Here is a 56,166-nt window from a genome sequence, read left to right as displayed (position 1 = left end):
CGGCCCGAGCAACCCGGCGGCGCCCGAGGCGACCGCGTCGGACGCGCCCAGTGCGGCCCCGTCCGTCTCGGACAGCTGCCCGCCCCAGGCGAGGCGGCTCGGCGACTGCGGTGCGGCCGTGCCGCAGGACCTGCAGCCGCCGACCGACTCCGGCGTCTCGCTGAAGAGCGTGCTGGGAGTGGGCCTGGGGGTGCTGGCGGTGATCGTGGTTCCTCTGCTGCCGATGCTGTGGCGGATGAGAATCCGCGCACGGCGGCTGAGCTCCGGCGGGCGCACGCCGGCGGACGCCTCGGCCCGGACGCTGGCCGCCTGGCTGGAGGTCTCCGACACGGCCTGGGACCACGGCATCCTGCCGGACGAGTCCCAGACGCCGCGCAAGGCCGCCGCCCGGATCGTCCGGCTGGGCAGCCTGGAGGGCGAGGCAGCGAACTCGGTGCACCGGATGGCTGGAGCGGTGGAGCAGGTGCTGTACGCGCCGGAGCCCAAGCCGGGCTCGGGGCTTGCCGACGACGCCGAGCGGATCAGGGCGGGGCTGAGTGCAGGAGTGAGCCGAGGAACGAGGCTGAGGGCCCTCCTGCTGCCCCGCTCGACCGTCCGGGTGGTCTGGGTCGCATCGGAGCGCTGGACGGCGTTCACGGACCGCTGGGGCGTGCGCGGGTGGGGTCTGGAGCGATGGGCAGGACTCCTGCGCCGCCCGTCCCGGCAGCGAGGCTGACCGGCGGAACATACAGCGGATACGGGTGAGGGGCCGACGCTCAGAGCGTCGGCCCCTCACCCGTATCCGCGTGCGAAGTGTGTGTGGTCCTCGAGGCAATGTGGTCCTCGAGGCAATGTGGTCCTCGAGGCAATGTGGTCCTCGAGGCAATGTGGTCCTCGAGGCAATGTGGTCCTCAGGAACACCAAGAGAGCCGGGGAAACAAGAGAGAGCTGGAGAGCGCTCAGCCTTCAGGAAGCCGTGATGCTCCGCATCCGCGGGGGCGGAAGGGCTGAGCACGATCCTCGAGGGCGATGACGTCCTCGCGATCAGTGGCCGCCCTGGCCACCCTGCTCGTCGCGGCGGCGCTGCCACCGCTCCTCGATCCGGTGCATCATCGACCTGCGCCTACGGGGCTGGCGGCGAGCTGCTGTTGCTGCCGTGTCCCCCAGGGTCTGTTGCTCACCCGGCTTTGGCGCTTTGCGCCATCCGGTGACCGCGAGGACCGCACAGCCGAGCATGACGAGAAATCCCACCACGCTGATCCAGATCTGCTGCGCGACCATTCCGGCCATGAGGAGCGCGATACCCACCAGGAAGCCCGCGACCGCTTGGTAGACCCGTCGCCGGGTGTACGTACGCAGCCCGCTTCCCTCAAGCGCTGTAGCGAACTTGGGATCTTCGGCGTACAGCGCTCGCTCCATCTGCTCGAGCATTCGCTGCTCGTGCTCCGAGAGCGGCACGGAGTCCTCCTAGTCGTCGGTCGCGGGGGGCGACCGGTATGCGGCCCTTTCAGGATAGGCAGGGAATCGCCCCCGTGAAACCCGCCCTCTGCGCCTATTCGCCAGTCCGGGCCGCCACGGCGGCTCAGGTGACTGAGGCGTAGATTCCCCAACCTCCGATCCGTCATGCCGGATGGTGTCCCCCGATCATACGGGGCGCAGGCCACGATCGGGGGGTCTGTGGCGTACTCCATGTGCGGCTGCGCCGCTGATCAACCGCGCTTCTCGCCCAGTACGTGCAGCTGCGTGGCGACGGAATGGAACGCGGGCAGCTCGGCCGCGGCTGCCTCCAGCTTGAGCAGCGCGTCCAGGGCGCCGGGCTCGGTGTCCACCAGGACGCCCGGGACCAGGTCCGCGAAGACCCTGACGCCGTGCACCGCGCCGACCGTCACACCGGCGTCCTCGGCCAGCTCGGTGAGCTGCTCGGCGGTGAAGCGACGGGGCACCGGGTCACCCTCGCCCCAGCGGCCCGCCGGGTCGGTCAACGCCTTCCGGGCCTCGGTGAAGTGCCCGGCCAGCGCCCGGGCCAGGACGGCCCCGCCGAGCCCGGCGGCGAGCAGGCTGATGACACCGGCGGGCCGGAGCGCGTCCACCGCGTTGCGTACGCCCTCGGCCGGGTCGTCCACGTACTCCAGGACTCCGTGGCACAGGACCGCGTCATGGCCGCCGCGCTCGACGACGTCGAACAGCCCGTGGACATCGCCCTGGACCCCGCGGACCCGGTCGGCCACTCCGGCCTCGGCGGCCCGGCGCTCCAGCGCGAACAGCGCGTTCGGACTGGGGTCGACCACGGTGACGCGGTGGCCGAGCTTGGCGACGGGCACCGCGAAGTAGCCGCTGCCGCCGCCGGTGTCGAGGACGTCCAGGCCGTCCGTCCCGGTCGCCTTGACCCGCCGGTCGAGGGCGTCCTTGAGGACCTCCCAGACCACGGCGGTACGGAGGGAGGCGCGGGGGCGCATCAGGTCCGACACGGCAGTTGACTCCTCGGGCGGGCTGTTCGTCGACGCAGCCCACCCTATTGCCTCGGCCGCCTGGTCCAGCTCTCCGTCTCACCCCGCGGCGTCGCCCTCCTCCGGCTGCTCGGCCCGTGGCTGCGGCAGCACCGGCTGGAGCACCAGCAGCCGCTCCACCAGGCGCAGGAACATGGCCGCGTCGCGCAGCAGGTCGTCGGCTTCGCGGGTGCTCGCCGCGCCCTGGATGCCCGCCTCGGCGCGTGCCCTGCGCCGGGCGCCGGAGGCGAACAGGGCGCTCCACTCGGTCAGTTCGGGCGCTATCTCGGGCAGCACTTCCCAGGCGCTTCGTATCCGCTGGCGCCGCCGCTCGCTGGTCTCGGGGCGGCCCCGGGCCGCGAGCACCGCGGCGGCGGTGCGCAGGGCGGCCAGATGGGCCGTGGCGTACCGCTCGTTGGGCGTGGGGAGAGTGGCGGCCTCGTCAAGGCCCGTGCGGGCCTGGGCGAGCAGGTCGAGGGCGGCGGGCGGTGCCGAGGCCCGCCGCAGGACGGGATGCACATCGTTTGCCGGACCGGTCAGTGAGGGGGCAGGGCCGGTGGCGCGGCGCCGCGGTGCGGCTGCTGCGTAGGAGCTGGCCATGACGAACCTCCTGTCGTCGTGTGACGGCGCTGTGGCCGTATGTGTCCATCGTGAGGGGCACCACTGACAATCGGCTCTGACCTGTTGTTTTCTCGTCTGGGTGGGGAACGGCGGCTACGGCTAGGGTGGTGAGCAACACACGGGCCCCGCGGAGCGACCCATGCGCGGACACAGCACAGGACCGCCGGACGACGGGCAGCAGCTTCTGACCACCCTCGGACGGCTCGTCGACCAGGCTCTGGAGCAGATGAAGCTCCAGCGGGCCCGAGTCGAGCTGGCCTTGGCGCTGCAGCGCCACATGCTCCCGCCTTCGCTGCCGCAGCTGCCGGGCCTGCACATCGCGGCCCGGTACGCACCTTCGCAGGACGGTCTCGACGTGGGCGGCGACTGGTACGACGCCTTCCTGATGATGGACGGGTCGCTCGGACTGGCGGTCGGCGACGTGCAGGGCCACGATGTGGAGGCCATCGCGTTCATGGGGCAGGTCCGCACGAGTCTTCGGGCCATCGCCGAGGCGACGAGCGATCCGCGAGAGGTGCTGGGCCGCACCAACGACCTTCTGATCTCCATGGGTGGCGGCCTGTTCGCGACCTGCTGCTTCCTGCGTTTCGACCCGGTCACCCGCGATCTCACCGTGTCCCGGGCCGGCCATGTGCCGATGGTCTGGGCCACCGCCGGCGGCCGCTCCGGCATCGCGCTCGACCGCGGCGGCCCGCCGCTGGGCGTGGTGAGGGGCGAGAGCTATCCGATGACCCACCGAAGGCTGACGGAGGCAGGGGTGCTCGTCCTGCTCACCGACGGGGTCGTAGAAGGGCCGGACTTCCCGATCGAGGAAGGTCTGGCCGAGGTCCACCGGCTGGTGCGCGCGGGATTCGACGCCGATCCCGGCGTACTGGCCTCAGCCGTCGTCAAGGTGGCCGAGCACACCGGCCACCGTGACGACGCCGCCGTCCTGGTCGTCCGCTACGACGGCCCGACGGAACCCTTGTAACCACTCTGCGCGGCCTGGGTCGCCGCCACTGCCCCGGGAGCGCAGACTGCTGTGGTGCGCACTGCGGAGATCCGCCAATACGGGCTTCCTGCTCTGCGGATCCTCGCTGTCGCCGCCGTCTACTACGGAGCCGCCCGGCTCGGCCTGCTGCAGCAGCTGGTGCGCGGTCAGGTCACTCCGCTGTGGCCGCCGACCGGGGTGGCACTGGCGAGTCTGCTCGTCTTCGGTCCCCGGATCTGGCCGGGCATCGCGATCGGCGCATTCCTCGTCAACGTGGCCCTCGGTCCTTCGTTTCTCGCGGTGCTCGCCATCACCGCCGGCAACACCCTGGCACCTGTCTGCGCGTACCTGATGCTGCGTCGGGCGAATTTCCGCGTCGAACTGGACCGGCTGCGGGACGTACTGGCACTGGTCTTCCTGGGCGCCCTGGCCGGAATGCTGATCAGCTCGACCCTGGGCAGCGGCGTGCTGCTGCTGGCCGGGGCGCTGGACACCGGCGAGTTCTGGCCCGCGTGGTCGGTGTGGTGGACCGGTGACGCGATGGGGGTCCTTGTGGTCACGCCGTTCCTGCTCGTCCTCCGCAGGGCCCGGTGGCCGCGGGATGTCGGCGGCGGCCGCTGGATCGAGGCTGCGGTGCTGCTGCTCGGCACGCTCGGCGCGACGCTTCTGGCGACGAGCACTGCCAGTTCGGCCCTCCTCTTCCTGGTCTTCCCGTTCCTGATCTGGTCCGCCTTCCGCTTCCAGCTGGCCGGTGCCGCGTCGTGCGCGCTGGGGGTGTCGACGCTGGCGATCCTTGCCGCGGCCCGCGAATCCGGCCCGTTCGCCGGGCACGACCTGTTCGCCAACATGGTCACGCTGCAGGCCTTCAACGGCACCACGGCTCTGACTGCTCTGCTGCTCGCGGCGGTCATCACCGAGCGGAACGAGACCCACGAGGAGATCAAACAGGTCTGCGCACGTCTCGCCGAGATGGTGGCCCACATGGAGCCGCGCGACTGGCGGGACCCCGACCGCTGAACGAGCGGGTTTTGCTTCGCACTCAGGTTCGGGGGTAGTTTTTGCACTGACTGGTCAGTGCAAAAACTGGGGGAGGGTACGTGGACAGTCCGCACGGGGCGGCCGTCACCGTCAAAGACTTCGGGCTCAAGGGCCCCCGCGGCTGGGCCTTCCGCTCGGTGACGATCGACGCGGCGCCCAGCTCGCTCATCGCGATCGAGGGCCCTTCCGGCTCCGGCCGCACATGTCTGCTGCTCGCGCTCACGGGCCGGATGCGCCCGGCCGAAGGCAGCGCGGAGGTCGGCGGTCTGGCGCTGCCGCGCAAGATTGCGGCCGTTCGCAGGATCAGCGCACTCGGTCCCGTACCCGGCGTCAGCGAGCTGGACCCGGCGCTGACCGTCGCCGAGCATCTGCGCGAACGCGCCCTGCTGCAGCGCCGGTTCGACGCCTCGCTGCGCGCTCTGCTGCGGCCGCGCGCCGAGCGGACCGCCGAGGCCCAAAGACGCGTCGCGGAGGCGCTCGATGCGGCCGGACTCGACCTGGCCGCGCTGCCCAAGCAAGAGCGCACCGCCGTACGGGACTTGGAGCGCCTGGAGGCGCTGCGGCTGTCCCTCGCGCTTGCGCTGATCAGCCGCCCGCGGCTGCTCGCGGTCGACGACACCGATCTGAAGCTCTCCGACACCGACCGGGCCGAGGCATGGACGCTGCTGCGCCGCATCGCCGCGTCGGGCACGACCGTGCTCGCCGTCTGCAGCCAGGCGCCAAAGGACACGACGGTCGTGCGGACGGTCGGATGTGCCGCCGACGAGCCCACCGATGCCGACACCCACGCCGACACCGACAGCGCCGAGCAGCCGGACGACAACACGACCGAGGAGGAGACGGCCCATGCGCTCACCGGGACTCGCCGCGCTTGAGCTGAAGCGGTTCGGCCGCGGGAAGCTGCCACGCGCCGCGCTGGTCGCGGTCGTGCTGCTGCCGCTGCTGTACGGCGCGCTGTACCTGTGGTCCTTCTGGGACCCGTACGGACAGCTCGACAGGATCCCCGTCGCGCTCGTCAACGACGACAAGGGCGCCACCGCCGCCGGCAAGAAGATCGCGGCCGGTGACGAGATCACCAAGGGCCTGCGCGAGAGCGAGGTCTTCGAGTGGCACGAGGTGAGCGAGGACGAGGCCCGCAAGGGCGTCGAGGACGGCGCGTACTACCTCTCGCTGACCATGCCGGCGGACTTCAGCGCGCGGATCGCGTCGAGTTCGGGCGACTCCCCCGAGACCGGCGCCCTGCAGGTGCGGACGAACGACGCCAACAACTACATCGTCGGGCAGATCTCCCGGACGGTCTTCTCCGAGGTGCGCACGGCCGCATCGACCAAGACCTCTCGTACGTTCCTCGACCGGATCTTCATCTCCTTCTCTGGCATCCATGACGCGACCGAGAAGGCGGCCAAGGGCGCCGACCAGCTCAAGGGCGGTATCGGAAAGGCGAAGAAGGGCTCCAAGGATCTGGCGGACGGCCTGAAGGACGCCAAGGACGGCAGCGGAAAGCTGGCCGGAGGGCTGGTCCGGCTCAACAAGGGTGCGGGCGACCTGGAAACCGGCTCGCGCCAGGTCTCCGAAGGCACCCAGAAACTCGCCGACAAGGTCAACGGCATCGCCGCCGACGTCCGCCCGTACCTCAAGGACAACGGCAAGTCGATCGGCGACTCGGCCCGGCTGGTGGCCGACTCGTCCCAGGCGATACGGCACAACCTCGATGTCCTGGTGAAGGCGGCCCCGGCGTCCGCGGCCCTCGCCCACAAGTCGGCCGACGAGCTGAGCTCGATCTACCAGGCGCGCTGCGAGGACGCGTTGCTGCCCGACGCCACGGCCTGTCCCGCACTGAAGCGCGCCAAGGTCACGGCGGCCGATGTCGCCAGGGTCGCCGACGACGTCAACGTCCTGGTCACCGACAACAACGGCGATCTGAAGAAGCTGGACGCCCGGCTCGCCGATCTGCAGAAGAAGGCCAACGCACTGGCCGCCCGCTCTCCGCGGCTCGACGAGGACCTGGAGTCGGCCGTCGCCCAGATCAACGCGCTCAACTCCGGTGCGAAGAAGGTCGCTCAGGGCGCGGACAAGCTGCACACCGGCCTGGCCGGCGCCAAGACCGGCTCCACAGAGCTCGACAGCGGCGTCGGCAAGCTGAAGAAGGGCGCCGGGACTCTGGACGGCGGGCTGTACCAACTCGCCGACGGGTCAACCGAACTGGCCGGCGGGCTGAACGACGGCGTGGACAAGATCCCGGACTACGACAAGAAGGACCGCGACCGCCGTACCGAAGTGATGGCCGACCCCGTGAAGCTGGCCGGCCAGTCGCTGCACAAGGCGCCCAACTACGGCACCGGGTTCGCGCCGTACTTCATCCCGCTCTCCCTCTGGGTCGGTTCGATGGTCGCGTACATGATCATCCAGCCGCTGAACCGGCGTGCTCTCGCCGCCGGTGCCTCCGCCTGGCGGATCGCGCTGGCCGGCTGGCTGCCGGTCGCCGCCATCGGCCTGGTGCAGGTCGCCGCGCTGATGTCCGTGCTGCACTGGAGCCTCGGCCTGCAGATGGCCCATGCGGGGGCGACGGTCGGCTTCCTCGCGCTCGTCGTCTGCTGCTTCGTCGCGATCATCCAGTGGCTGAACGCCCGGTTCGGGGCCGCGGGCCGGATCCTCGTCCTTGCCGCGCTGATGCTCCAGCTGACCTCGGCGGGCGGCACCTACCCCGTCCAGACAAGCCCGGCGTTCTTCAACGCGATCCATCCCTTCCTGCCGATGAGCTACGTCGTCGAGGCGCTGCGCAGGCTCATCACGGGCGGCGGTCTCGGCCCGGTGTGGCAGGCGTGCGCGGTGCTGCTCGCCTTCACGGTCGGGGCGCTCGCGCTCACCGCGGTGTCCGCCCGTCGCAAGCAGGTGTGGACGCTGGATCGGCTGCACCCCGAGCTGAGCCTCTGAGACCGGGCCGGACCTGTGAGAATCGACGTCATGGACGCCATGGACAGCACCAGCACCAGACGCCGGGCGACCCGGGCGAAGCTCTACGAGGCCGCGGTGACGCTCATTGCCGAGCAGGGTTTCTCCGCGACCACGGTGGACGAGATCGCCGAGCGCGCCGGGGTGGCCAAGGGCACGGTCTACTACAACTTCAAAAGCAAGACCGAACTCTTCGAGGAGCTGCTGCGGTTCGGCGTCGGCCTGCTCACCACGTCACTGCAGTCCGCCGCCGACGAGACGGCGGACCGCGGTGGCACCAAGGTCGAGGCGCTGGACGCGATGATCCGGGCCGGTCTGGTCTTCATCGACCGCTACCCGGCCTTCACCCAGCTGTATGTCGCCGAGCTGTGGCGCACCAACCGCGCCTGGCAGTCGACGCTGCTCGTCGTGCGGCAGCAGGCGGTGGCCGTGGTCGAGACGGTGCTGCGGGAGGCCGTCGAGAACGGCGAGCTGAGCGAGGAGATCGACATCCCGCTCACCGCGGCCGCGCTGGTCGGGATGGTGCTGGTGGCCGCGCTGGACTGGCAGGCCTTCCAGCCGGAGCGGTCGCTCGACGATGTGCACGCGGCGCTCTCGCGGCTCCTGCACGGCCGGGTCAGCGGGCGCTGAAGCAGGAGGCGAAACGAAAAAGCGCCGGTCCGGTGAGGCTCGAACTTCCGAGCCCCGCCGGACCGGCGGATTTCCCCGTCCCCGTTGTTCCCCCGATTCCCCGTTTCCCCCTGCTTCCCCCGTGGTGCCGGAGAACCCTGGTCACTCGGGTTCTCCGTCGTGCGCCCCCGTTCCGTCAGGGGAGCCGCACCGTTCCGCCGCCCCGTGTCGGCGGTGCCGGTGCCGCGCCCCTTCCGTGGTCTCCACTCTTCCTTCTGCGCAGGTGAGACCCCATCCGCGCCCGTACTCATCTCAGTGACTAGGTACGGATACTCAGCCGTCCGTGCTCATCCCCACCCGCGCCGCACGCCGCCTGGTTACGATCGCGTCCGTGTCCGTACTCCCTCTCGTCTTCACCAGCGGCTGGGCCAGCGGGATCAACGCCTATGCGGTGGTCCTGCTGCTCGGCATATTCGGGGCCACCGGCCTGACCGACGAAGTGCCCGAATCACTGCAGCGCACCGATGTCCTGATCGTCGCCGGAGTGCTGTTCCTGTGCGAGGCGGTGGCGGACAAGATCCCGTACGTCGACTCGATATGGGATTCGGTGCACACGGTGATCCGGCCGGTGGCCGGGGCGGTGGTGGCCGCGCTGCTGGCCGGGGAGAGCGGTTCGCTGCCGGAGATCGCGGCCGGCGCGGTGGGCGGATCGACCGCGCTGATGAGTCATTTCGTCAAGGCGGGCACGCGGATGGCGATCAACACCTCGCCGGAGCCGTTCAGCAATATCGCGATGAGCACGGCGGAGGATCTTGGCGTCGCCGGGATCATCACGTTCGCGATATTCCATCCGCTGGCGGCGGCGGTCATCGCGGCGACGCTGCTGGTTCTGGGCATCGTCACCGTGCTCTTTCTCGCATCGACGATCCGCCGGTTCCTTCGCCGCCGGGCGCAGCGCCGCGAGGAGAAACGGCTGGCGGCCGCCGCCTCCTGGCCGCCGGGCTGACTGTCAGTGGTGGCAGATACAGTCCCTGACATGGCACGGATTGCGGTGATCGGCGCGGGGATGGGCGCCATGGCGGCTGCTGCCCGGCTGGCCGTGGCAGGCCACCGGGTGACGGTGTACGAGCGCTCGGCGTCCTTCGGCGGCGCCTTGGGCGCCGTCGAGCGGGACGGTTTTGTCTTCGACACCGGCCCCGGTCTGCTGCATCTGCCCGCCGTCTGGCGGGACTTGTTCATCAAGACCGGCAGGGAGCCGCTGGAGGAGTGCGTCGGGCTGGTCCAGGTCGACCCGGCGAGCCGCCATCTGCTGGCCGACGGCACCGAGGTGTCGCTGCCGAACACGTCACGGGCGGGCATCGTCTCGGCGCTGGAGTCGGCGCTCGGCGCGGGCGCGGGAGAGCGGTGGGGCGAGTTCCTCGGGCGGGCCGGGGACGCCTGGAACGGCTCGCGGCGGCCGCTGCTCGAAGAGCCGCTGCGGGCCGACTGGCAGGTGCTGGCGCGCGATCCGTATCCCGCGCTGCGGCAGCGCCGGATGCTGCGCACCCGGCAGGCCTCCACGGTCGCGGAGGTCGGCGACTGGGAGCTCGGCGATCCTCGGCTTGCGGCGCTCTTCGCGAGCTGTGCGCTGGGGTACGGGCTGGACCCGCGGCACGCTCCCGCGAGCGCCGCCCTGCTGCCGTACATGGAGCAGACCTTCGGCAGTTGGTACGTCGAAGGCGGACTGCGCGAGCTGGCCCGCGCGGTGTACGAGCGGTGCCTGGCCCGGAGAGTGGAGTTCTCCTTCGGCTCGGAGGTGACCTCGGTCGTCGAGAAGGACGGCCGGGCCGCCGGAGTCGAACTCGCCGGTGGCACGGTCGCCGAGGCCGACCATGTGGTGGCGGGCGTGGACGCGGCGAAGCTGGTGCGGCACGAGCTGTGGCGGGACGGCGACGTACGGCCTCAGGAGCGCGCGGACGGCGGGCAGTTGCCGGGCCGGTTCACCGTGCTGCTGGCGCTGCGCGGAGCGCGGGCGGGATCCGCGGTCCACCGCAGTGTGGTGCACTCCCCCGACGCCCGGGCCGAGGCCGCGGCCGTCTTCGGCGGCCGGGTGGCCGACCGGCCCACGGTCACCGTGCTGCGTCCCGACGATCCGCGAACCCGGCCGGACGAGGAGCACGAGGCGATCACCGTGACGGCGACGGTCGCGGGCCACGGCGGTCCGGTCGACTGGACGGACAAGGCTCTGCGCGAACGGTACGAGGAGGCGCTGATCGACGCCGCGGACGCCGTCGTCGGACAGATACGCGAGCGCCTGCTGTGGCACGAGACGCTGACGCCCGCGGAGACGGGCCCGGTGCACGCACCCGCGCTGGCGGGCGAAGGCGGCCGGTGGCTGCGTCCGGCGAACAGCACGCGGCTGCCCGGGCTTTTTCTCGTCGGCGGCCGCGCGCACCCCGGCGGCGGTCTGGCACACGCGGGCATGTCGGGAGCGCTGGTGGCGGGACTGATCGTGGAGGGCGCGGACTTCCGCGGCTCTCAGTGAGCCCGGCTCAGGACCGGTCGAGGACCGGCTGAGCAAGCGGACGACCGGTCGCGGCGGCGGTGCCCGACCCGGTGGTCAGTAGCGGTACTGCTGCTCGTTGTACCCGTTGTCGTAGCCGTACGGCGAGGGCTGGTCCTGCGGCATCGGCGGCACGTCCTGGTCGGTGTCCCGCTGCTGCGGCACCCACACCCCACCCGGCGGCGTCTCGCTGTATTGCTGCGGCGCGTAGTACGGATCGGTGTACGACTGCTGTCCGCCGAAGCTGTCGTAGTTGTCGTAGGTGCTGTACTGCTGCCCGCCCACATACGGGTCGGAGTACGCGGCGTACTGCTGCTGGCCGGTGCCGTAGTCGTACTGCCCGGCGAAGCTGTCCTGCGCCGCGGCCGGCTGTTGCTGCTGGCCGTAGCCGTAGTAGGAGTCGTACATGCCGTCGTACTGCTGGTAGTTCTGGCTCTGCTCCTGCTGCGCCGCGGCATAGGCCGCCTCGCTGTACACGCCGTACTGACCGGTGTCGTCCGGCAGCGGCTGCGGCTCGTAGACCGGCTCCGGGTCCAGGTCCGGGACGGCCGACCGCTGCTCGTACGACTGGTCATAGCGCTGCTCGTGCGGCTGCTCGTAGGCGAGGTCGGTGACCTCCAGCGAGGGCTCGCGCTCGAGTCCGTCGTCCGGCCTCGCGCCGGACTTGCGGCGGCGGCTCACGCCCGGGCTGCCGCCGAGCGCCCAGCCGGTGGAGAAGCCGCGGCGGAAGGAGAGCGTCACATAGGTCTGGCCGACCGCGAAGGCGATCGCGCCGACCGCGATCACCACCACCGACGGCGTCAGCACACCGAGAACCACACCGAGGAATCCGACGAAGGCAAGCAGCCGCCAGCGCAGCCGCGCCTTGTACTGCAGCAGCACCTCACCGAGCAGCCACAGCGCGACGACGCCGAACGCGGCGTAGAGGACCGTCCAGCCCATGCCCGCCCCTCTCCTTCGGCCGCCGCCCCGGGTCGGGACGGGTGCGGCCGATCACGACTGCTCGTGCAGTCCGAGATTCTCGTAGATTTCGAGCGTCGCCGTGGAGTTGTTGAGCGTAATGAAGTGCAGTCCGGGGACACCCTCGGAGAGCAGCCCCGCGCAGAACTCCGTTGCGAACTCGATTCCAATGGAGCGTACAGCGGCTGGATCGTCCTTGACGGTGAGGATCCTCTCTTTCAGCTCCGGCGGGAACGATGCGTTACTGAGCTGGGCAAACCGCTCGAGCTGTTTGACGCTGGTGACCGGCATGATCTCCGGGATGATCGGGGTCTCGCAGCCGGCCGCCGCCGCCCGGTCGCGCAGCCGCAGATAGTCCTCGGGCTGGAAGAACATCTGCGTGATCGCGTAGTCCGCACCCGCACGACACTTGTCGACAAAGTGACGGATGTCGGTCTCCCAGTCCTCGGAGCGCGGATGCATCTCCGGGAAAGCGGCCACTCCGACGCAGAAGTCACCGGACTCCTTGATCAGCCGAACGAGTTCAGCCGCGTACCGCACGCCGTCCGGGTGCTTGACCCACTCACCCATCGGGTCGCCGGGCGGGTCGCCGCGGACCGCGAGGATATTGCGGATCCCGGCGTCGGCGTACTGGCCGACCATGTTGCGCAGTTCGGCAATGGAGTGGTTCACGGCGGTCAGATGCGCGACCGGAGTGAGCGTGGTGTCGGCGGCGATCTGCTCGGTGGCCTTGACGGTGCCGGCGCGCGTGGAGCCGCCCGCGCCGTAAGTCACCGAAACGAAGTTCGGAGCGACCGCCTCGACCCTGCGCAGTGCGTTCCAGAGATTCCGCTCGCCCTTCTCGGTCTTGGGCGCCCAGAACTCGAAAGAGTAGGACGTCTTACCGGTCGCGAGCAGGTCGCGCACTGTCCGTGCGCGATCCGTCCTGGTCGAAGCTGTACCGAGGGCCATACTCGCAGGTTAACCAGGCCGCATGGGTCCCCCAACCGGAGTCCACCTTTCGGACACCGATCTCTCATGAAATGGCCTACTGCCCGTAGGCCCGTATCCGCTTGGTGAGACGGGCGGTGGCATCGGCCGGGTCGTCGGCCTCGGTGATCGCGCGTACGACGACGATCCTGCGCGCGCCCGCGTCCAGCACCTCGTCGAGGCTTCCGGCGTCGATCCCGCCAATCGCGAACCACGGCCGGTCGGTCTCCAGCGCTGCCGCGTACCGCACAAGGTCGAGTCCCGGCGCGTGCCGTCCGGGCTTGGTCGGGGTCGGCCAGCAGGGCCCGGTGCAGAAGTAGTCCACGCCGGGCTCGACGGTCGCCGCGGCCACTTCGGAATCGGCGTGCGTGGAACGGCCGACGAGGACCTCGTCGCCGAGGATCGCGCGGGCGGCCGGCACCGGCAGGTCGCCCTGGCCCAGATGCAGCACGTCGGAGCCGATGGCGTGCGCGACGTCCGCCCGGTCGTTCACGGAGAGCAGCTTGCCGTGCCGGCGGCAGGCGTCGGCGAAGACCTGGAGGTGCTCCAGCTCCTCGGCGGCCTCCATGCCCTTGTCGCGCAGCTGCACGATGTCCACCCCGGAAGCGAGCACCGCGTCCAGGAACTCGGCGAGGTCGCCCTGCATCTTGCGTGCGTCCGTGCACAGATAGAGCCGGGCGTCGGACAGCAGCGCACGAGCCGTGGACATGGCAGCACGAGCCGTGGACATGGCGATTCCCCCGTGGTGGGTCGGCGGTGTGCGGGCGGACGCCCCGGCGGGGTCACCCGTCCGCACACCGCAAGGTGGTGTCTTGTCGGACGTCAGACGGCGAGCGCCTGAGCCCGGCGCTTCACTTCCGTGCCGCGATTCTCGCTGAGCGCCTGCGCCGGCGTGCCAGGCAGAGTCGGGTCGGGAGTGAAGAGCCACTCCAGCATCTCTTCGTCGGTGAAGCCGTCGTCCTTCAGGAGCGTCAGGGTCCCGGAGAGGCCCTTGACGACCTTCCCGCCGCCGATGAAGGCGGCAGGCACCTGAAGCACCCGGTTCTCACCGCGGCGCACCGCAATCAGCTGGCCCTCCTTGACCAGCTGCCGGACGCGCGTCACCTCGACATCGAGCATTTCCGCGATGTCGGGGAGGGTGAGCCAGGCGGGGACGAGAGCATCGATCTTTGCGTCAATCTCGGTCACGGGACAAGCCTGCCATCTGGGACTGACAGTGGGTACCCGGGCCCCGGACGCAAAGAGCCGTCCAAGGACAGGACCACGGGAAAAAGCCCACGTCAGAAGGGTGTGGAGGAAAACGCGGCCCGTATCGGCCTCTTAACGCGCCGCCGCCTTCAGAGGGACCGAAGGGTCGCCGGCGGCCTCCGGATCCAGCCGGGCACCGGATTGGATCAGCTTGCGGCCCTGCGCCAGATCGCGTGGGCGTCCGACGGCGAGCAGCGCCACCAGCGCGCCGTCCCGCAGCCAGAGCACGCTCCAGGCCGCTTCCGCGGGATCCCCGCGCCACAGCAGAGTGTCGGCCCCGGAGTGATGGCCCGCGTACTGCACAAAACGGCCGAACTGCTCGGACCAGAAGTACGGCACCGGGTCGTAGACCTCCGGCGGCTCGGCCGACCCGGCGGCGATGACATTGGCGGCGACCGTGCGCGGCCCCTGCAGCGCGTTGTCCCAGTGGTGCACGAGCAGCCGCCGGCCGTAGCGCGCGGACGGGAAGGAGGCGCAGTCCCCCACCGCGTACACATCGGGCAGCGACGTGCGCAGATGTTCGTCGGCGGTGATTGCGCCGTCCGGGCCGATGGCGATGCCGGACCCGGCGAGCCAGGCCGTGGCGGGCCGCGCGCCGATGCCGACGACGACCGCGCCCGCGGCGAGCTGCCGACCGTCCGCGAGGATGACCGCGCCGGGCTCGATGTCGGCCACGCCCACGCCGGTGAGCAGCTCGATGCCGTACTCCGCGTACCACTCGGCCATCGGCCCCGTGACGTCGGCGGGCAGCGCACCGGCCAGCGGGCGGTCGGCGGCCTCGACGACGGTGACGGTGCAGCCCGCCTCACGCGCGGCGGTCGCGAACTCCGCGCCGATCCAGCCCGCGCCGACCACCACGATGTCGTGCTGCCGCGCGAGCACCGGACGCAGCCGGGCCGCGTCGTCGAGCGTGCGCAGCAGGTGGACGCCCGGGACGGCCTCGGCGCGCGGCAGCGTGATCGGTTCCGCGCCGCTGGCGATGACCAGGAGGTCGTACGGGACGACTCCCGCCTCGGTGTCCAGTTCGTGGGCACCGGGACGTACGCCGGTCACCTCGCAGCCCAGCCGCAGCTCGACGTCGAGCGCCTCGAAATCGACATCGAAGGCCGAGCCCTCCGCCTTGCCGAGCAGCACCGCCTTGGACAGCGGCGGCCGGTCGTACGGCTGGTGCGGTTCGGCCCCGATCAGGGTGACCGGGCCGGTGAAGCCCTGTTCGCGCAGAGCCACCGCGGTCTGCACGCCGGCCATTCCCGCGCCGACGACCACCACGCGCCGCGCCTGTGCTGCCTTCTGCGCTGTCTGCTGCTCGCTCACCCGTCAACCTTACGCATCTGACGCATCGTCAGGTAACCGGGTCCCCCGGATCCCCGGGCAACGGCGGCTGCTCCCCTACTGCGCGTTGGGACCTGGGGTTAGGGTGGCTGCCGTAAGGCACTCGCGGGAGTCCGGACGCACCGGGCTGAGAGGGAGGCTGGACGGCCTCCGACCGTACGAACCTGATCCGGGTCATGCCGGCGAAGGGAGGGGCTGGACGCCCATGTCTCGTACCACGGAACAGTCAGAACATTCAGAACGGTCAGACCAGTCAGGCCGCGGCTCAGACGTCCTCGTCATCGGGGGCGGAATCATCGGCCTGGTCACGGCCTGGCGGGCGGCCCAGCGCGGACTGCGGGTCATCGTCGCCGATCCGGAACCCGGCGGCGGAGCCGCGCAGGTGGCCGCGGGCATGCTCGCCGCCGTCACCGAACTGCACTACGGCGAGCAGACACTGCTCGCGCTCAATGTGGAATCCGCACGCCGCTATCCGGCCTTCGTCGCCGAGCTGGAGGAGGCGACCGGAGCCTCGGTCGGCTACCGCGCGTGCGGCACGCTGGCCGTCGCGCTCGACGCCGACGACCGTGCGCATCTGCGTGAACTGCACGCGCTGCAACGCCAGTCCGGCCTGGAGTCGGAGTGGCTGACGGGGCGCGACTGCCGACGTCTCGAGCCGATGCTCGCGCCGGGCGTACGCGGCGGCCTGCGGGTGGACGGCGACCACCAGGTGGACCCGCGGCGGCTGGCCGCTGCGCTGGTCACCGCCTGCGAGCGGGCCGGAGTGGTGCTGCACCGCGGCTGGGCGGAGCGGCTGACGGTCGTACGGGACCGGGCGGCCGGAGCCGTGCTGACCGACGGGTCGCGGCTCACCGCTGACCAGGTGGTGCTGGCCGGCGGCAGTCTGAGCGGCCGGCTCGGCGGCGTACCGGCGGAGGTGCTGCCTCCGGTACGGCCGGTGAAGGGCCAGGTGCTGCGGCTGACCGTGCCGCCGCCGTACGCCCCGTTCCTGTCCAGGACCGTACGGGCCGTGGTGCGCGGCAGCCATGTCTATCTGGTGCCGCGGGAGAACGGCGAACTGGTCCTCGGAGCGACCAGCGAGGAACTCGGCTGGGACACCACGGTCACCGCCGGCGGGGTGTACGAGCTGCTGCGCGACGCGCACGAGCTGGTGCCGGGCATCACGGAGCTGCCGCTCACCGAGACCCGCGCCGGACTGCGGCCCGCCTCGCCCGACAACGCGCCGCTGCTGGGCCCGACCACGCTGCCGGGACTGCACCTGGCCACCGGCCACCACCGCAATGGGGTGCTCCTCACGCCCGTCACCGGCGATGTCATGGCCACGGTCCTGGTCAACGGCGAACTGCCGGACGAGGCCCGGCCCTTCACGCCACGCCGCTTCTCTCCCGTATCGCTGGAGCAGCCCGCATGAACGTCCTCAACATCTCCGTCAACGGCGAGGTCCGTGAGCTCGCCACCGGAACCACCCTGGACGCCCTGGTCGCGGACCTCACCGCCGCGCCGTCCGGCGTCGCCGCCGCCGTCAACGAGGCGGTCGTGCCGCGCAGCCAGTGGGCGGGCACGCGGCTCGGCGACGGCGACCGGGTCGAAGTCCTCACCGCAGTGCAGGGAGGCTGAACAGCCATGGCCGACGACCGGCTCACCATCGGTGACACGACCTTCAACTCCCGGCTGATCATGGGGACGGGCGGAGCGCCCAGCCTCGACGTGCTGGAACGCTCCCTCATCGCGAGCGGGACGGAACTCACCACCGTCGCGATGCGGCGTCTCGACCCGACGGTGCAGGGGTCGGTGCTGTCCGTCCTGGAGAAGCTCGGCATACGTGTGCTGCCCAATACGGCGGGCTGCTTCACGGCGGGCGAGGCCGTGCTGACCGCGCGGCTCGCGCGCGAGGCCCTCGGCACCGACTGGATCAAGCTGGAGGTCGTCGCGGACGAGCGGACCCTGCTGCCGGATCCGGTCGAGCTGCTGGACGCGGCGGAGACGCTGGTCGACGACGGGTTCACGGTGCTGCCGTACACGAACGACGACCCGGTGCTGGCCCGGAAGCTCGAGGACGTGGGCTGCGCGGCGATCATGCCGCTGGGCTCGCCGATCGGCTCCGGCCTCGGCATCCGCAACCCGCACAACTTCCAGCTGATCGTCGAGCACGCGCGCGTCCCGGTGATCCTGGACGCGGGCGCGGGCACGGCGTCCGACGCGGCCCTCGCGATGGAGCTGGGGTGTGCGGCAGTGATGCTGGCGTCCGCCGTCACGCGGGCGCAGGAGCCGGTACTGATGGCGGAGGCGATGCGGCACGCGGTGGAGGCGGGCCGGCTTGCGCGGCGGGCGGGCCGGATCCCTCGCCGGCACTTCGCGGAGGCGTCGTCACCGGTGGAGGGGCGGGCGGTGCTGGACCCGGAGCGGCCCGCGTTCTGACGGGCGGCTTCGCCCGGAAGGGCTCACGCTGTCACAGGTCGGATGCAAACCGGATCCGGTCCTGACCCGACCGGTCAGGCATGTCAGCCCCGCCTCGTAGAATCTCCCGCGTGGATACGACCCTCAAGGACCCTCTCGTCGGGCATGTGCTCGACGGCCGCTACCGCGTCGACGCGCGCATCGCCGTCGGCGGTATGGCCACGGTCTACCGGGCCGTCGACACGCGACTCGACCGGGTGCTCGCGCTCAAGGTGATGCATCCCGCGCTCGCCACCGACGCCTCCTTCGTGGAGCGCTTCATCCGCGAGGCCAAGTCCGTCGCGCGCCTCGCCCACCCCAATGTGGTGGCGGTGTTCGACCAGGGCGCCGAAGGCCAGTACGTCTACCTGGCCATGGAGTACGTCGCGGGCTGCACGCTGCGCGACGTGCTGCGCGAGCGCGGGGCGCTCCAGCCGAGGGCCGCGCTCGACATCATGGAGCCCGTGCTGGCGGCGCTCGGCGCCGCGCACCGGGCCGGATTCGTCCACCGGGACATGAAGCCGGAGAACGTGCTGATCGGGGACGACGGCCGGGTCAAGGTCGCCGACTTCGGGCTCGTACGCGCCGTCGGCTCGGTCACCAACACCACCGGCACCGTGCTGGGCACGGTCTCCTATCTCGCGCCCGAGCAGATCGAGTACGGCACGGCCGACACGCGCGCCGATGTGTACGCCTGCGGGGTCGTCCTCTACGAGATGCTGACCGGCGGCAAGCCGCACTCCGGAGACACTCCGGCCCAGGTCCTCTTCCAGCATCTGAACGAGGACGTTCCGGCGCCGTCCGCGCTCGTGCCCGGACTCGCGCTGGAGCTCGACGAGCTGGTCGCGAGCGCCACCGCCCGCAATCCCGATGTCCGCCCGCACGACGCCGTGGCCCTTCTCGCGCAGGTCCGTGAGGCGCGCGCGGCGCTCAGCGACGAGCAGCTGGATCTGGTGCCGCCGCTGGCCCGGGAGGAGGAGCCGGCGAACGAGGCGTACGCCGCCGACGCCCGTACGGACGTCATCCCGCGAGTCCTCCCGCACGAAGAACCGCAGGTCAACCACACGACCCGGCTGGCCATGCCGCCGTCCGAGCCGCCGCACCAGCCGCCCCGGCAGTCCCGCCGGAGGCCGGTCCCCCGGCGCGGCATCGTCGCCGCCCTGGTCGCGGTGTTCCTGGTGCTCGGCGTCGGCGCGGGCGTCTGGTACATCAACTCCGGGCAGTTCACCCGGGTCCCGGCCCTGATCGGCAAGACCGAGAAGGACGCCAGGCAGGAGCTGAAGAGCTCCGGACTCGACGTGAAGAACGTCCGGTACGACTTCAGCGAGACGATCGCCCGCGGCACGGTCATCAACAGCGACCCCACCGTCAACGAGCGCATCCGGGGCAACCACTCGGTGACCCTCATCGTCTCTCGCGGCCCCGAGATCGTCCGGGTTCCCGAGGTCAAGGGCGATCCGCTCGCCACCGCCGAGCGCAAACTGCGGAAGGTCGGCCTCGCGCCGGGAGTGGTCACCAGGGCCTTCAGCGAAGAGGTTCCGCAGGGTGCCGTGATCAGTACGGACCCGGACGCCGGAGCCCGGCGCAGCCCTGACTCGGCGGTCGCCATCGTCGTCAGCAAGGGCCAGCCGATCGAGGTGCCGGACGTGACCGGCAGTTCGGTCGAGGACGCCACCAGCGAGCTGGAAGGCGCGGGCTTCAAGGTCAAGATCGCCGCCCAGCAGGTCAACTCGCCGGAGGACGCGGGCACCGTGGCCCGGCAGTCGGCGGCCGAGGGCGCCAAGCTGGCCAGCGGCGACACGATCACGCTGACGGTCTCCAAGGGCCCGCGGATGATCGAGGTCCCGGACGTCGTGGGCGACAAGATCGACCAGGCCACCTCCGAGCTGGAGTCGGCGGGCTTCGAGGTCAAGGTCGAGAAGACCTTCCCGTTCCTCGGCGACACGGTCGAGAGCCAGTCGGTCGATGCGGGCGAGCAGGCACCCGAGGGCAGCACGATCACCATCAAGACCAAGGGAATCTAGTCACTGATGCGCAACCCCGTCGGCGGCCATGTCCCCGTGGCCGGCGGCCTCGCCACGGTCGGTCTCGGGTACGCCCGCGAGCTGGAGGCGGAGACCGTGCAGGTCTTCGTGGCCAATCCGCGCGGCTGGGCGACGCCGCCCGGAAATCCCGCGCAGGACGAGCGGTTCCGCGCCGAGTGCGCCGCCGAGGGCATCCCGGCGTACGTCCATGCGCCGTATCTGATCAACTTCGGCTCGCACACCGAGGCGACGGCCGAGAAGTCGGTGGAGTCGCTGCGCCACTCGCTGCGGCGAGGACGGGAGATCGGTGCGCTGGGCGTGGTGGTGCACACCGGCTCGGCGACCGGCGGACGTACTCGCGAGGTGGCGCTGGCGCAGGTACGGGAGCTGATGCTGCCGCTGCTCGACGAGCTGACGCACGACGACGACCCGTTTCTGCTGCTGGAGTCGACGGCCGGCCAGGGCTTCTCGCTCTGCTCGCGGACCTGGGACTTCGGCCCGTACTTCGAGGCGCTCGACGCGCATCCGAAGCTCGGCGTCTGCCTGGACACCTGCCACGTCTTCGCGGCCGGTCACGATCTGACGGGTCCGCACGGGATGGCGCAGACCCTGGATCTGCTGGTGGAGACGGTGGGCGAGGGGCGGCTCAAGCTGATCCACGCCAATGACTCCAAGGACGTGGTCGGCGCGCACAAGGACCGCCACGAGAACATCGGCGCGGGCCATATCGGCGAGGAGCCGTTCCGGGAGCTGCTGCGCCATCCGGCTACCGAGGGCGTGCCGCTGATCATAGAGACGCCAGGACCCACCCAGGCGTACGCGGCGGATGTGGCGCTGCTGAAGAAACTCCGCGGCTGACCTCTCGAGGGAATACCCCTGGGGGGTATACGGTTCCGGTAATCCGACAGGAACCGTCACCTGATGCTGGGGGCCCGCATGCAGCACGACACCGACCACACGCACCACGAGCACGGCCACGAGCACAGCCACGAGCACGGCGGCCATGACGGCCTCGGCACGGTCAGCTGGTCCATGGCCGCGCAGGCGACCCTTCACTGCCTCACCGGATGTGCCATCGGCGAAGTGCTCGGCATGGTCATCGGCACCGCGCTGGGCTGGGGAAACGTCGAGACGATGATCCTGGCGATCGTCCTCGCGTTCCTCTTCGGCTACTCCTTCACGCTGCGCGGCGTCCTCAAGGCCGGCGTCGGCTTCAAGGCCGCCGTCCGGGTCGCCCTGGCCGCGGACACCCTCTCGATCGCCGTGATGGAACTGATCGACAACGGCGTGATCGCGTTCTGGCCCGGCGCCATGGACGCGCATCTCGCGGACGTGAAGTTCTGGCTGGTGCTGGCCATCGCGCTGGCCGCCGCCTTTGTGATCACGGTGCCGGTCAACAAGTGGATGATCGGCCGTGGCAAGGGCCACGCCGTGGTGCACCAGTACCACCACTGAGGCGGAGCCTCAGAGCCGTACGGCCTCAGAGTTCGGGGCCGTCGCCCGGTTCCTCCTGGTAGGAGTAGCGCTGCTCCCGCCAGGGGTCGCCGAGGTTGTGATAGCCGCGCTCCTCCCAGAAGCCGCGGCGGTCGGCGGTCATGTACTCCACGCCGCGGACCCATTTGGGCCCCTTCCAGGCGTACAGATGCGGTACGACCAGACGCAGCGGAAATCCGTGTTCGGCGGTGAGGAGTTCGCCGTCCTTGTGGGTCGCGAAGATGGTGCGTTCGGCGATGAAGTCGGTGATCCGCAGATTGGCGCTGAATCCGTACTCGGCCCAGACCATGACATGGGTGACCTCGGCCGCCGGCGGCGCGAGTTCGAGGATCGTACGGGCGGGCACTCCACCCCATTCGGCCCCGAGCATGCTGAACTTCGTGACGCAGTGCAGATCGGCGACGACCGTGGAGAACGGCAGCGCCGAGAACTCCTCGTGATTCCAGCAGCGTTTGTCGCCGTCCGCCGTGGCGCCGAAAACCCTGAACTCCCAGCGGTCCGGCTTGAACTTGGGTACGGGCCCGTAATGAGTGACCGGCCAGCCACGCTGCAGACGCTGCCCCGGCGGAAGCTCGGACTCCTCTGGTGCGCGGTAATCCCGGCTCTCCGGCTGACCCATGCCTTCAATGGTGACAGACCAGCAGGGGTGGTCATGACCAGGTCTGGCCCGATTCGGGCAACTCCTACTAAGCATGCACTTACTGGACGGCCCATGGGCGCGGTGCAAGGATGCGCCCACCTGCCAACGTCACACGCGCGGAAGGAGCCTCTGCGATGCAGGGCGACCCCGAGGTCATCGAGTTCCTCAATGAGCAGCTGACCGCCGAATTGACCGCGATCAACCAGTACTTCCTGCATGCCAAGATGCAGGAGAACTTCGGCTGGACGAAGCTCGCCAAGTACACCCGGTCGGAGTCGTTCGACGAGATGAAGCACGCGGAGGTGCTGACCGACCGGATCCTCTTCCTCGACGGCCTGCCGAACTACCAGCGGCTGTTCCATGTACGCATCGGCCAGACCGTCACCGAGATGTTCCAGGCGGACCGGCAGGTCGAGGTGGAGGCGATCGACCGGCTGAAGCGCGGTATCGACGTCATGCGCGGCAAGGGAGATGTGACCTCGGCGAACATCTTCGAGTCGATCCTCGAGGACGAGGAGCACCACATCGACTATCTCGACACCCAGCTGGAGCTGATCGAAAAGCTCGGTGAGGCGCTGTACATCGCGCAGCAGATCGAGCAGCCGGACAGCTAGAGCCCGTCTTTTTGATCAAGCAGGGTCTTTTTGATCAAGCAGGATCAGGCGACTTCGTCCAGCTCGGCGACTTCCGCGAGCTCGGCGGTCAGCGCCGGCCGGCCCTGATCCAGCAGCTCGCGCCGCGGGCAGCTGCCCCGGCCGAGAATGCCCTGGATGCGGCGTACACACGAGCCGCAGTCGGTGCCCGCCTTGGAGGCCGACGCTATCTGGCGGGGGGTGCAGGCACCGGCGTCCGCGTGTTCCTTCACCTGCTTCTCGGTGATGCCGAAGCATGAGCAGACGTACACGCGGTTCACCTCCCGGAGGGGATCGATAGGCGGTGCCGTCCCCGATGATCGGTGAGGCTAACCTAACCTTACCCGCCAGGTGCGGCGCGTAAAAGCCCCGGAAATGACGGTGGGGCGCGGATCACATCGATCCGCGCCCCACCGTTGTTGATCCATTACTACTGGTCGCGGTACATCTCGGCGACCAGGAAGGCCAGGTCCAGGGACTGGCTGCGGTTCAGCCTGGGGTCGCAGGCCGTCTCGTAGCGCTGGTGCAGATCGTCGACGAAGATCTCGTCGCCGCCGCCCACGCACTCGGTGACATCGTCACCGGTGAGCTCGACATGGATGCCGCCCGGGTGGGTGCCGAGGGCCTTGTGGACCTCGAAGAAGCCCTTGACCTCGTCGAGCACATCGTCGAAGCGGCGGGTCTTGTGGCCGGAGGCCGCCTCGAAGGTGTTGCCGTGCATCGGGTCGGTCACCCAGGCCACCGTCGCGCCGGACGCCGTGACCTTCTCGACCAGCTCGGGAAGCTTGTCGCGGACCTTGTCGGCGCCCATGCGGACCACGAAGGTCAGCCGGCCGGGCTCGCGCTCCGGGTCGAGCTTCTCGATGTACTGCAGGGCCTCGTCGACCGTGGTCGTCGGACCGAGCTTCACACCGATCGGGTTGCGGATCTGCGCGGCGAACTCGATGTGCGCGCCGTCGAGCTGTCGGGTGCGCTCACCGATCCAGACCATGTGGCCGGAGGTGTTGTACCGATTTCCGGTACGGGAGTCGGTGCGGGTCAGCGCGCCCTCGTAGTCCAGCAGCAGCGCCTCGTGCGAGGAGTAGAACTCGACGGTGCGGAACTCGGCCGGGTCGGTGCCGCAGGCCTTCATGAAGTTCAGCGCGTTGTCGATCTCGCGGGCGAGCTGCTCGTAGCGCTGGCCGGACGGGGACGACTTCACGAAGTCCTGGTTCCAGGCATGCACCTGGCGCAGGTCGGCGTAACCGCCGGTGGTGAAGGCGCGCACCAGGTTGAGCGTCGCGGCGGAGGCGTTGTACATCCGCTTGAGGCGCTCGGGGTCCGGGACGCGGGCGGCCTCGGTGAAGTCGAAGCCGTTGACGGAGTCGCCCCGGTAGGTCGGGAGCGTCACGCCGTCGCGGGTCTCGGTCGGCTTGGAGCGCGGCTTGGAGTACTGGCCTGCGATCCGGCCGACCTTGACGACCGGCACAGAGGCGGCGTAGGTGAGCACCGCGCCCATCTGCAGGAGCGTCTTGAGCTTGTTACGGATGTGGTCGGCGGACACGGCGTCGAAGGCCTCGGCGCAGTCGCCGCCCTGGAGCAGGAACGCCTCGCCCTTGGCGACGGCTCCCATCCGGGCGCGCAGCTGGTCGCACTCGCCGGCGAAGACGAGCGGCGGATACGACTCGAGGTCCGCGATCACATCGCGCAGAGCCTCGGCATCGGGGTACTCGGGCTGCTGCGCCGCGGGCAGGTCTCGCCAGGTGTTGCCACCGGCGGTGGTGGTCTTAGCGTTCACGGTCACAGAGCCAACATTACGGGGTCGGCCGAGCACTATCCGCAGGTGCCCAGTCACTGAGACAACGTCCGGAATGTCCTCACACTGTCCCCACCCGTCCCAGAGCTGCTAGCCTCTCGCCGCTTTGGTCGACAATTAAACAAATCCAGGGGTGGGGCGTTGAGTAGGGCACACCGGAGAGACCGGAAGAAAAAGACGCTGATGTGGGGGGCCGGGGCGGCGATCGTCGCCACGGCGGTGATCGGGACGGTGGCCGTGGCTTCGCCCGGTTTCCTCGGCTCGTCGACGACGAACGGAAAGGCCGCGGCTCCGGGAGGGGAGCTGCAGTCCCAGTTCGAGGAGGCGGCGAAGGAATTCGACGTACCGAAGAGCGTGCTGATGGCGGTCTCGTACCGGCAGACGCGCTGGGAGAGCCACGACGGGCAGCCGAGCACGACCGGCGCGTACAACGTCATGGGGCTTACCCAGGTCGACCCGGAGGACGTCGAGCAGCCGGACGACAAGGAACGCCTCGCGCATCTCAACGCGAGCGGCAACCCGGCGATCGAGAAGAACTTCGACGCCGCGAAGATGCTGCGCAGCCTGCCGAAGGAGACCGTCGACACCGACGACCCGCGGCTGCACACGCTGGACAAGGCCGCCGAGCTGATCGACAGCTCGACCGACTCACTGAAGAACGGCACCGCCGAGAGCGTCCGCGCCGGTGCGGCGCTGCTCGCGGAGTACCAGCGCCAGGCGACCGGCGAGCTGCCGGACGAGCCGGGGCAGTGGTACCCGGCCGTCGCCCGCTTCAGCGAGTCGCCGGACAAGAAGGGCGCCGATCTCTACGCGAAGCGCGTCTTCGAATCGATCAGGACCGGCGAGCGCGAGCTCACCGCGGACGGCCAGCTGGTCACCCTGCCGGCCGATCCCTCTGTGGAGCCGGTCAAGCCGTCGAACGTCCCGCTCGCCGCGTCGTTCGCGAGCACGGCGGCGGTTCCGACTCCGGAGTGCCCGTCGGGCCTGAACTGCAACTACATCCCGGCCGAGGTCCCGAGCACCGGCCAGCGCAACTACACGCTCGCGGACCGCCCCGCAGCCGGGTTCGGCATCCGCCAGATCGTCATCCACGACACCGAGGGCAGCTACAGCGGCACCATCGCCGCCTTCCAGAGCGCCGCGGCCGCGGGAAGCGCGCACTACCTGATCCGCGCCTCGGACGGTCTGGTCACCCAGATGGTCGAGAACAAGAACCTGGCATGGCACGCGGGCAACTGGACCGTCAACATGCACGCCATTGGCGTGGAGCACGAGGGCTACGCCATCAAGGCGGGCAGCTGGTACACCGAGCCGCAGTACGAGTCCTCCGCGGCCCTGGTGAAGTTCCTGGCGGCCAAGTACGGCGTTCCGCTGGACCGTGAGCACATCATCGGCCACGACGAGGTGCCGGGAGCACTGGACGCCAAGGTGGCCGGCATGCACTGGGACGCGGGCCCGTTCTGGGACTGGAACCACTACATGTCGCTGATGGGCGCGCCGACGGGCGCCAGTGGCGTCGGCGGCCTGCTCAAGGCCGGTCAACTGGTCCGTGTCGTACCGCCGTTCACCACCGCGAACCAGCCCACGATCACGTACAACGGCAGCACCGTCGCCAAGCAGCCGGCGAACTTCGGGTACCTGTACGAGTCGGCGTCGACGACCACGCCGATCAAGGACGCGTACATCCCCAACGTGAAGTGGAGCGACGGCCCGAACTGGGGCAACAAGGTCCTCGCGGGAGGCACCTACGTCGTCGCCGAGGCGCAGTACAACTGGACGGCCATCTGGTACGGCGGGCAGAAGGCCTGGTTCTACAACCCCGGCGGCCAGTTCACCAAGTCGCTGGCCAGTGGCACCGTGGTGAAGCTCAAGGCCGGCGCGACGGCCCGGGTCTACGGACGTACCTACCCCGAGGCCTTGGCCTACGAGGGAACCGGCGAGACCGCACCGACGGACAACCCCAACTACCTGTCGAAGTACACCTTCCCCGCCGGCCAGGCCTATGTGAAGGCGGGCGAGGCGGTCCTCGGCGACGACTACTTCGGCTCCAAGCAGCTCCGGGTCGAGGGCAAGACCGACCTCTACGTCCCGATCCGCTACAACCACCGCATGGCGTGGGTGAAGGCGAGCGACGTCGAGGAGTCCAGCAGCACCGTCCCGGACCCCGGCACCAGCCGGTACAACACTCTCGCCCGTGACTCGTCGGGCGTGCTGTGGCAGTACCAGGGCACCGGCAGCGCGACCTCGCCGTACCTCAGCCGGTACCGCGTCGGCAGCGGCTGGCAGGGCTACAACGCGGTGACCTCGATGACCGCGCTGCGCGCCGACGGCACGGGCGACATGGTGGCCCGTGACACCGCGGGTGTGCTCTGGCACTACAAGGGCAGCGGCAATCCTTCAGCGCCGTTCCTGAAGCGCACCGAGGTGGGCAAGGGCTGGGGCATCTACAACCAGCTGACCGGCGCCCGGGACCTCACCGCCGACGGCATCCCCGACCTGATCGGGCGGGACGCGTCGGGTGTCCTGTGGCTCTACAAGGGCACCGGAACCGCCGCGCCGTTCGCCGCCCGGATCCAGGTCGGCTCCGGCTGGAACCTGTACAACACGCTGACCGACACCGGTGATCTGAACGCCGACGGCAAGGCGGACCTGATCGCCCGGGACGCCTCCGGGGTGCTCTGGTTCTACAAGGGCACGGGCAGCGCGACCGCGCCGTTCGCCGCCCGGGTCAAGGTCGGCTCCGGCTGGGGGGTCTACAACGTCCTCAACGGACCGAGCGACCTCACCGGTGACGGCAAGCCGGACGTGATCGCCCGCGACGGATCCGGCGTGCTGTGGCTCTACCGGAGCACCGGCAGCGCGACCTCGCCGTTCGCGGCGCGGACGCAGATCGGACCCGGCTGGCAGATCTTCAACCTGCTGGTCTGACGCACCGGGGCCGATCCTGGCCCGCCTTGTGCCGCCCGCGGCGCCGTGGCCGTCCCGCTGACCGGGACGCGCTACGGTACCGCGGGCGGATGCGTTAGGGTCGCGGCATGCTCGCGCACTCGATCCAGAACTGGTGGTGGACCGCTCATCCGGCGGCCCACTGACTGCGCGCGTACACAGCTCGCGAAGGCCGCCCCGAGGGGCGGCCTTTTCCGTTGCCAGGGGCCGTTCCTCCCATTCGGAAGGAACCCACGGATGACTCCCGACCGACCGACCATCGACCGACCGACCATCGACCGACTCCTGGACGACCACTGCCCGCCGTTCGCGCTGCTGCGCAGGCGCACCCCGGGCCATGACCACGACACCGTCGAGCTCCTGATCGGCGCTGTGCACGAGGCCGCTTCGCTCGCCGACATCCCGGTCACCGACCGGCCCTCGCTCGCGCTGATCCCGTTCCGCCAGATCAGAGAGCGCGGCTTCGACGTGCGCGACGACGGCACTCCGCTGAGCGTGCTGGTCGCCGACGAGTCGTACGAACTCCCGCTCGCCGATGTGCTGGCGCAGCTTCCCGCGCATGACGTACGGGTCGCCGGCGGGGCCTTCGACGTAGACGACGAGGCGTACGCCGACATCGTGAGCCGGGTCGTCGAGGACGAGATCGGCCGCGGCGAGGGTGCGAACTTCGTCATCCGCCGCACCTACACCGGCCGCATCGACGGCTTCGGCCGGGCCGACGCGCTCGCTCTCTTCCGGCGGCTGCTGGCCGGTGAGCGCGGTGCGTACTGGACCTTTGTCGTGCACACCGGCGAGCGGACGCTGGTCGGTGCCAGCCCGGAGGTGCATGTCCGGATGAGCGGCGGCACCGTCGTGATGAACCCGATCAGCGGCACGTTCCGCTATCCGCCCGAGGGCCCGACGCCCGAGGCGCTGCTCGGCTTCCTGGCCGACCGCAAGGAGCGCGAGGAGCTCTCCATGGTCGTCGACGAGGAGCTGAAGATGATGTGCACGGTCGGCGACATGGGCGGTGTCGTGATCGGGCCGCGGCTCAAGGAGATGGCTCATCTCGCGCACACGGAGTACGAGTTGCGGGGCAGGAGCTCTCTCGATGTACGGGATGTCCTGCGGGAGACCATGTTCGCGGCGACGGTCACCGGATCTCCCGTGCAGAACGCCTGCCGGGTCATCGAGCGCCACGAAGTGGGCGGTCGCGGCTACTACGCGGGGGCGCTCGCGCTGATCGGCAAGGACGCGGGCGGCGCGCAGACTCTCGACTCCCCCATCCTGATCCGTACCGCCGACATCGACGCGGACGGATCGCTGCGGGTGCCGGTCGGAGCCACGCTGGTGCGGCACTCCGACCCGGCCGGCGAGGTCGCCGAGACGCACGCCAAGGCGGCCGGGGTGCTGGCCGCGCTGGGAGTACGTCCCGGGCGGCCGCGGGAGCACGGCGAGCGGCCCCGGCTCGCCGACGACCCGCGGGTCCGTGCCGCGCTGGACGCCCGCCGCGCCGATCTCGCGCCGTTCTGGCTGCGGATGCAGGAGCGCAGTGCCCAACTGACCGGCCATGCGCTGGTGGTCGACGGTGAGGACACCTTCACCGCGATGCTCGCGCATCTGCTGCGTTCGACGGGGCTGGAGGTGACGGTGCGGCGGTACGACGAGCCCGGCCTGCGGGAGAGGGCGCTCGCGCACCCCGGCCCGGTGGTGCTGGGCCCGGGCCCCGGCGACCCGGCCGACGCCGCCGACCCGAAGATGCGCTTCCTGCGCGCGCTCGCCGCGGATCTGCTGCGCGAGCACCCCCACGGGCTGCTCGGCGTCTGTCTCGGCCAGGAACTGATGGCGGCGGAGCTGGGCCTGGAGATCGTACGGAAGGACGCGCCGTACCAGGGCGCGCAGGAGCGGATCGACTTCTTCGGCCGCGACGAGACGGTGGGTTTCTACAACAGCTTCACGGCGCGCTGCGACGAGCGGACCGCGGCGGAACTGGCCATGCACCGCATCGAGTTGAGCCGCGATGGGACGAGCGGTGATGTGCACGCGATGCGGGGCCCCGGTTTCGCGGGCGTGCAGTTCCACCCGGAGTCCGTGCTCACCATGGACGGCGCGGCCCTGATGGCGACGCTGCTCGCGGGAGTACTGGCCGGACGGGCTGCCAACGGGGCCTAGGGCCTTTTCGTCTGGATCAGGCCCCAGGGCTGTTCCCCGAACACGTCCTCACCGAGGAACCCCCCACGCCAGGCACGGCGTGGGGGGGGTCCGGAGCCTCGTCAGCCGAAGAAGACGCCGACCTCCTCGTACAGCTTCGGATCGACCGTCTTCAGCTTGGCCGTCGCCTCGGCGATCGGCACCCGCACGATGTCAGTCCCCTGGAGGGCGACCATCTTGCCGAAGTCGCCGTCCCGCACCGCGTCGATCGCGTGCAGCCCGAAGCGGGTGGCCAGCCAGCGGTCGAAGGCACTCGGCGTGCCCCCGCGCTGGACATGGCCGAGGACCGTCGTGCGGGCCTCCTTGCCGGTGCGCTTCTCGATCTCCTTGGCCAGCCATTCGCCGACGCCGGAGAGCCGTACATGCCCGAAGGAGTCGAGCGTGCCGTCCTTCAGCACCGCCTCGCCGTCCTTGGGCATCGCGCCTTCGGCAACCACGACGATCGGCGCGTAACTGGCCTTGAACCGCGAGGTCACCCAGGCGCAGACCTGGTCGACGTCGAAGCGCTGCTCCGGGATGAGGATGACATTGGCGCCGCCGGCCAGCCCCGAGTGCAGGGCGATCCAGCCCGCGTGCCGGCCCATCACCTCCACGACGAGGACACGCATATGGGATTCGGCGGTGGTGTGGAGGCGGTCGATGGCCTCGGTGGCGATGCCGACGGCCGTGTCGAAGCCGAAGGTGTAGTCGGTCGCGGACAGGTCGTTGTCGATGGTTTTCGGTACGCCGACGCAGCTGATGCCGTACTCGTCGTGCAGCCTTGCGGCGACGCCGAGGGTGTCCTCGCCGCCGATCGCGATCAGCGCGTCCACCTCGCCCTTGGCGAGGTTGTCCTTGATGCGGCGGATGCCGTTCTCCGCCTTGAGCGGGTTGGTGCGCGAAGAGCCGAGAATGGTGCCGCCGCGCGGCAGGATGCCGCGCACGGCCGGGATGTCGAGCGGGACCGTGTCGCCCTCGAGAGGGCCGCGCCAGCCGTCGCGGTAGCCGACGAATTCGTACGCGTACTCCTGGACGCCCTTGCGGACGATGCCGCGGATGACCGCATTGAGGCCGGGGCAGTCGCCGCCCCCGGTCAGTACTCCGACGCGCATGGAAGCTTCCCTTCGCCTGATGAGCCCTATGACCGCCACGCTAATGGTGATCCAGGTCACTGAGGGATGGGGCGAAAGGTCAATTCCTGCGTGCGATGCGATGGTTGGGGCCCGGTTTTCACCCGTACGAGCGGGGTTGGGCCGGGCCCGCCGCTGACGCGTCAGACGTCGTCGAGGCCGCGCTCTATCGCGTACCGCACCAACTCCACGCGGTTGTGCAGCTGGAGCTTGCCGAGCGTGTTCTGCACATGGTTCTGGACGGTGCGGTGCGAGATGACCAGGCGCTCGGCGATCTGCTTGTACGAGAGCCCCTTGGCGACCAGACGCAGCACTTCGGTCTCACGCTCGGTCAGCTGTGGGGCCTTCGGCTCGTCGCCGCGGCCGGAGGAGGGCACGGGCTCGGAGGCGAGCCGGCGGTACTCACCGAGGACCAGGCCGGCGAGGCCGGGAGTGAAGACCGGGTCTCCGACGGCGGTGCGGCGCACGGCGTCGGTGAGCTCTTCCGTACTGGCCGACTTCAGCAGATAGCCGGTCGCGCCGGACTTCACGGCCTCCAGTACGTCCGCGTGCTCACCGCTCGCGGACAGCACCAGGACGCGCAGGCCGGGAATGGTGCCGACGAGCTCCTTGCACACCTGGACGCCCGGCATGCCGGGCAGATTGAGGTCGAGCACCAGGACGTCGGGCGAAGCCGCCTTGGCGCGGCGGACGGCCTGCTGGCCGTCGCCCGCCGTCGCCACCACCTGGAAACCGGCCGCGTCCAGGTCGCGGGCGACCGCGTCCCGCCACATCGGGTGGTCGTCGACGACCATCACCTTGATCGTCTGCTGGTCCGTCATCGTCCTGCCTTCCCCCGTGGAACCTTCAATTCGACTTCTGTGCCCTGGCCCGGCACCGAGATCAACTCGGCGCTGCCGCCGAGATCCCGCAGCCGGCCGCGGATGGAGAGAGCGACACCGAGCCGTCCCTCCCCCTCCGCCTGGGCGAGCCTGCCCTCCGGAATGCCCGGGCCGTCGTCCCGCACCGTCACGATCACCTCGTCCGGCCAGTCCTCGACCAGGATCCAGGCCTGGGCGTCCTCCCCCGCGTGTCTGCTGACATTGTCCAGTGCGGCACTGACAGCGGCGGCGAGTTCGGCCGCGGCGGGCGGCGGCAGCAGCACGGGCGCGCCCGGCTCGGAGAAGGTCACCCTGGACCCGGCGTGCTGGGCGAGCAGCGAGCGAAGATCGTACTGCCGGGGCCCGTCCGACGTGTCGTCGTCCTCGACGGCCCGGACCACTGCGCCCTCCGTGATGTCCTCGGAGGTGTGCGGCGTGGGCACCAGTCCGCTGGAGACCAGGGTGCGCAGCGCGATCTCCTGCTCGCCGGCCATCCGGCCGAGCTCGGCCGCCTCGCCGCCGAGCGCCGTGCCCCGCCGCTGCACCATCGCCAGCACCTGCAGGACGCTGTCGTGGATGTCGCGGGCGAGCCGCTCCCGCTCGCGGGTGGCCGCCTCGATCTCCAGCGCACGGGCGAGCGTGCGCTCGGAGGCGCGGGCGACCTCGACGACATAGCCGATGGCGATGGAGGCGACCCAGACCAGCAGGACGTTGTGGAAGGTGTCCCGGCTGGGCTCGCCGCGCTCGATGATGTTGGCGACGGCGACGAAGGAGGAGGCGAAACCCGCCCAGCGCCAGCCGCCCTTGATGGCGAACGCGAGGACGGAACCGGCCGTCCATATCGTCGGCAGCGTCGGCCCGTCGACCTGCTGCGCCTGGAAGTCGGCGAGCGGTGTGAGCAGAATGCCGGTCAGCGCGATGGTGAGATCGGCGCCGAGGAACCGCTTGGTGCAGCGGGTCGCACTGGACACCCAGGGCAGCGTGGCCAGCGTCCACACCGACATCACGGCGAGGAACGCGGCCGCGACCCAGGGCCGCTCGAACTTGTCCGGGGTGAAGACGAAGAGCAGATCCGCGTAGACCATCGTCAGCACGCGGTACGCCATGAGCGCACGCCACAGCGGCTGTTCGACCGACATCCGCACGACACGCTCGCGCTTGGCCATATCCCCCACCCCGGGACGGACGGCGCCGCTATGCGGCAGGCCGGTCCGTCTTCGCTGCCTCGTCCGAACGGTCCGTCCTGGCGGCCGCGTTGGCCGTCTCCTTCGCCGCCTCTTTCGCTGCTTCCTTCGCGGCCTTGTCGGCCGCCGCCTTCCGCTCCGCGATCCGGCGCTTGGCGGCCGTCGCGTAGATGTCGACGTACTCCTGGCCGGACAGGTTCATGATCTCGTACATGACCTCGTCGGTCACCGAGCGCAGGATGAAGCGGTCGCCCTCCATGCCGTGGTAGCGGCTGAAGTCGAGCGGCTTGCCGATCCTGATCCCTGGGCGCATCAGCTTGGGGACGACCTTGCCGGGCGGCTGGATCTTCTCGGTGTCGATCATCGCGACCGGGATCACGGGAGCGCCGCTGGCGAGCGCCACACGAGCGAGGCCGCCGGGCTTGCCGCGGTAGAGCCGGCCGTCCGGAGAGCGCGTGCCTTCCGGATAGATGCCGAACAGGCCGCCGCCGTCGAGGACCGCGATGCCTGCCTTGACCGCCGCCTCACCCGCGCCGCGCGCTCCGGAGCGGTCCACCGGGAGCTGGCCCACGCCCTTGAAGAACGCGGCGGTGAGCTTGCCCTTGACGCCGGGCGAGGTGAAGTACTCCGCCTTGGCAATGAAGGTGACCTTGCGATCGAGCACCGCGGGCAGGAAGAACGAGTCCGAGAAGGACAGATGATTGCTCGCGAGGATCGCCGGCCCCTCGGCGGGAATGTTCTCGAGGCCCTCCACCCACGGCCTGAAGGCAAGCTTCAGCGAGCCTCCGATGGAGAACTTCATTGCGCCGTAGATCAACTCGAATGCCTCCTGTTGCTGTCGAACAGACCTTAACCCGACAGAGGCCCTGGATCCCTGCTCCGGAGGCCCTACGGACCTGGTCGGTGTCAGTCCGGTCGCGTACGGTGAGTACACCCTTCGAGCTTCACCACCAGGCTTCACCACACGAACAGGAGACCCCGGTGCCGGTCCTTCCCGGAGCCGAGCCGTTCCGCCATGAAGGCGGAGAGGTCGGCGTCCTTCTCTGTCACGGATTCACCGGTTCTCCGCAGTCGCTGCGCCCCTGGGCCGAGTATCTGGCCGAGCGCGGACTGACCGTGTCCCTGCCGCTGCTCCCGGGCCACGGCACGCGCTGGCAGGACATGCAGATCACCGGCTGGCAGGACTGGTACGCGGAGGTGGACCGCGAGCTGCGCGAGCTCGTCGAGCGGTGCAGCCAGGTCTTCGTCTTCGGCCTCTCCATGGGCGGCGCGCTCACGCTGCGCCTCGCCGCGAAGCACGGCGACGCGATCAGCGGCATCGTCCTGGTCAACCCGGCGAACAAGGTGCATGGCCTGTCGGCGTACGCACTGCCCGTCGTCCGCCATTTCGTACCGACGACCAAGGGCCTGACCAGCGACATCGCCAAGGAAGGCGTGGTGGAGGTCGGGTACGAGCGGGTGCCGCTGCATGCCGCCCACTCCGTGCGGAACTTCTTCCGGCTGGTCGACGGCGAGCTGCCGCAGGTCACCCAGCCGATGGTGCTGCTGCACAGCCCGCAGGACCATGTCGTGTCGCCCGCGGACTCGGCGCGGATCCTCAGCCGGGTCTCCTCGGTGGACGTCACCGAGATCCTGCTGGAACAGAGCTACCACGTGGCGACGTTGGACCACGATGCGGAGCGGATTTTCGAGGAGAGTTACGCGTTCATCGGCCGGCTCGCTCCGCATGTCGGGAAGAAGGGGAGCACCACCGGTGGCTGAGCAGCACGACGCGGACCGCGAGCCGGAGCCGCAGCCCATTGACGAGGAGGCCGCGTGGCAGGCCATCGTCGCGGGTTACGGCGATGAACCGGCCGACCCGCCGGGCACCAAGCCGTTCAAGTCGGTGGAGGATCTCGCCCTGCTCGAGGGCGATGTGAACAAGACGCCGAAGGACGCGGCCGCGGAGCGCGAGCCGGAGGCCGATGCGGACTCCGACCCCGAGTCCGCTTCGGAGTCCGGTCCTGACGCGGACAAGCCGGGGCTCGGCAGCTCCATCACCTTCGCGCCCGGTGTCGGCGGCGCCGGCCCGCGGGACTACGCGGTGGCGGAGCCCAAGGACGAAGACCTCGACGACAGCGACGAGGGCCACTTCGTACCGCCGGAGCCGCCGCCGCTGCCGGAGGCCGATGTCACGGCCAAGTTCGCCTGGCTCGCGGTGGTCGGCGGCCCGGTCCTGATGCTGGTCGCCGTGCTGTTGTCGTGGGAGATGACGTGGTGGCTGACCACGCTGTGCGTGGGCGGCTTCCTGGGCGGGTTCGCCACGCTGGTGGCGCGGATGGCGCACGGCGACGACGAGGACGACGACGACCCGGGCCGCGGCGCGGTGGTGTGACCCTCCGGGTCAGGATGCGGGGACCCGTAGCGCGGCCAGTACCGGAAGGTGGTCCGTCGCCGCGCGCAGGTCGGACGAGGTGATGCCCGCCAGCTCCAACGGCACGCCGCAGCCCAGCACTTCGACCCCCGCGCTCGCGAAGATCGCGTCGATCCGCTGGTGCGGATCCTGCGGCGTCGAGGTGTACTCCCCGCCCCACGGCGCGACCGCCCAGCAGTCCTGAAGCTCGGCCGCCAGCCGCCGGAAGCTCCGGCCGGCAGGCCGGTCGTTGAGATCGCCCGCCGCGACGGCGTACGGCACATCCATCGCCGCGAGCCGGTCCAGCAGCATGCCCGCCTGGTCGTAGCGCTCGTCCTTCTGCAGGCTCAGATGACAGCTGAGCAGCCCGACCCGCGCGCCGCCGATCCGCACCACCGCCGTGGCGAAACCGCGCCGGTGCAGGCCAGGTGTGAGCAGCAGCAGGACGTCCTCCGTGCGCTCCACGGTCGCCCGCAGCGAGCAGAGCAGCAGCGGACCGGCCGCGGTCGCGCCGCCGCTGAGCACCACGAGATCGGTCTTGGCCGCCAGCCGAGCGGCGTGTTTGCGCCAGCGGAAGAAGCGCGGGGCCTCCTGTACGAAGACGAGGTCCGGCTCGCACGCCCGGATCACCCGCGCGAGCGCGTCCTCGTCGTCGCGCATGGAACGGATGTTGTAGCTGAGCACCCGGATCACGACCGAACCGTCCGGCTCGGTGCGGGAGTTGGGCAGCGCGCTGATCGACATGCGGCTCACGATACGACGATGCCCGCCGCGTCCTGGGGGGACGCGACGGGCCGACGGTCTCCCGTCGAATATCGCAACCGTCGGTGGAGCAGGCCCGACAGCGGTCAAGCAGCTCCGCGAGAGCGGCGCCGGTTCGGCCGCAACGGGGCAATCAGCCCTGGCGCGCCAGGTCCGCCGCGCCCACCAGGCCCGCCTTGCCGCCCAGTTGCGCCGCAAGCACCTGCGCGTGCGGACGCCACTGGCCGCCGATCAGCCAGCGGCGGAACGACTTGCGGATCGGGTCGAGCACCAGCTCACCCTCGTCCGAGACGCCGCCGCCGACGATGAACGCCGACGGGTCGAAGAGGGAAGCCAGGTCCGCCAGGCCCGCGCCCGCCCAGCGCGCGAGCTCGCGGAAGGAGTCGATCGCCACCGGGTCGCTCTGCCGGGCCGCCTCGCTGATGTGCTTGCCTTCGATGCCGTCGACCGTGCCGTCACCGAGGCCCAGCAGGATCTGCGCGAGCTCCGGTGTCGCGTTGGCCCGCTGGCGTGCGTACCGGACGAGGGCGCGGCCGGAGGCGTACTGCTCCCAGCAGCCCTGGCTGCCGCAGCCGCACAGCAGACCGTCCGGGACGACCCGGATGTGGCCGAACTCCGCGGCCACGCCGAAGCGTCCGCGGCGCAGCTTGTTGCCGATGATGATGCCGCCGCCGAGCCCGGTACCGAGCGTGATGCAGATGACGTCCTCGTGGCCCTGGCCGGCGCCGAAGCGGTACTCGCCCCAGGCGGCCGCGTTCGCGTCGTTCTCGACGACGACCGGAAGGCCCACCCGCTGCTCGACCTTGTCCTTCAGGGGTTCGTGACGCCACTGGATGTTGGGCGCGAACAGGACGGTGGCGCGCTTGTCGTCGACGTATCCGGCGGCGCCGATGCCGACGGCCTCGATGTCGTGCCCCTTGCCGGCCTCGGAGACCGCAGCACAGATCGCGTCGACGATGCCCTCGGCGGTCGCCGGGGTCGCTACCTTGTGCGTGTCGAGGATGGTGCCCTCTTCGTCGACCACGCCCGCCGCGATCTTGGTGCCGCCGATGTCGACGCCGATGGTGAGTCCCATGTGTCCCTCAGTTTTCGGTCGAGCCCCGCTACGGCCAACCGTATCTCAGGGCGGGCACCCTACCTGTCGGTCCAGCTGTCCTGACAGAGCGCAACCGGCCTGTCAGTCAGCCGTCAGTCCAGGTCGATGTGCTCGCTCGGCCCCGGACCGTCGTCACGACCCTCGTCACGCGGATCGTCACGCGGGTCCCGGTCGACCCTGATGTCGTTGGTGCTTTCCGGCCGCTGGGTCCAGCGTCGCTCCTGGCCCTCGACTGCGGATCGATAAGCGGCGAGGAGCTCGTTGCCGGCCGCCGCGAGGTGGTCGAAGATCTCCGGATTGCGCTCGATGACCGGCTCGACGGCCGACTTCGCCTGGCTCACCAGCTGCTGCACGGCGCTCTGCGCGGCGATGCCGGGCAGCGACCCCTGGAACTCGGTCACCTTGTCGGCGACCACGTCGAGCAGGCGGCGCAGCTCCTCGGCGGCGGAGCCGGTCGGTGTGCCGTACTGGGCCCGGCGCCGGGCCTTCTCCGCCTCCAGGTCTTCGGCGCACGCATCGGCCCAGGCGTCGGCGTCGACGGGACGCTCGGTGGCATCGCTCATGGCGTACTCCTGCACAGGACGTGGAAAGACTGCTGTTTGTACGCTCGACGTTACCCGAACGGAGGTGACGCGTTCAGGGTGTGCGTGGCCACAGCGCGGGGTCCGGCGTGAAGCGGACCCCCAGCACGCCGTCCTCCAGGCCCGCGCCGGAGACCGTGCAGCGGCGCAGCGCCGACGGCAGCGGAACGATCCTTCTGAACGGGCCGACGGTGAGCAGCAGTTCGTCGCCGCGCCGCACCAGGCCGATGTCGTCCTTGACCGCGCCGGGCAGACCGAGCTGCCAGACGAGGATGCCCTCCTCGGCGCGCCGGTCCGCCACCTCCCAGACACCCCGCTCGAGCGGCCCGCTCTCCGCACCCGCGGCGTCGAGGAGGGCGAGGTCGTCGAGTCCGCGCGGGTCCCGGCCCAGGTGGACGGCCTCGCGGACCGAGGATCCGGGCACCCACCCCTCGTACCACTCGTGCAGGCACTTCTCCTGCTGTGCGCCGAGGGTGGCGAGCCAGGTGTCCGCGGAGTGCCGCGGCAGGATCCGGTTGGCCACGAGCGCGTCGGTCCGCAGCTGGTGCAGTGCCAGCCCTGTGCGGGCAGTGCGCAGGGCGTCGGCGGCCGCGGGCCCGGGCTCGGCGACGACGCGCACCGTCGTCTCGGCGGACTCGATCAGCCCCTGGACGGCGGCGAGTTCGGCATCCCAGCGCAGTGCGGTCTCGTACAGCCAGGTCGCGGGCATCGGGACGCCGGCGAGCTGGGCGAGCATCGGGCGCAGCGCGCGGGCGGCCTGTCGTTCCGGCGGCAGCAGCCGGCGCAGATAGCGGCGCAGCTGTCCGGGGAGTGCTAGCAGCGCGATGGTCTCGTGCAGTGGCGGCATGTCGACGACGACGAGGTCCCAGTCGCCTTCGGCGGCGACGGTCAGCGTCCGCAGCAGGGCGAACTGCTCGCTGCCGGGCAGTTCGGTGAGCTCCGCGTCCTCCAGCCGTGCCGCGCCGAGCAGATCGAGCGCCGTGCCGCTGCGTTCCTGGAGCGAGAGGAACTCGGCCCGGAAGTCGCCGCCGGTGTCGATCCTGGCGGCCCAGAGGCCGTCGTTGATCTTCTGCGGCGCATCGGGCAGGCCGGTGACGGGCGTCCCGAACACCTCGCCCGGCCCGGTGGAGAGGAAGAGTGCGCGCCGGCCGCGGCTCGCGGCGGCGAGTGCGGTCGCCGCGGCGACGGTGGTACGGCCCGCGCCGCCGAGGCCGGTGACGAGGACCTGGCGCATCAGGCGGCGGGTCCGCTCTCGACGCGCTTCTTCAGACCGGCCAGGGCGCGGTCGATGATGACCTTCTCGGCCTTGCGCTTGATCATGCCGAGCATCGGGATCTTGACGTCGACGGTCAGCTGGTAGGTGACCTCGGTGCGGTCGCCGCCGCCGACAGCGGCGAGCGTGTACGAGCCGTCGATGGCGCGCAGCATCTGGGACTTCACCAGGGTCCAGCTGACCTCGTTGTCGCCGTTCCAGGTGTACGCGAGCGTGTGGTCGTCCTTGATCGCGCCGGCGTCGAGCACCAGTCTGACCTGTTCGGCGCGGCCCTTGTCGTCGGTGGCGAGCACCTCGGCCTCCTTCACCTCGCCGGTCCACTCGGGGTAGCGGGCGAAGTCGGAGATCACTCCCATCACATCGGCCGGTGCCGCCTCGATGGTGATGCTCGAGCTGGTGTGTTCCGCCATCGCTGCGGCTCCTCACAGTGCGGTACGGACCGGGTGGTGGTGTGGTGTGCAGGCTATCGCGACCGGACCGGTCACCACTCCAGGGCCCAGGGGCGGCCGGTTGACGCGAAATGGCCGACGTTCACGCACTCCGTCGCGCCGATCCGCATCCGGCGGACGAGGGGCTGGTGGACATGGCCGAACAGGGCATATCGGGGCCGTGTGCGGCGGATCGCGTCGAGCAGTGCGCGGCTGCCGCGCTCGAAGCGCCGCGCGACGGTGTCGTAGGTGAGTTCGGGGATCTCCGGCGGGATGTGCGAGCAGAGCACGTCGACCTCGCCGAGGGCCTCGACCTTGGCGGCGTACTCCTCCTCGGAGATCTCGTACGGCGTGCGCATCGGGCTGATCAGTCCGCCGCCGACGAAGCCGAAGACGCGGCCGCCGATCTCGACCCGTTCGCCGTCGAGGACGGTCGTGCCCGGTCCCGCATACTCCGGCCAGAGGGTCGGTATATCGACATTGCCGTAGGTGGCGTACGTCGGAGTGGGGAAAGCCGCGAACATCTCGGCGTACTGGCGTCGCACGGCCGATTCGATGGCGCTCTCACGGTCCGCCTCCAGCTCGGACCAGAGCCTGCGGCCGAGTTCGCGGGCCTCCTCGAAGCGGCGTGCGGTGCGCAGGGCCACGATCAGATCGGCGTTCTCGACGCCGAAGAGGTCGGGAAAGATGCCGCGCGAGTGGTCGGCGTAGTCGAGGAAGAGCACGAGGTCACCAAGGCAGATCAAGGCGTCGGCGCCGTCGCCCGCCATGGCGAGATCTTTGGCATTTCCGTGCACGTCACTGACCACATGGACCTTCATGGATCGCGCACTTCGCATGACGATCACCCTAAGACGCCGTTGTCGCGGCTGACCAGAGGGGGCGGACCAGCCGTTCTTCCGACGGGCCACGGGTGTGGACTACTCTGCGCGAAGCACTGCCATACACGTGTGACGCAGGGAACATCTGGCCGGAACCCCCTATCGGGAACCGAGTACTGGTGGGTAACGTCCGGGCAGTCCAGTCGTGCTCATCCCCACCCGAGCACCCGCCCGATCTTGGACCGCAGCCGGTGCATCACACAGAGCCGTGGCGCCGGCGCCCGATGAGGAGCAGCAGTCTTGCGCGAGTTCAGCCTTCCGGCCCTGTACGAGGTCCCTTCGGACGGCAACCTGACGGATCTGATCCGCCGCAATGCCACTCAGCATCCGGATGTCGCGGTGATGGGCAGAAAGGTGGCCGGCGTCTGGACGGACGTCACCGCCCGACAGTTCCTCGCCGAAGTCCGCGCCGCCGCCAAGGGCCTGATCTCCGCGGGCGTACGCCCCGGCGACCGGGTGGCCCTGATGTCGCGTACGCGATTCGAGTGGGTGCTGCTCGACTTCGCGATCTGGAGCGCGGGCGCGGTCACCGTGCCGGTGTACGAGACCAGCTCCGCCGAGCAGGTCCAGTGGATCCTCGGTGACTCCGGCGCGGTCGCGGTGATCGTGGAGAGCGAGGCGCACGCCGCAGCCGTCGAGTCCGTACGGGACCGGCTGCCGGGCCTGCGCCAGATCTGGCAGATCGAGAACGGCGCGGTCCAGGAACTGACCGCCGCCGGCGCCCACGTCTCCGACGACACGGTCGACGAGCGCAGCGCGAGCGCCAAGGCGGACGACCCGGCGACGATCGTCTACACCTCGGGCACCACCGGCCGCCCGAAGGGCTGTGTGCTCACCCACCGCAGCTTCTTCGCCGAGTGCGGCAACCTGGTCGAGCGCCTCAAACCGCTGTTCCGTACGGGCGAGAGCTCGGTGCTGCTCTTCCTGCCGGCCGCGCATGTCTTCGGCCGCATGGTCGAGGTCGCGGCCGTGATGGCGCCCATCAAGCTCGGCTGTGTGCCGGACATCAAGAACCTCACCGACGAACTGGCCTCCTTCCGGCCGACGCTGATCCTCGGTGTGCCGCGGGTCTTCGAGAAGGTCTACAACTCGGCGCGGGCGAAGGCCCAGGCGGACGGCAAGGGCAAGATCTTCGACAAGGCCGCGCAGACGGCGATCACCTACAGCCGCGCGCTGGGGACCCCTGAAGGCCCTTCGATCGGCCTGAAGTTCAAGCACAAGGTCTTCGACCGGCTCGTCTTCAGCAAGCTGCGGGCGGTGCTCGGTGGACGCGGTGAGTACGCGGTCTCCGGCGGCGCGCCGCTGGGCGAGCGGCTCGGGCACTTCTTCCGCGGCATCGGCTTCACGGTGCTGGAGGGCTACGGCCTGACCGAGTCGTGCGCGGCGACCGCGTTCAACCCGTGGGACCGGCAGAAGATCGGCACGGTCGGGCAGCCGCTGCCGGGCTCGGTGGTACGGATCGCGGACGACGGCGAGGTGCTGCTGCACGGCGAGCATCTCTTCCAGGGGTACTGGAACAACGAGGCGGCGACCGCGGAAGCGCTGGCCGACGGCTGGTTCCACACCGGCGACATCGGCACGCTCGACGAGGACGGCTATCTCGCGATCACGGGCCGCAAGAAGGAGATCCTGGTCACGGCGGGCGGCAAGAACGTCGCTCCCGCGGTGATCGAGGACCGCATCCGCGCGCACGCGCTGGTCGCGGAGTGCATGGTGGTGGGCGACGGGCGGCCGTTCGTGGGCGCGCTGGTCACCATCGACGAGGAGTTCCTGGGCCGTTGGGCCTCGGACCACGGCAAGCCGTCCGGTTCGACGGCGGCTTCGCTGCGCGACGACGCGGACCTGCTGGCCGAGGTCCAGCAGGCGGTGGACGACGGCAACGCGGCGGTCTCCAAGGCGGAGTCGGTCCGGAAGTTCCGCATCCTGAACGCCCAGTTCACGGAAGAGGCGGGTCACATCACGCCGTCGCTGAAGCTGAAGCGGAATGTGGTGGCGAAGGACTTCGCGGACGAGATCGAAGCGATTTACCGGGGCTGAGGGCGGATCGGCCGCGCGGCCGGGGTCTTCATCGGCCGCGCTCGGCCCACCGGTCGTGGCCGACCAGCCGGGCGCGCACGCCCGTGGGGCGAGCGGCACGGTGGGTCCGTAGCCGGGAGCCGAGCGCCGGGCGGAGCCGGTACGGCTGGTCCATAGCCGGGCCGGTTGGCCCGGCGGCCGAGACCTCCACGGCGCGCCCCGTCCGAGGCGCAGCGCGGTGACGCGAAGCCCCCGGACCGGCCGGTCGAAAGCCGCGCGGCGGCGACGCCGGAGCGGGCTCGGCGGCACCTGGAGCCCGGGCGATGACCTGTAGTTGACGGGGTGTCAGGAGTCCCGGGGGCCGGGGACCAGCGGTCGAAGGCCCGCGGCAGCGTCACCGGCTCGGGCCCGGCGGCACGTGGCGCCCGGCGGAGTCCCGGGGGCCGGGCCCTGGCGTCAGAGAAGGTCCCGGAGCCGGTCCGCCAGCAAGTCCCAGCGCCACTTCTCCTCGACCCACGCCCGGCCGCGCTCCCCCATCCGTCGGCGCAGTTCGGGGTCCTCCAGCAGTGCCACGATCCGCTCGGCCGACTCCTCCGCCGAGCCGCCGCGGACCACCCAGCCCGTTTCGCCGTCGAGCACGGCGTCGGGAGCGCCGCCCGAGTCGCCGGCGACGACCGGCAGGCCCGTTGCCGATGCCTCCAGATACACGATCCCGAGGCCCTCGACGTCCAGTCCGCCCCTTCGGGTGCGGCAGGGCATCGCGAAGACGTCGCCCGCGCCGAAGTGGGCGGGCAGTTCCGACCACGGCACCGGGCCGGTGAAGCGTACGGAGGCGCCGACGCCGGTCGCCTGTGCGAGCTTCCGCAGCTCCTGTTCGTACGGCCCGCCGCCCACGATCAGCAGCACCGCCTCCGGCACCTTCGCCAGGATCGCGGGCATCGCGAGGATCAGCGTGTCCTGGCCCTTGCGCGGCACCAGCCGTGACACACAGACGACCACCGGCCGGTCGGTGAGCCCCAGCCGCTCGCGGACCGCGTCGCCGCCGGAGCCCGGGTGGAAGGTCTTCTCGTCGACGCCGGGCGGGAGTTGGACCATGCGCTCCGCCGCCGCCGGAGTCAGCGCGGCGGCGATGCGTGAGCGCGTGTACTCACCCAGATAGGTGATCGTGTCCGTGCCCTCGCCGATCCGCCGCAGCAGCTGCCGTGACGCCGGCAGTTGCGCCCAGCCCGCCTCATGGCCGTGCGAGGTGGCCACCAGCCGCCGGGCGCCGGCCTTGCGCAGCGCCGGCGCCATCAGCCCGAGCGGCGCGGCCGCGCCGAACCAGACGGACTCGCAGCCGTGCTCGCGCAGCAGCTCGGTCGCCTTTCGGGTGACACGCGGAGTCGGCAGCAGCATGGTCGTACGGTCCCGTACGACGGTGAAGGGCTGCTCCGCGTCGAACGCGGCGGTCGCCTCCGCGCCCTCGTGCCCCCGCTTCCACGTCGAGGCGTAGACAACGAGCTGCGCCGGGTCCAGCCGCAGCGCCATGTTGTGCAGGAACGCCTGGATGCCGCCGGGCCTGGGCGGAAAGTCGTTGGTCACGATCAAGGTCTTGTGCATCGTCCGCCGACAGTACCGAACGGCCCTGCCTCGTCGCTCCGGCACTGCCCCGCCCTGCATCATGGGCACCCCGCATTTCCGAACGAACAGTACGAACAGGATGGGGCGCTCATGGCGGACGCAGTCGGCGGCAGCCGGATCCCGCTCGCGGTGTGGATCCTGACCCGGACGGCGCTGCTGCTGTGCGTCTTCAAGGTGTTCGCGTTCCCGGGCCCCGATGTCACCAGCGATGTCTCGGTGATCTACCGGGGCTGGTACGAGATCCTGAGGACCGGCACCTTTCCGCTGGGCGACGTGACCTGGCAGTACCCGCCCGCCGCCGCGCTCGCGATCCTCTCGCCCGGCGCGCTGCCGTTTCTCGGCTACGCCTCCGCGTTCTTCGTCCTGGTGCTGCTCTGCGACGCGTACGTCCTCGGACTGCTGCTGTACGCGAGCCGGCGGCCCGGGAAGTCGGCGCGCGGCGCATGGGTGTGGATCTGGGGCGTGCCGCTGCTCGGCCCGACCGCGTACGCGCGCTACGACCTGATGGTCACGGCCGTCGCCGTCACCGCGCTCCTCGCCGGAGCACGGCATCCGCGCACGCTTGGCGCGCTGGCGGGCTTCGGCGCGATGCTGAAGGTCTGGCCGCTGCTGCTGCTCGCGGGCCTCCCGCGGGGCCGTGCCACCCGCCGCTCCTGGACCGCGGCAGTGGTCACGGCGGCTGCGGTGGCGCTGCTGTTTCTTGCGACGATGCCGGGCGCCTCGGCCTTTCTCACCTTCCAGCGCGACCGGGGCACCGAGATCGAGTCGCTCGGCGCGCTGGTCTTCCATGTGGCGCGGCACTTCGGCTGGCAGGGGCAGGTGCTGCTGAACTACGGCTCGGTGGAGTTCCTCGGCCCGTACGTCCCGCTGGTCTCCGCGTTCGCGCTCGTCCTCAGCCTGCTCGCCCTGGGCTGGCTGGTGCTGTGGCGGTTGCGGGCGCGGGAGTTCGGTCCCGGCACGCCGTGCGACGCGGCCTTCACGGCGGTGCTGCTGTTCACCACCACGAGCCGGGTGATCAGCCCGCAGTACCTGCTCTGGCTGGTCGGCCTGGCCGCCGCCTGTCTGGCCTTCCGGTCCGGCCGGATGGCACTGCCCGCGTGGCTGGTGCTGGCCGCGACGGGCGTGACGATGCTGGAGTTCCCGATCTGGTTCTCCCATGTGGTGGAGAGCGATCCGCTGGGGGTCGCGCTGCTGGCCGTACGCAACGGCCTGCTGGCCGCGGCGACGGTGACGGCCTGCGTGCGGCTCTGGCGGCAGACGGTCTCGGAACCTGCCGGCCGCGCACGGCTCGCACGCCGGCCCGCCCGTGACACGTCGCTGCTCTCCTCCTGAGCGGCCGGCCGGGTCCGCCGGAACAGCGGCCCGCGCCACGCCCTGCCCACCACGCCGGGGTCAGCCGTCCAGGCGCTCGCGCAGATAGTCCCGCCACCGCACCGCGAACTCCTCCGGCGTCGTCTTCAGCACCTCGGACATCGTCTTCTCGATCGCGCCCGCCCGGTGCTTCTGCTCGCCCACGGCCCGGTAGAACGCCGTCAGCTTCCCTTCGCCCCAGCGCTCGGCGATCAGCTCGCAGGCCAGCCAGCCGCCCTCGTACGCCCGCGCCAGCGCGTCCGCGTCGCCGCCGAAGGCGAAGTCCTTGTCAGCGGGCAGCGCGGCCGGGACGTCGCCGCGGCGGACCGCTCGCTGGAGTTCGGGCGCGGTCTGGCCGGCGGTACGCCCGGTGCCGCGGTACGCGACCCAGTCGGCGAAGCCCTCCGAGAGCCACATCGGCGTGGCCTTCGAGGTGTGGGCGCGGGTGGCGACATGCGTCGTCTCGTGCGTGAGGACGACGGACTTCCCGACGTCGCCGAGCACCGCGTACGCCTCGGGGTTGACGATCACCCGGTCCGCCGGCGCGGTCCCGGCCGAGGAGGTCTCGCCGGTGGTGACCGCTGCTATCCCCCGGTATCCGGCCGCGGGCGCCCCCAGCAGCGCACCCATCGCGTCCAGTGAGGCGGGCACGAGGACGACGACGCGTCGCGCCCACGGGGACGGCCAGGCGTCCGAGACGGCCGGCACGGCCCGGTCGGCACTCGCCGCGAGCGCCCGCAGCTGTGCGGCGTCCTGGTCGACGCCGAGGACCAGGCTGCGCCGGCCTCGTACGACCTCGACGTCGCCCTGCTGCCAGAGCTGCTGCGTGCCCTCGTTGGCGGGGCGGTCGGCCGTCACATACCAGCGGCCCTCTCGGCGGGCGAGTTCCAGCGTGCGGGACGAGGAGACGGGAGCGGTGTCGTATCCGGCGATGCGGTAGCGGAGCTCGGCCCGGGCGACCGCCTCGGATCCCTGTCGCCGCACTTCACCGAGCCGGTACTCCCAGGACCCCAGCGGCACGTCCGCGAGGTTCCGGAAGGCCTTGAGCTCGGCGGCCCGCAGCTTCGTGGCGTCGGGGTCCACCGCGGCAAGATAGCCGCTCTCGTCGTGCCCGAGGACCGCCGCGGCGCGCGCGTCCAGTGTGTGCTGGATGTCCCGTACGGCCGTGTCGGACGCCTTTGGGTCCGCGCAGCCGGACGTCAGCAGGGCCGCGGCGAGGCAGAGCCCCGCCGCAAGCCGCACCATCCGTCCCGTCCCACGCCTTCCGCGCCCCTGACCTGCCACCCTGCCGATCGTACGGAACGCGGCGCCGAGCGGAACCCCGCCCAGACGCGGCGGACCGGGCTCGGACCGTGGGTACCGGGCTCGGTCCCGGCTACCCGGCTCAGATCCGGGTGACCGCGGAGACGGGCATCATGCCCACCGGGTCGTAGCGCACCGGCGCACCCGGATACGGCGCGTGCACCACCTGTCCGTTGCCCATGTACATCCCGATATGGCTGGCGTCGCTGCGGTACACCACCAGGTCGCCGGGGCGCGCCTCCGAGAGCGGGACCTGCCGGCCCGCGTACCGCTGCGCCTGCGACGTGCGCGGCAGCCCCACTCCCGCCTGGGCGTAGGACCACTGTGTGAGGCCCGAACAGTCGAAGCCGGACGGCCCGTTGGCGCCCCACACATAGGGGCGGCCCACGGCGCTGCGAGCCGCCATCACCGCGGCGGCGGCCCGCGAGGAGGCGGGCGCGAGACCGGAGAGCGCGGGCAGGACGTCGCGGCCGGAGCGGGAGGCACGGTCGTAGGCCGCGCGGTCCTCGGACGGCAGCGCGTTCAGCAGCCGCTGCGCCTGGTTGAGCTTGCTCACGACGGTGCGTTTGTGGCGGGCGACCACGGCCCTGCTGCGCTCCAGTTCCGCGAGGTCTCGGGAGGTCTCCGCCCGCTCCTGGCCGAGGAGGCGCTGGGCCCGCTGGAGATCGACCAGGGCCGCGGCCTGCCGTTCGCTGATGCGGTCCAGGGTCGCGGCCTTCTCCAGATACGTCTCCGGGTCCTCGGAGAGCAGCAGCGCGAGCGCGGGGTCCATGCCCCCGGAGCGGTACTGCGCGCCGGCGACCGCACCGAGCGCTCCGCGCATCCGGTTGATGCGCTCCTGGCCGCGGGCCACGCGGTCCTGCGCCCGCGCCACTTCCCTGCGCAGCTGCCCGACCCGCTCACCGGCCTTGTTGAACCGCTCGGTGGCCTGCTCGGCCTCCTCGTACAGCCGGTCCACCTTGGCCCTCGTCGGCTCCGCGCCGTCACCCGGCTCGGCGCCCGCCGGTGCGGCCCCGAGCGCGGCGGCGGCCGTCGCCGCCGCGGCGGACAGGACGGTGACCCGGGCACTCTGGGTGAGGCCGGATGGTGAGGGCCGTCGATGGGACGCCACGGGCCGCGCTCCGTTCCGCTGTACGAGGTGCACGTGGTGCACGAGTTGTACGGGGGATGTTGCGCGGCAGACAGTAGCCGGGCGGACACACGGCAACCAAAGGCCGTGCCGGGCACGCAAAGTGACGCCCCGCCGGAGACCACAGGTCACCGGCGGGGCGTCGCGTCAGCAGGAGGTGCGGGAAATCGCCCGATTGGGCGTCAGATGCGCACTCCGAACTGGAAGGGCATGTTGTTGATGGACTCGTAGCGCACGCTCGCGCCGGGCTTCGGGGCGTGCAGCACCTGGCCGTTGCCCGCGTAGAAGCCGACGTGGTGCATGTCGCCGTAGAAGATCACCAGGTCGCCCTGCTGCAGAGCGCTCTGCGAGTAGATGCGGGTGCCGGCGTTGGCCTGCGACTGGGACGTGCGCGGTATGGAGACACCGGCCTGTCCGTACGCCCAGGACGTCAGCCCGGAGCAGTCGAAGGAGCTGGGGCCGGAGGCGCCGTAGACGTACGGCGAACCGATCTTGCTCTGCGCGGCGGAGAACGCGGCGGCCGCGCGCTGCGAGGCCGGGACCGCGTTGCCGAGGTCCGCACGCGAGCTGGCGCGGTTGGCGCGGGACTCGTCGGCGGAGAGCGCGGCACGCTCGGCGGCCGTAAGGGTGTTGAGCAGCTTCTGCGCGGCGGCGAGCTTGCTCTGGACTTCCTTCTTCTTCGTACCGAGCTGCTTGCGCGTGTCGGCCAGGTCGCCGAGCTTGTCCTGGGCCTCCTTGCGCTGCTGCGCCAGGGTCCGCTGCTTGGACTGGATCTCGGTGAGCGCCTCGGTCTGCTTGGCGCCGAGCTGGTCCAGCGCGGAGGCCTTGTCGAGGTAGCTGTCCGGGTCGGAGGAGAGGAAGAGCTGCACGGCCGGGTCGATGCCGCCGGAGCGGTACTGCGCACTCGCCACCGAACCGAGGCCGTCGCGCAGGGTGTTGAGCTCGTCCTGGCCGCGGGCGACCTTGTCCTGGATGGCGTCGACCTGCTTCTGGAGCTTGTCCTGCTGCTCCTTGGCACCGTTGTACTTCTCGGTGGCCTTCTCAGCCTCTTCGTAGAGCTTGTCGACCTTCTCCTTGACCTCGCTCTTGCTCGGCTGCGGGTCCGCCTGGGCGGCCTGGGAGGTCAGGGCGACGGCCGCGGCTGCGGTCGCGGTGAGCACGGTCACACGGGTGCGGCTCGGCTGCTTGGGACGACGGTGGGACGCCACGAAGGCGAGCTCCTTCTTCCTCGAGCCGCCTACCGGGCAGTGGGGGGTTTATGCCCCGGCTCCGCACATCAGCTCCCCCGCGAAACTGGGCTGAACTGTACGAATTCGGCGGTTCCTTCGCTGTCATCCCGGATGGACGATCAACCGCGCGAAGGTTCGAGGCCTGACCTTAGTGACCTTCCTGTGATCAGTTCAAATCCTCATCAGAAAAATCTGTCCCCCGAAGCGCATTCTTTACACACACCACACGGCGAGTAGCGAGCACTTGACGGTACGTTCCGTGAAATCGGGCATTAGGCCCAGGAGTTACTAGACGCGCGAAAGCCGCTTCAGCAACAAGGCGGACGCAACGGGCCTGGCTCCGGCCTTCGCGACTCCGTCGGCGACTTCGCGGTCGGTGGAGACGACCACGACCGGCCTGCCCGGCGGCTCGGCACGCACCAGCTGACGGATCAGCTCGTCGGCCGTCACACCCGGCTTGGAGAACAGCACCCGCACCCCGCGCGGCGGCGCAAGCAGCACGGGAGCCGCCAGCTCGGCGCCGTCGAAGACACAGGTGATCTCGGCCCCGGTCTGCGCCGCCAGCACCGAGAGCCCGCCCAGCAGCCGCAGCCGCTGCTTCTCCAACGGCATCGTCGGATAGCCGGTCTTGGTGACGTTGTAGCCGTCCACCACCAGATGGGCCTGGGGCAGCGCGAGCAGCTGGTCGAGCAGCGCGGGGTCCATTTCGGACAGCGCGCGGGCGGCGATGTCCTTCGGCGACATCCGGCCGGGCTCGACGGCGTCCACGGTGTCCGCCGGATGGATCGCGGCGGGCGGCAGGGCGAGTTCGCGCCGCAGGCCCTGAGCCGACTCCAGCACGGTGTCCAGCAGCAGCCGCAGTCTCATGTCCTCTATGGAGCGGCCCTCGCGGGCGGCCCGGCGGCCCGCCTCCACGGCCGCCTCTGCCTCGCCGAGGCGCGCCTTGAGCCGCCGGCTCTCGCTCTCCGCGGCCGAGACCTGTGCGGCGGCCTCCGCCCTGGCGGTCTCGATCTCGGCGCTCACCCGGCGCACCGCGGCCTCGCCGCGCTTCATGTCGCTCTGGGCGCTGCGCAGCTTGCGGCGAAGCGATTCGGCTTCCTTGCGGGCCGCCTCGAGCTCCGTACGCAGCCGTTCCGTCTCGCTCTTGGTCTGGCCGCGGGCCTCGACGAGCTCCGCGCGCAGCCGCTCCAGCTCGCGCCGGCCCGCCTCGTCGGCACGCTCGGCGTCCGCGCGCTGGGCCTCCTCGCCGGCGGCGGCGACAAGTTTCACCCATCCGGTGGGCCGCAGCACATAGGCGGCGGCCGCCACATCGAGCGGATCCGCGGCGGCGGGCGGCGATCCGGCCGTCAGCGCGCCGGACAGTTCGGGCTGTGCCTGGCTGACTCGTTCGGCGATGCGCTGCCGGAAGACGGGGTCGCTCTCCAGCGCGGCGGCCATCGCGTTGCCGGCGAACTTGGCGCGCCGGGACGGCGTGAAGCGGGCGTACTGCCGCAGCTGGGACGGAAGTTCGGAGACCGTGAGCCCGCCGAAGGCGTCCGAGACCAGCGCCACGACCCGGTGCCGTACGCCTTCCGGCAACGGCCGGTCGAGCGCCTCGGCGGCGTCGCCGGCCGCACCGGCCGGCTCGGCGCCGCTCTCAGGCTGCTCCACGATCCGTCACCCCTACCCGTTCGGGCCGCTCCTCAGGAACCGGCGCCCGGCCTGTCCACCAACTCGATCTTGTCCACCGCGTTGCACCACCGGCAACGCACCGATTCGATGGTCTCACTGACCACCTCGCGCTCCTCGACCGTCGGTTCTCCGGCCAGGTCCAGATGGACGTATTCGACGACCTTCGACGAGCGGGTGACGTCGAAACGGGTGAGGTTGCCGCAGAGCGTGCACCGCCAGCGGGTCTCGGCCGTCGGCGAAGGGACCGTCGTCATCGTTCCGTCCTCTGTAGAACCGCGGATGTACTCCCCGTAACCCTACGGCCTCGCAGGTACCCCAGGGCACGGCGAGGCGCTCTGTACCGTTCAGCCCCACTACGCCATGCTCTGTCCATGATCGGTTGGCGGGGTGCCGCCCTGGGTGCGGTCCGGGGGGCGGCGACGGGACCCGCGGTGACATACGGCGTGATCGCCGTCTGCTGCGCGGTGTTCCTGATCAGCCCCGTCTCGGGGCTGAATCCGGTGTACGGCACCGGTGACGCGCTGCTCTCCGCACAGAGCGGATACTTCGAGCGCTGGGGCGTGATCCCCGACGAACTGATGAGCGGCACCGCCGACACACTCGTCACCCCCTTCACCGCCCTCTTCGTCCACGGCAGCTGGCTGCACCTCCTCGGCAACATGCTCTTCCTCTACGTCTTCGGCGCGATGGCGGAGGAACGGATGGGGCAGCTGGAGTTCGGCCTCTTCTATCTCGGCTGCGGCTATCTCGCCCTGCTCGCCTACGCGGCGGCCAACGCCGAGTCCGACCAGACCCTGGTGGGAGCCTCCGGAGCGATCTCGGGCGTCCTCGGCGCCTTTCTGTACCTCTTCCCGAAGGCCCGGGTCACCAGTCTCTTCCCGTTCCTCTTCTTCCTGCCGCTGCGCTTCCCGGCCTGGATCGTGCTGATCTTCTGGTTCGTCCTGCAGTGGCTGGCGGCTCGCGGCGCGGGCAGCGGGCCGGGGGTCGCGTATCTGGCGCACCTGGTGGGGTTCGGCGTCGGCTTTCTCTACGCATGGGGCCGGTTCCGGCAGGGGACTACAGTGAAGGCCCAAGCAGCGGCCACCGAGGGAGAAAGCCAGCCGTGATCACCGCGATCGTGCTCATCAAGACCAGCGTGGACCGCATCCCCGAGATCGCCGAGTCGATCGCGGCGCTGGAGAACGTCAGCGAGGTCTTCTCCGTCACCGGTACGTACGATCTGATCGCCATGGTCCGGGTGAGCAAGCACGAGGACCTGGCGGACGTGATCCCGGGCCGCATCAGCAAGATCGCGGGTGTGGAGGGCACGGACACGCATGTCGCGTTCCGCACGTACTCCCAGCACGACCTCGAGGCGGCGTTCGCGATCGGCCTCGACTCCTGACAGCCGCACCTGAACAGGCCCGCGCCGGACGGCGCGGGCCTGTTCGAGTTTCAGCGGGCCTGTTCAGGTATCAGCGGGCCCAGACATTCAGCGGCTGTCACACCGCAGGGACGCACCGGCCGTCCTCCGTGCGGTAGGCCCACTTCGCGCCGTCCCGCACCAGTTCCTTCACCGCTCCCACGAAGCGCTCCACATGCTCGTCCGGCGTGCCCGCGCCGAAGCTGACGCGGATCGCGTTGAGCGACCGCTCGCCCGGCTCCGCCTCCGGCGCACCGCACTCGCCCGGGTCCTGCGGGTCGCTGCCGAGCAGAGTGCGGACCAGCGGGTGGGCGCAGAACAGGCCGTCACGGACGCCGATGCCGTACTCAGCGGAGAGGGCCGCCGCGAAGTGCGAGCTGTTCCAGCCCTCGACCACGAACGAGATGACCCCCACCCGGGGCGCGTCGTCGCCGAACAGCGAGAGCACCCTGACCTCCGGCACCTGCGCCAGGCCGGCCCGGACCGTGTCGATGAGGTGCCGCTCACGGGCGACGAGGGTGTCGAACCCGGCCTCGGTCAGCGCCTTGCAGGCGGAGGCGATCGAGTAGACGCCGATGACATTCGGCGAACCGGCCTCGTGGCGGGCGGCCGTGGTGTGCCACTCGACGTCCACGCCACCGTCCGTGCGCCGCGCGACCTTCCGCGACGCGCCGCCGCCCGCGAGATACGGCTCCGCGTCCTGCAGCCAGTCCGCCCGGCCCGCCAGCACGCCCGAGCCGAACGGCGCGTACAGCTTGTGCCCGGAGAAGGCGACCCAGTCGACGCCCAAGTCCTGTACGGAGACCGGGTGGTGAGGCGCGAGCTGTGCCGCGTCGAGCACGATCCGGGCTCCGTGGGCATGGGCCGCCGCGGCGAGCTCCTTCACCGGCCACAGCTCACCGGTCACATTGGACGCACCCGTGACACAGACCAGCGCGGGGCCGCAAGGGTCCCGGTCCGCCAGCGCCCGCTCCAGCGTCGCGACGGCCTGGCCCGGCGTCCGCGGCGCGTTCAGATACGTCACCCGGGCCTCGCGCCACGGCAGCAGCGAGGCGTGGTGCTCGGTCTCGAAGACAAAGACCTCGCAGTCGGCGGGGAGGACGGACGCCAGCAGGTTGAGCGAGTCGGTGGTGGAGCGGGTGAAGACGACCTGGTCGCCGTCCCGGCAGTCCAGGAACTCATGGACCGTCGCGCGGCTGTTCTCGAACAGGTCCGTGGAGAGCTGCGAGAGGTATCCGGCGCCACGGTGCACGCTGCCGTAGTACGGGGCGTACGCGGCCACGTCGTCCCACACCCGCTGCAACGCCGGGGCGCTCGCCGCGTAGTCGAGCGCGGCGTAGGTGACCTCGCCGCCGGTCACGAGCGGGACGGTGACGTCCCGGCCGAGTACCGGCAGCGGGGCGGCACAGCAGGGTTCCCCGGCGTCGACGGCGGCGGACGAGGTGTCGGTGGCGAGGGCGGACGAGGTGTCGGTGGCGACGGCGTTCGGGCGTGCGGACATGGCGGTATCTCCCGGCAGGACAAGGCGGAATGGGCTCTTCGTGGACCCGTACGCCGGTGCGCTCAACGGCCGCTCGGCGCAGGGGGATTGCCTCAACACACGGCGGTGCCCGGGTGGAGGCGTACTGAAGAAGGGGCTGTTAGGCCCTATCGCATTCGCTTGCTCACGAGACTGCTCCCTTGAGGACCAGGACCCCAGGGCTTGCAGGGGTCCGCGCTTGCCGCGGGCCTCGCTGCCCACGGCCTGGTCTTCACCCGGGGCACCCCGCCACGGACGGAGGGTTGCCGGACAGCGGGCCGGGGCCGTAGTCGCTGTCACTCATGACCTGCCGAGACCGTATCCAGTCGCTCGCACGCGCGCAACCGCAGTCCGGATTCCGGGACACGGCGGCCCGGCCGGGCATCGCCGGGCCGAGCGGCCGTCCCGCACCAGGTCTGTCGTCTGGATCCGGCCTGAACCAGACGACAGACCCTAGGAGTTGCTGGCCGCGACCCAGCCGTCCAGCGCCCGCTTGGCGGACCCGGAATCGATCGACTCAGCCGCCTTGGCCATCCCGGCCCGCAGCTGCTCGGCGAGCGGGGCGTCGTCCGGCGCGAGGGCGACCAGCGCCGCCGCCGCGTTCAGCAGCACCGCGTCCCGTACGGGCCCGGTCTCGCCGTTCAGCAGCCGGCGGGCCACATCCGCGTTGTACGAGGCGTCCGCGCCCCGCAGCGCCTCCACCGGCACCAGGTCGACCCCGATGTCCCGCGGGTCGAACGACTCCTCGCGCACCGCACCGTCCCGTACCACCCAGACCCGGGACGTCGCCGTCGTCGTCAGCTCGTCGAGGCCGTCGTCGCCGCGGAAGACCAGCGCCGACGAGCCTCGGTCGGCCAGCACACCGGCCATGATCGGCGCCATCCGCGCGTCCGCGACCCCGGTGGCCTGGGCCTTCACCTTCGCCGGGTTGGTCAGCGGGCCCAGGAAGTTGAACGTGGTGCGGATGCCCAACTCCTTGCGGGCCGCCGCCACATGCCGCAGCGCCGGGTGGAACTTCACCGCGAAGCAGAAGGTGATCCCGGCCTCCTCCGCGACCTCGGCGACCCGCTGCGGGGTGAGCTCCAGGTTGACGCCGAGCTTCTCCAGCACGTCGGACGCGCCGCTCGCCGACGAGGCCGCGCGATTGCCGTGCTTGACGACCTTCGCGCCCGTGCCGGCGACGACGATCGCGGACATGGTGGAGATGTTCACCGTCTTGGCGCCGTCGCCGCCCGTGCCGACGATGTCGACGCTGGGGCCCGGCACGTCGATCAGATTCGCGTGCGCGTACATGGTCCGTACGAGACCGGTGATCTCGTCGACCGTCTCGCCCTTGGCGCGCAGCGCGACCGCGAAGCCCGCGATCTGCGCGTTGGTGGCCTCGCCGCTGAGGATCCGGTCCATCGCCCAGGCGGTGGCGTCGGCGCTCTGGTCACGGTTGTCGAGGAGGGCGTTCAGCACGCCGGGCCAGGAGAGGTCCGCCACGCTGTCGCCGCCAACCGGGGTCACAACGTTCATGGTCCGCTCCAGGGTCCACAGGCGAATGGGATGAGGCCACCCTATCCAGCCCCGGGGACGGCAAAGAGCCCCGTCCAGCGAATGGACGGGGCTCCTGCCGTGGCGAAAACGATCAGGCGATCGGTAACAGCCGGGCGGTCAGTGGTGACCGTGGCCGCTGGTGATCTCCTTGTACTCCTCGGAGGTCGGCTTGGGAATCTGGTTCCCCTCGCCGTAGTAGCCCTTGCTCAGCTTGGCCTTCAGCTTCTGGCCGCGGCCGATCTTGCGCTCCACGCCGTTCTCGTCCACCTCCGGGCCGATCTCGGCCGGCTCGTACTGCTCGTGCGCGGTGAGCGTGTGCAGATCGGACTGGTTGAGCGGCTCGTGGATCTCGACGAACTCACCGTGCGGCAGGCGCTTGATGATGCCGGACTCACGTCCGTGCAGCACCTTGTCGCGGTCGCGACGCTGCAGACCCAGACAGATCCGCTTGGTGACGATGAAGGCGAGGACCGGTCCGACGAAGAAGGCGATCCGGGCGAACCAGGTGATGTGGTTGATCGACAGGTTGAAGAAGATGGCGAACATGTCGTTGCCACCGGCGATCAACAGCACGAAGTACCAGGTCAGCCATGCCACACCGAAGGCCGTACGGGTCGGAGCGTTGCGCGGGCGGTCCAGGATGTGGTGCTCGCGCTTGTCCCCGGTGACCCAGGACTCGACGAACGGATAGACCGCGATCGCGACGAGCACCAACGGGAAGATCATCAGCGGGATGAACACACCCAGGGCGAGTGTGTGGCCCCAGGCGTTGATCTCCCAGCCAGGCATCGCCCGGATCAGGCCCTCGGAGAAGCCCATGTACCAGTCCGGCTGTGCGCCGGTGGAGACCTGGTCCGGGCGGTACGGCCCGAGCGCCCAGATCGGGTTGATCGAGGCGATGGCCGAGAGGACCGCGATGACGCCGAAGACGAGGAAGAAGAAGCCGCCGGCCTTGGCCAT

The 56,166-nt window shown here is 70.6% G+C and carries 54 protein-coding genes and 2 riboswitches (2 of these 56 running past the window's edge); of the genes, 24 read left to right on the top strand and 30 right to left on the bottom strand.

What is annotated here, in order from left to right:
- Positions 1-715: the final stretch of a DUF3488 and DUF4129 domain-containing transglutaminase family protein gene (locus tag ACH4YL_RS29820; RefSeq protein ID WP_398510549.1), read on the top strand. Its footprint begins 1,709 nt before the window's first position; the window shows 715 of its 2,424 coding nt (coding positions 1,710-2,424); its start codon lies beyond the left edge, outside the window; the stop codon is at positions 713-715.
- A 308-nt stretch (positions 716-1,023) separates the two neighbouring features.
- Here ACH4YL_RS29820 and ACH4YL_RS29815 read toward each other — a convergent pair whose 3' ends face one another.
- The 3 genes from ACH4YL_RS29815 to ACH4YL_RS29805 form a co-directional block, all read right to left on the bottom strand.
- On the bottom strand, positions 1,024-1,437 hold the full coding sequence (locus tag ACH4YL_RS29815; RefSeq protein WP_398510548.1) for a DUF3040 domain-containing protein: 414 nt from the start codon (positions 1,435-1,437) through the stop codon (positions 1,024-1,026).
- A gap of 251 nt (positions 1,438-1,688) precedes the next feature.
- The gene (locus ACH4YL_RS29810) at positions 1,689-2,447 is read right to left on the bottom strand and encodes a methyltransferase (protein ID WP_398510547.1); all 759 of its coding nucleotides are present in this window, start codon (positions 2,445-2,447) and stop codon (positions 1,689-1,691) included.
- Between the two features lie 78 nt (positions 2,448-2,525).
- A complete protein-coding gene (locus ACH4YL_RS29805; RefSeq protein WP_398510546.1) occupies positions 2,526-3,065 on the bottom strand; it encodes an SAV_6107 family HEPN domain-containing protein in 540 nt (179 codons plus the stop codon).
- Positions 3,066-3,225: 160 nt separating this feature from the next.
- On the opposite strand from ACH4YL_RS29805, the gene ACH4YL_RS29800 reads away from it, so the two are divergent.
- The 7 genes from ACH4YL_RS29800 to ACH4YL_RS29770 all read left to right on the top strand — a co-directional run bounded on the left by ACH4YL_RS29800 (position 3,226) and on the right by ACH4YL_RS29770 (position 11,179).
- On the top strand, positions 3,226-4,056 hold the full coding sequence (locus tag ACH4YL_RS29800) for a PP2C family protein-serine/threonine phosphatase (RefSeq protein ID WP_398510545.1): 831 nt from the start codon (positions 3,226-3,228) through the stop codon (positions 4,054-4,056).
- 54 nt (positions 4,057-4,110) lie between these two features.
- Positions 4,111-5,073, top strand: a complete 963-nt coding sequence (locus ACH4YL_RS29795) for an MASE1 domain-containing protein (protein WP_398510544.1) — start codon at positions 4,111-4,113, stop codon at positions 5,071-5,073.
- An 80-nt stretch (positions 5,074-5,153) separates the two neighbouring features.
- The gene (locus ACH4YL_RS29790) at positions 5,154-5,969 is read left to right on the top strand and encodes an ATP-binding cassette domain-containing protein (protein ID WP_398510543.1); all 816 of its coding nucleotides are present in this window, start codon (positions 5,154-5,156) and stop codon (positions 5,967-5,969) included.
- The gene (locus ACH4YL_RS29785; RefSeq protein WP_398510542.1) at positions 5,941-8,028 is read left to right on the top strand and encodes a YhgE/Pip family protein; all 2,088 of its coding nucleotides are present in this window, start codon (positions 5,941-5,943) and stop codon (positions 8,026-8,028) included. The genes ACH4YL_RS29790 and ACH4YL_RS29785 overlap by 29 nt, the downstream gene beginning before the upstream one ends.
- 39 nt (positions 8,029-8,067) lie before the next feature.
- A complete protein-coding gene (locus ACH4YL_RS29780; RefSeq protein WP_398510655.1) occupies positions 8,068-8,676 on the top strand; it encodes a TetR/AcrR family transcriptional regulator in 609 nt (202 codons plus the stop codon).
- A 370-nt stretch (positions 8,677-9,046) separates the two neighbouring features.
- Positions 9,047-9,661 carry a DUF4126 domain-containing protein gene (locus tag ACH4YL_RS29775; RefSeq protein ID WP_398510541.1) on the top strand — a complete coding sequence of 205 codons (615 nt, stop codon included), beginning with the start codon at positions 9,047-9,049 and terminating at the stop codon, positions 9,659-9,661.
- A 30-nt stretch (positions 9,662-9,691) separates the two neighbouring features.
- The gene (locus tag ACH4YL_RS29770; protein WP_398510540.1) at positions 9,692-11,179 is read left to right on the top strand and encodes a phytoene desaturase family protein; all 1,488 of its coding nucleotides are present in this window, start codon (positions 9,692-9,694) and stop codon (positions 11,177-11,179) included.
- 75 nt (positions 11,180-11,254) lie between these two features.
- On the opposite strand, the gene ACH4YL_RS29765 is transcribed toward ACH4YL_RS29770, so the two are convergent.
- From ACH4YL_RS29765 to ACH4YL_RS29745, 5 genes are all read right to left on the bottom strand, one after another.
- Positions 11,255-12,139, bottom strand: coding sequence for a hypothetical protein (locus tag ACH4YL_RS29765; RefSeq protein WP_398510539.1), 885 nt, complete (start codon positions 12,137-12,139; stop codon positions 11,255-11,257).
- Between the two features lie 51 nt (positions 12,140-12,190).
- On the bottom strand, positions 12,191-13,108 hold the full coding sequence (metF, locus tag ACH4YL_RS29760; RefSeq protein WP_398510538.1) for a methylenetetrahydrofolate reductase [NAD(P)H]: 918 nt from the start codon (positions 13,106-13,108) through the stop codon (positions 12,191-12,193).
- Between the two features lie 76 nt (positions 13,109-13,184).
- Positions 13,185-13,835, bottom strand: coding sequence for a thiamine phosphate synthase (thiE, locus tag ACH4YL_RS29755; protein ID WP_398510654.1), 651 nt, complete (start codon positions 13,833-13,835; stop codon positions 13,185-13,187).
- 113 nt (positions 13,836-13,948) lie between these two features.
- Positions 13,949-14,314, bottom strand: a complete 366-nt coding sequence (locus ACH4YL_RS29750) for an Rv2175c family DNA-binding protein (protein WP_398510537.1) — start codon at positions 14,312-14,314, stop codon at positions 13,949-13,951.
- A gap of 132 nt (positions 14,315-14,446) precedes the next feature.
- A complete protein-coding gene (locus tag ACH4YL_RS29745) occupies positions 14,447-15,688 on the bottom strand; it encodes an NAD(P)/FAD-dependent oxidoreductase (RefSeq protein ID WP_398510536.1) in 1,242 nt (413 codons plus the stop codon).
- 113 nt (positions 15,689-15,801) lie between these two features.
- A riboswitch (TPP riboswitch) is annotated at positions 15,802-15,914 on the top strand.
- Here ACH4YL_RS29745 and thiO point away from each other — a divergent pair.
- The 6 genes from thiO to ACH4YL_RS29715 all read left to right on the top strand — a co-directional run bounded on the left by thiO (position 15,912) and on the right by ACH4YL_RS29715 (position 21,621).
- The gene (thiO, locus tag ACH4YL_RS29740; RefSeq protein WP_398510535.1) at positions 15,912-17,117 is read left to right on the top strand and encodes a glycine oxidase ThiO; all 1,206 of its coding nucleotides are present in this window, start codon (positions 15,912-15,914) and stop codon (positions 17,115-17,117) included. (Overlaps the previous riboswitch by 3 nt.)
- Positions 17,114-17,323 (top strand): sulfur carrier protein ThiS, encoded by a 210-nt coding sequence (thiS, locus tag ACH4YL_RS29735; protein ID WP_398510534.1) that lies wholly within the window; start codon positions 17,114-17,116, stop codon positions 17,321-17,323. Before thiO ends, thiS begins: the two co-directional genes overlap by 4 nt.
- Positions 17,324-17,329: 6 nt before the next feature.
- Positions 17,330-18,124, top strand: coding sequence for a thiazole synthase (locus tag ACH4YL_RS29730; RefSeq protein WP_398510533.1), 795 nt, complete (start codon positions 17,330-17,332; stop codon positions 18,122-18,124).
- A gap of 110 nt (positions 18,125-18,234) precedes the next feature.
- Positions 18,235-20,166 carry a Stk1 family PASTA domain-containing Ser/Thr kinase gene (gene pknB / locus ACH4YL_RS29725; protein ID WP_398510532.1) on the top strand — a complete coding sequence of 644 codons (1,932 nt, stop codon included), beginning with the start codon at positions 18,235-18,237 and terminating at the stop codon, positions 20,164-20,166.
- 6 nt (positions 20,167-20,172) lie between these two features.
- Complete coding sequence (locus ACH4YL_RS29720; RefSeq protein WP_398510531.1) at positions 20,173-21,024, top strand: deoxyribonuclease IV; 852 nt, start codon at positions 20,173-20,175, stop codon at positions 21,022-21,024.
- A gap of 78 nt (positions 21,025-21,102) precedes the next feature.
- On the top strand, positions 21,103-21,621 hold the full coding sequence (locus ACH4YL_RS29715) for a DUF4396 domain-containing protein (RefSeq protein WP_398510653.1): 519 nt from the start codon (positions 21,103-21,105) through the stop codon (positions 21,619-21,621).
- Between the two features lie 25 nt (positions 21,622-21,646).
- On the opposite strand, the gene ACH4YL_RS29710 is transcribed toward ACH4YL_RS29715, so the two are convergent.
- Positions 21,647-22,279, bottom strand: coding sequence for a sulfite oxidase-like oxidoreductase (locus tag ACH4YL_RS29710; protein ID WP_398510530.1), 633 nt, complete (start codon positions 22,277-22,279; stop codon positions 21,647-21,649).
- Positions 22,280-22,434: 155 nt separating this feature from the next.
- On the opposite strand from ACH4YL_RS29710, the gene bfr reads away from it, so the two are divergent.
- The gene (gene bfr, locus ACH4YL_RS29705; protein WP_398510529.1) at positions 22,435-22,914 is read left to right on the top strand and encodes a bacterioferritin; all 480 of its coding nucleotides are present in this window, start codon (positions 22,435-22,437) and stop codon (positions 22,912-22,914) included.
- A gap of 44 nt (positions 22,915-22,958) precedes the next feature.
- Here the strand turns inward: bfr and ACH4YL_RS29700 are convergent, their stop codons facing one another.
- Together ACH4YL_RS29700 and ACH4YL_RS29695 are read right to left on the bottom strand one after the other, a co-directional pair.
- Positions 22,959-23,213, bottom strand: coding sequence for a bacterioferritin-associated ferredoxin (locus ACH4YL_RS29700; RefSeq protein WP_398510528.1), 255 nt, complete (start codon positions 23,211-23,213; stop codon positions 22,959-22,961).
- 149 nt (positions 23,214-23,362) lie between these two features.
- On the bottom strand, positions 23,363-24,715 hold the full coding sequence (locus ACH4YL_RS29695; protein WP_398510527.1) for a class II 3-deoxy-7-phosphoheptulonate synthase: 1,353 nt from the start codon (positions 24,713-24,715) through the stop codon (positions 23,363-23,365).
- Positions 24,716-24,910: 195 nt separating this feature from the next.
- Between ACH4YL_RS29695 and ACH4YL_RS29690 the strand changes: the two genes are divergently transcribed.
- The 3 genes from ACH4YL_RS29690 to ACH4YL_RS29680 all read left to right on the top strand — a co-directional run bounded on the left by ACH4YL_RS29690 (position 24,911) and on the right by ACH4YL_RS29680 (position 29,824).
- Complete coding sequence (locus ACH4YL_RS29690) at positions 24,911-27,655, top strand: N-acetylmuramoyl-L-alanine amidase (RefSeq protein WP_398510526.1); 2,745 nt, start codon at positions 24,911-24,913, stop codon at positions 27,653-27,655.
- A gap of 107 nt (positions 27,656-27,762) precedes the next feature.
- Positions 27,763-27,819: a trp operon leader peptide gene (locus ACH4YL_RS29685; protein WP_356123226.1), complete on the top strand. Its 57-nt coding sequence runs from the start codon at positions 27,763-27,765 to the stop codon at positions 27,817-27,819.
- Between the two features lie 91 nt (positions 27,820-27,910).
- Positions 27,911-29,824 carry an anthranilate synthase family protein gene (locus ACH4YL_RS29680; protein ID WP_398510525.1) on the top strand — a complete coding sequence of 638 codons (1,914 nt, stop codon included), beginning with the start codon at positions 27,911-27,913 and terminating at the stop codon, positions 29,822-29,824.
- 101 nt (positions 29,825-29,925) lie between these two features.
- On the opposite strand, the gene ACH4YL_RS29675 is transcribed toward ACH4YL_RS29680, so the two are convergent.
- The 4 genes from ACH4YL_RS29675 to ACH4YL_RS29660 all read right to left on the bottom strand — a co-directional run bounded on the left by ACH4YL_RS29675 (position 29,926) and on the right by ACH4YL_RS29660 (position 33,818).
- A complete protein-coding gene (locus ACH4YL_RS29675) occupies positions 29,926-30,954 on the bottom strand; it encodes a 6-phosphofructokinase (protein ID WP_398510524.1) in 1,029 nt (342 codons plus the stop codon).
- A 161-nt stretch (positions 30,955-31,115) separates the two neighbouring features.
- Positions 31,116-31,793 carry a response regulator gene (locus ACH4YL_RS29670; RefSeq protein ID WP_398510523.1) on the bottom strand — a complete coding sequence of 226 codons (678 nt, stop codon included), beginning with the start codon at positions 31,791-31,793 and terminating at the stop codon, positions 31,116-31,118.
- Entirely contained in the window at positions 31,790-32,998 is a 1,209-nt protein-coding gene (gene macS / locus ACH4YL_RS29665) for a MacS family sensor histidine kinase (RefSeq protein ID WP_398510522.1), read from the bottom strand. The genes ACH4YL_RS29670 and macS overlap by 4 nt, the downstream gene beginning before the upstream one ends.
- 28 nt (positions 32,999-33,026) lie before the next feature.
- Complete coding sequence (locus ACH4YL_RS29660; RefSeq protein ID WP_398510652.1) at positions 33,027-33,818, bottom strand: lysophospholipid acyltransferase family protein; 792 nt, start codon at positions 33,816-33,818, stop codon at positions 33,027-33,029.
- Positions 33,819-33,997: 179 nt separating this feature from the next.
- Between ACH4YL_RS29660 and ACH4YL_RS29655 the strand changes: the two genes are divergently transcribed.
- A complete protein-coding gene (locus tag ACH4YL_RS29655) occupies positions 33,998-34,777 on the top strand; it encodes an alpha/beta hydrolase (RefSeq protein ID WP_398510521.1) in 780 nt (259 codons plus the stop codon).
- A complete protein-coding gene (locus ACH4YL_RS29650) occupies positions 34,770-35,390 on the top strand; it encodes a hypothetical protein (protein ID WP_398510520.1) in 621 nt (206 codons plus the stop codon). Before ACH4YL_RS29655 ends, ACH4YL_RS29650 begins: the two co-directional genes overlap by 8 nt.
- A gap of 9 nt (positions 35,391-35,399) precedes the next feature.
- Here ACH4YL_RS29650 and ACH4YL_RS29645 read toward each other — a convergent pair whose 3' ends face one another.
- The 6 genes from ACH4YL_RS29645 to ACH4YL_RS29620 form a co-directional block, all read right to left on the bottom strand.
- Positions 35,400-36,152 (bottom strand): endonuclease/exonuclease/phosphatase family protein, encoded by a 753-nt coding sequence (locus tag ACH4YL_RS29645; protein ID WP_398510519.1) that lies wholly within the window; start codon positions 36,150-36,152, stop codon positions 35,400-35,402.
- A 151-nt stretch (positions 36,153-36,303) separates the two neighbouring features.
- Positions 36,304-37,245 (bottom strand): ROK family glucokinase, encoded by a 942-nt coding sequence (locus ACH4YL_RS29640; RefSeq protein ID WP_398510518.1) that lies wholly within the window; start codon positions 37,243-37,245, stop codon positions 36,304-36,306.
- 113 nt (positions 37,246-37,358) lie between these two features.
- Positions 37,359-37,829 (bottom strand): DUF5304 domain-containing protein, encoded by a 471-nt coding sequence (locus ACH4YL_RS29635; protein WP_398510517.1) that lies wholly within the window; start codon positions 37,827-37,829, stop codon positions 37,359-37,361.
- 73 nt (positions 37,830-37,902) lie between these two features.
- Positions 37,903-39,081, bottom strand: a complete 1,179-nt coding sequence (locus ACH4YL_RS29630) for an ArsA family ATPase (RefSeq protein ID WP_398510516.1) — start codon at positions 39,079-39,081, stop codon at positions 37,903-37,905.
- Positions 39,081-39,530, bottom strand: a complete 450-nt coding sequence (locus ACH4YL_RS29625; RefSeq protein WP_398510515.1) for an SRPBCC family protein — start codon at positions 39,528-39,530, stop codon at positions 39,081-39,083. Before ACH4YL_RS29625 ends, ACH4YL_RS29630 begins: the two co-directional genes overlap by 1 nt.
- A gap of 71 nt (positions 39,531-39,601) precedes the next feature.
- Positions 39,602-40,369 carry a metallophosphoesterase gene (locus ACH4YL_RS29620; protein WP_398510651.1) on the bottom strand — a complete coding sequence of 256 codons (768 nt, stop codon included), beginning with the start codon at positions 40,367-40,369 and terminating at the stop codon, positions 39,602-39,604.
- Positions 40,370-40,669: 300 nt separating this feature from the next.
- Between ACH4YL_RS29620 and ACH4YL_RS29615 the strand changes: the two genes are divergently transcribed.
- Positions 40,670-42,466 carry an AMP-dependent synthetase/ligase gene (locus tag ACH4YL_RS29615; protein ID WP_398510514.1) on the top strand — a complete coding sequence of 599 codons (1,797 nt, stop codon included), beginning with the start codon at positions 40,670-40,672 and terminating at the stop codon, positions 42,464-42,466.
- Between the two features lie 435 nt (positions 42,467-42,901).
- Here ACH4YL_RS29615 and ACH4YL_RS29610 read toward each other — a convergent pair whose 3' ends face one another.
- Complete coding sequence (locus ACH4YL_RS29610; protein WP_398510513.1) at positions 42,902-44,044, bottom strand: glycosyltransferase family 4 protein; 1,143 nt, start codon at positions 44,042-44,044, stop codon at positions 42,902-42,904.
- A gap of 111 nt (positions 44,045-44,155) precedes the next feature.
- Here ACH4YL_RS29610 and ACH4YL_RS29605 point away from each other — a divergent pair, with 111 nt between their 5' ends.
- Positions 44,156-45,397 carry a glycosyltransferase 87 family protein gene (locus ACH4YL_RS29605; protein ID WP_398510512.1) on the top strand — a complete coding sequence of 414 codons (1,242 nt, stop codon included), beginning with the start codon at positions 44,156-44,158 and terminating at the stop codon, positions 45,395-45,397.
- A 60-nt stretch (positions 45,398-45,457) separates the two neighbouring features.
- On the opposite strand, the gene ACH4YL_RS29600 is transcribed toward ACH4YL_RS29605, so the two are convergent.
- From ACH4YL_RS29600 to ACH4YL_RS29580, 5 genes are all read right to left on the bottom strand, one after another.
- Positions 45,458-46,699 (bottom strand): hypothetical protein, encoded by a 1,242-nt coding sequence (locus ACH4YL_RS29600; protein ID WP_398510511.1) that lies wholly within the window; start codon positions 46,697-46,699, stop codon positions 45,458-45,460.
- A 100-nt stretch (positions 46,700-46,799) separates the two neighbouring features.
- The gene (locus tag ACH4YL_RS29595; RefSeq protein WP_398510510.1) at positions 46,800-47,828 is read right to left on the bottom strand and encodes an NlpC/P60 family protein; all 1,029 of its coding nucleotides are present in this window, start codon (positions 47,826-47,828) and stop codon (positions 46,800-46,802) included.
- A gap of 200 nt (positions 47,829-48,028) precedes the next feature.
- Positions 48,029-49,054 carry an NlpC/P60 family protein gene (locus ACH4YL_RS29590; RefSeq protein ID WP_398510509.1) on the bottom strand — a complete coding sequence of 342 codons (1,026 nt, stop codon included), beginning with the start codon at positions 49,052-49,054 and terminating at the stop codon, positions 48,029-48,031.
- Positions 49,055-49,363: 309 nt separating this feature from the next.
- Complete coding sequence (locus tag ACH4YL_RS29585) at positions 49,364-50,725, bottom strand: NYN domain-containing protein (protein ID WP_398510508.1); 1,362 nt, start codon at positions 50,723-50,725, stop codon at positions 49,364-49,366.
- A 32-nt stretch (positions 50,726-50,757) separates the two neighbouring features.
- Positions 50,758-51,000, bottom strand: coding sequence for a hypothetical protein (locus tag ACH4YL_RS29580; protein ID WP_398510507.1), 243 nt, complete (start codon positions 50,998-51,000; stop codon positions 50,758-50,760).
- A 117-nt stretch (positions 51,001-51,117) separates the two neighbouring features.
- Here ACH4YL_RS29580 and ACH4YL_RS29575 point away from each other — a divergent pair, with 117 nt between their 5' ends.
- Together ACH4YL_RS29575 and ACH4YL_RS29570 are read left to right on the top strand one after the other, a co-directional pair.
- Positions 51,118-51,852 carry a rhomboid family intramembrane serine protease gene (locus ACH4YL_RS29575; RefSeq protein ID WP_398510506.1) on the top strand — a complete coding sequence of 245 codons (735 nt, stop codon included), beginning with the start codon at positions 51,118-51,120 and terminating at the stop codon, positions 51,850-51,852.
- Positions 51,849-52,130, top strand: a complete 282-nt coding sequence (locus tag ACH4YL_RS29570; protein WP_398510505.1) for an Lrp/AsnC family transcriptional regulator — start codon at positions 51,849-51,851, stop codon at positions 52,128-52,130. The genes ACH4YL_RS29575 and ACH4YL_RS29570 overlap by 4 nt, the downstream gene beginning before the upstream one ends.
- Before the next feature lie 97 nt (positions 52,131-52,227).
- Here ACH4YL_RS29570 and ACH4YL_RS29565 read toward each other — a convergent pair whose 3' ends face one another.
- The 3 genes from ACH4YL_RS29565 to ACH4YL_RS29555 form a co-directional block, all read right to left on the bottom strand.
- Complete coding sequence (locus ACH4YL_RS29565; RefSeq protein WP_398510504.1) at positions 52,228-53,649, bottom strand: aminotransferase class V-fold PLP-dependent enzyme; 1,422 nt, start codon at positions 53,647-53,649, stop codon at positions 52,228-52,230.
- 208 nt (positions 53,650-53,857) lie between these two features.
- A riboswitch (SAM riboswitch) is annotated at positions 53,858-53,975 on the bottom strand.
- A gap of 145 nt (positions 53,976-54,120) precedes the next feature.
- The gene (gene trpD, locus ACH4YL_RS29560; RefSeq protein ID WP_398510503.1) at positions 54,121-55,185 is read right to left on the bottom strand and encodes an anthranilate phosphoribosyltransferase; all 1,065 of its coding nucleotides are present in this window, start codon (positions 55,183-55,185) and stop codon (positions 54,121-54,123) included.
- Positions 55,186-55,323: 138 nt separating this feature from the next.
- A protein-coding gene (locus tag ACH4YL_RS29555; protein ID WP_398510502.1) for a cytochrome bc complex cytochrome b subunit crosses the window boundary here: on the bottom strand, positions 55,324-56,166 show its 3' portion. 780 nt of this gene lie beyond the right edge of the window; the window shows 843 of its 1,623 coding nt (coding positions 781-1,623); the start codon falls outside the window, past its right edge; the stop codon is at positions 55,324-55,326.

Source organism: Streptomyces sp. NPDC020681, assembly GCF_044334895.1.
Taxonomy (GTDB): domain Bacteria; phylum Actinomycetota; class Actinomycetes; order Streptomycetales; family Streptomycetaceae; genus Streptomyces.
This window is presented reverse-complemented; position numbering and strand designations above follow the sequence as displayed.

Coding starts and splice junctions, on each gene's coding strand:
- ACH4YL_RS29660 (WP_398510652.1), bottom strand. CDS start 33,818: ATGAAGTTCTCCATCGGAGGCTCGCTGAAGCTTGCCTTCAGGCCGTGG.
- thiE (WP_398510654.1), bottom strand. CDS start 13,835: ATGTCCACGGCTCGTGCGCTGCTGTCCGACGCCCGGCTCTATCTGTGC.
- macS (WP_398510522.1), bottom strand. CDS start 32,998: ATGGCCAAGCGCGAGCGTGTCGTGCGGATGTCGGTCGAACAGCCGCTG.
- thiO (WP_398510535.1), top strand. CDS start 15,912: ATGTCTCGTACCACGGAACAGTCAGAACATTCAGAACGGTCAGACCAG.
- ACH4YL_RS29640 (WP_398510518.1), bottom strand. CDS start 37,245: ATGGGACTCACCATCGGCGTCGACATCGGCGGCACCAAGATCGCGGCG.
- ACH4YL_RS29670 (WP_398510523.1), bottom strand. CDS start 31,793: ATGACGGACCAGCAGACGATCAAGGTGATGGTCGTCGACGACCACCCG.
- ACH4YL_RS29770 (WP_398510540.1), top strand. CDS start 9,692: ATGGCACGGATTGCGGTGATCGGCGCGGGGATGGGCGCCATGGCGGCT.
- ACH4YL_RS29690 (WP_398510526.1), top strand. CDS start 24,911: ATGTGGGGGGCCGGGGCGGCGATCGTCGCCACGGCGGTGATCGGGACG.
- ACH4YL_RS29780 (WP_398510655.1), top strand. CDS start 8,068: ATGGACAGCACCAGCACCAGACGCCGGGCGACCCGGGCGAAGCTCTAC.
- ACH4YL_RS29645 (WP_398510519.1), bottom strand. CDS start 36,152: ATGTCGATCAGCGCGCTGCCCAACTCCCGCACCGAGCCGGACGGTTCG.
- ACH4YL_RS29805 (WP_398510546.1), bottom strand. CDS start 3,065: ATGGCCAGCTCCTACGCAGCAGCCGCACCGCGGCGCCGCGCCACCGGC.
- bfr (WP_398510529.1), top strand. CDS start 22,435: ATGCAGGGCGACCCCGAGGTCATCGAGTTCCTCAATGAGCAGCTGACC.
- ACH4YL_RS29710 (WP_398510530.1), bottom strand. CDS start 22,279: ATGGGTCAGCCGGAGAGCCGGGATTACCGCGCACCAGAGGAGTCCGAG.
- ACH4YL_RS29575 (WP_398510506.1), top strand. CDS start 51,118: ATGATCGGTTGGCGGGGTGCCGCCCTGGGTGCGGTCCGGGGGGCGGCG.
- ACH4YL_RS29630 (WP_398510516.1), bottom strand. CDS start 39,081: ATGCGCCAGGTCCTCGTCACCGGCCTCGGCGGCGCGGGCCGTACCACC.
- ACH4YL_RS29635 (WP_398510517.1), bottom strand. CDS start 37,829: ATGAGCGATGCCACCGAGCGTCCCGTCGACGCCGACGCCTGGGCCGAT.
- ACH4YL_RS29800 (WP_398510545.1), top strand. CDS start 3,226: ATGCGCGGACACAGCACAGGACCGCCGGACGACGGGCAGCAGCTTCTG.
- ACH4YL_RS29610 (WP_398510513.1), bottom strand. CDS start 44,044: ATGCACAAGACCTTGATCGTGACCAACGACTTTCCGCCCAGGCCCGGC.
- ACH4YL_RS29675 (WP_398510524.1), bottom strand. CDS start 30,954: ATGCGCGTCGGAGTACTGACCGGGGGCGGCGACTGCCCCGGCCTCAAT.
- ACH4YL_RS29620 (WP_398510651.1), bottom strand. CDS start 40,369: ATGAAGGTCCATGTGGTCAGTGACGTGCACGGAAATGCCAAAGATCTC.
- ACH4YL_RS29715 (WP_398510653.1), top strand. CDS start 21,103: ATGCAGCACGACACCGACCACACGCACCACGAGCACGGCCACGAGCAC.
- thiS (WP_398510534.1), top strand. CDS start 17,114: ATGAACGTCCTCAACATCTCCGTCAACGGCGAGGTCCGTGAGCTCGCC.
- metF (WP_398510538.1), bottom strand. CDS start 13,108: ATGGCCCTCGGTACAGCTTCGACCAGGACGGATCGCGCACGGACAGTG.
- trpD (WP_398510503.1), bottom strand. CDS start 55,185: ATGAACGTTGTGACCCCGGTTGGCGGCGACAGCGTGGCGGACCTCTCC.
- ACH4YL_RS29680 (WP_398510525.1), top strand. CDS start 27,911: ATGACTCCCGACCGACCGACCATCGACCGACCGACCATCGACCGACTC.
- ACH4YL_RS29730 (WP_398510533.1), top strand. CDS start 17,330: ATGGCCGACGACCGGCTCACCATCGGTGACACGACCTTCAACTCCCGG.
- ACH4YL_RS29785 (WP_398510542.1), top strand. CDS start 5,941: ATGCGCTCACCGGGACTCGCCGCGCTTGAGCTGAAGCGGTTCGGCCGC.
- ACH4YL_RS29765 (WP_398510539.1), bottom strand. CDS start 12,139: ATGGGCTGGACGGTCCTCTACGCCGCGTTCGGCGTCGTCGCGCTGTGG.
- ACH4YL_RS29580 (WP_398510507.1), bottom strand. CDS start 51,000: ATGACGACGGTCCCTTCGCCGACGGCCGAGACCCGCTGGCGGTGCACG.
- ACH4YL_RS29625 (WP_398510515.1), bottom strand. CDS start 39,530: ATGGCGGAACACACCAGCTCGAGCATCACCATCGAGGCGGCACCGGCC.
- ACH4YL_RS29605 (WP_398510512.1), top strand. CDS start 44,156: ATGGCGGACGCAGTCGGCGGCAGCCGGATCCCGCTCGCGGTGTGGATC.
- ACH4YL_RS29565 (WP_398510504.1), bottom strand. CDS start 53,649: ATGTCCGCACGCCCGAACGCCGTCGCCACCGACACCTCGTCCGCCCTC.
- ACH4YL_RS29720 (WP_398510531.1), top strand. CDS start 20,173: ATGCGCAACCCCGTCGGCGGCCATGTCCCCGTGGCCGGCGGCCTCGCC.